Origin of the sequence: Actinoplanes sp. NPDC051475 (assembly GCF_040689425.1) — a bacterium.
GTDB lineage: Bacteria > Actinomycetota > Actinomycetes > Mycobacteriales > Micromonosporaceae > Actinoplanes.
In genome coordinates, this window is record NZ_JBFAZZ010000006.1 from 1 (window position 1) to 55,523 (window position 55,523).

A 55,523-nucleotide genomic window follows, 5' to 3' on the forward strand; every position below is an offset into this window, starting at 1 on the left:
TCCCACCAGACACAAAAGCATCTGGCCGGGTAAATCATAATTGGCACTGGCTTATCAAGCACCCTGTTGAGTTCTCAAAGAACAACCACACACCGTTGAAAGAACCGCATTTCCGCGGCCCGTTCTCCGGGGCACTCGCTCAACTTTACTCGCGCTGTTTCCCACCGTCAAATCCGGGGTATTTCACGCAAGTCCCCGATCAATCCCACCGAATCGGAGCCGCGCACGACTCTATCCGATGCTCAATCCTGGGGGTTTGGCAGGACGTCCGCTTGCCGCGTCCGTTTCCCTGCCGACTCGAAGAACCTTACCCGGTCGGCTTCGCGGCTCCAAATCGGCCCCCCGAAGGGGAATCCGCGGCCCCCGAAGGGGCCCGGTCCGCACCACCCGGTCCAGCGCCCGACGGCAGACCATGCCGGTGCTGGGTTCTTCCTGCCCGAGGAGCAATCCCCACGGGCAGGTAGAAAGGTACGTCGGGCGCCGAACGAGCGTCAAATCCGCAGAAGTAGACCTGGGTCACACCCGTTCGATACCGGCGAACGTCCGCTTGCCCTTGCGCAGCACGAGGAAGCGCCCCTGCAGCAGCGCGGACTCCGGGACCACGGCCTCCGGGTCGGTGACCCGCTCATTGTTGACGTACGCGCCGCCCTCGGCGATCGTCCGCCGCGCCTCTCCCCCGCTCTTCACGAGGCCCGCGTGCTGCAGGAGCGCGGTGGCGGTCGGGAGCTCACCCCGTACCTGTGTCAGGCCTGCCTCGGAAAGGGCGGCCCGCAGCGTTTCCGCCGAGAGCTCGGCCAGCGATCCTCGGCCGAACAGCGCCTGACTGGCGGCCACGGCCTGGCGCGCCTCCTCCTCGCCGTGCACCAACGCGGTGATCTCGAAGGCGAGTTCCCGTTGCGCGAGCCGGGCCTGGGGCCGGTCGGCGGTCGCCTTCTCCAGCTCCTCGATCTCCTCCCGGGACTTGAAGCTGAAGTAGCGCAGGTACTGGGAGACGTCGCGGTCGTCGGCGTTCACCCAGAACTGGTAGAACGCGTACGGCGAGGTCATGGCCGGGTCGAGCCAGACCGCTCCGCCCTCGCTCTTGCCGAACTTCGTGCCGTCGGCCTTGAGCACCAGCGGGGTGGTGAAGGCGTTGACCGGGCCGGCGCCGCGCCGGCGGACGAAATCGACGCCGGCGGTGATGTTGCCCCATTGGTCCGACCCGCCGAACTGCAGTTGGCACCCGTGGCGGACGTGCAGCTCGTAGAAGTCGTTCGCTTGCAGCAACTGGTAGCTGAATTCGGTGAAGCTGATGCCGCTCTCGAGGCGGTTGCGCACCACGTCCCGGGCCAGCATCTTGTTGACCGGGAAATGCTTGCCGACGTCGCGCAGGAAGTCGACCGCCGACAGCTCGCCGGTCCATTCGAGGTTGTTCACCGCGACCGCGGCGTTGGCACCCGAGAAGCTGACGAACGGGGCGAGCTGCTCGCGGATGCGCATCACCCAGCCCGCGGTGACCTCGCTGGAGTTGAGGACCCGCTCGGCCGACTTGCCGCTCGGATCGCCGATCTGTCCGGTGGCCCCGCCGACCAGCAGCAGCGGGCGGTGGCCGGCGAGCTGGAGGCGGCGGGCCGTGACGACCTGCATCAGGTGGCCGACGTGCAGGGAGGCCGCGGTGGGGTCGAAGCCCACATAGAACGTCATCGAGCCGCCGTCGAGGTGCTTGCGCAGCTCGTCGGGGTCGGTCGAGTCCTGGATGAGTCCGCGCCACTGCATGTCGTCAACGAGAGTCACACCGCGATTGTCCTGCATCCCCCGGCGGCCGTGACATCGGGTTTCGCTGCCTGGGGTGGCAGGCTGTGCTGATGAGTCGTCTCGGATCCGCCGTATCCCCCGTCGAGATGTCCAAGAAGAAGGCCGCCGACAGGCTGGAGGCGGCCCAGCAGCGGCTGCTGCGGCTCCGCCTGCTCCTCGGCGGCCAGCTGGGCGGGCACAAGATCGGCCCGCCGCTCTGCGTCCTGTTCGAGGGCTGGGACGCCTCCGGCAAGGGCGGCGCCATCAAGCGCCTCGTCTCCCCGCTCGACCCCCGGCATGTCCGCGTCTCGCAGTTCGCGGCGCCGACGTACGACGAGAAGCGGCACCACTTCCTGCAACGGTTCTGGGCGGTGCTGCCGGGCTGGGGCGGGATGACGGTTCTCGACCGCTCCTGGTACGGCCGGGTGCTGGTCGAACGGGTCGAGGGCTTCGCGACCCCCGAGCAGTGGTCCCGGGCGTACGACGAGATCGTGGAGTTCGAACGTACCCTCACCGCCGAGGGCATGATCCTCATCAAGTTCTGGATGCACGTGTCAGAGGACGAGCAGCTGCGCCGGTTCGAGAGCCGGGCGGCCGACCCGTTGCGCGCATGGAAGCTCACCGACGAGGACTGGCGCAACCGGGAGCGCCGCGGCGACTACGAGGCCGCCGTCGAAGAGATGATCGAGAAGACGGATCGGGCGCGGGGGAGGTGGCTGGTCGTGCCGGGCGACAGCAAGCACTATGCGCGGGTCGCCGTGGCCGAGCACGTCTGCCACGTCGTCGAACAGGAGCTCACCCAGCGCGGCTACGACGTCCACGAGGCCGACTGACCGACCTGCTCAAAGGGCTAGCGGCCTCAGGCCTCGTAGGGCGGAAGGTCGAGCACCCGGCGGATCTCCTCCTGCACCTTCTCCGCCGCGGGCCGGGCGTCCACGTCGTGCACGACCTCCTTGCGCCGGAACAGTTCGAGGACGGGGCGCGTCTTCTCGTGGTAGTCGCGCAGCCGGGCGGCGAGTGCCTCCGGGGTGTCGTCCTCGCGGACGATGAGTTGGGTGCCGCAGATGTCGCAGCGGCCCTCGACCTTCGGGCGGTCGGCGATCAGGTTGTAGTCCATTCCGCAGCCCGGGCAGAGCCGGCGGCTCAGGACGCGGCGGCGCACCTCGTCGTCCGGCAGCTCGAGGTGGATGACGCCGTCGATGTCGTAGCTCTCCATGAAGAACTCGGCCTGGCGCCCGTTGCGGGGGAAGCCGTCGATGATGAAGCCGAAGTTCCAGTCGTGCTGGTCGAGGCGGTCGCGGACCACCGACTCGACGAGGTCGTCGCCGACGAGGTCGCCGGCGCTCATCGTGCGCCGGACCTGGGCGCCGAGCTTGGTGTGGTGCTGCACGTGCCAGCGGAAGATGTCGCCGACGCTGATGTGGACGAGGTCGAGGCCGGTCTCGAGCAGCTCGCTCTGGGTGCCCTTGCCGCTGCCCTGCACGCCCATGATCACGTACTTGCGCATGGTGTCGTCCTTCCCTCAGGCGGCGGAGCCGACACGCAGCGGACCCGGCGCCTGGCGGCCGTCGAGGCCGGTGGGATCAATGCTCCAGCCCGCGGCGACACGCAGCACGTCGTGCTCGGAGACCAGCACCGTCGTCGAGGCGGGGAGGTCGCCGTCCTCCAGGAGGCGGATCAGCTCGTCGTCGAGGGACCCGGGCTCGGGTTCGTCGCCCGGCAACCTCGCGGGCAGGCCGGCGGCGAGTTCCACCGGGTCCGGGTCGCCGTACCAGGAGGTGACGTCGCCGGTCTGTCCTACGTAGCCGAAGGCTCGGATCAGCGAACCGTCGTCGGCGCGCTGCCAGCGGTGGGTCTCGGTGACGCGATGGGTGGCGAAGAACTGGACCTCGGTGTGCAGCTGCTTCGACAGCGCGGCGAGGTCCAGGGGGACGTCGGGGCGCATCAGGTGGCGGCCCGCGACGAGCACCCAAGGGCTGCCCCCGGCGCCGGGCAGCGGCGGGGTCACCGCGACGCGATCGTCGGTGAGGTGCGCCAGGTCGATGCCGTCGCGCCAGCGCACCTCGCCGAGGTCACCCAGGCCCAGGGCAGCCAGCACCTCGGCCGGGTCGCCGTCGCGGACGGCCAGCCACGCCTGCTTGCCGCCGAAACCGACCATTACGTCCGTATCCATGGCACCCACGGTAGTGGTCAACTGCCGCCGGGCGCGGGTTATGCCCAGCCGTGGTCGTCCCGCAGCGCCGCCGCCACCCGGTCGAAGCGCGCGCGGTCGAGGATCGCGCCCTCGCGGCGGATGCCGTCCTCGTCGACCTCCAGCACCCGGTCCAGCCGGACCCAGCTGGGCCGCGAGTCGCGGTCCCAGTCCCCGGGGCCCAGGCCGAGCCAGTTGCGCCGGCCGTCCCGCTCGCTCTGGCTGGAGAGCATCAGGCCGAGCAGGGTACGGCCGTCGCGGCCCACCACCAGCACCGGGCGGTCCTTGCCCCGGCTGGCGTCCTCCTCGTACTCCACCCAGGTCCAGACGATCTCGCCCGGATCGGCGTCGCCGTCGAGGTTCGGCGCGTACTCCAGCCGGCGGCCCCGGCTGGCGGTCGGGACCTGGCGCGGTGCCGGCCGGGGCGCAGGCCGGGGCGCCGGGGCGCGGCTGCCCGCGATGCGGCGCAACGTTCCGGCGATGCCCTTGAGGAGTCTGCTCACGCCCGGCACTGTAGCCGCCTACGCCGGGCGGTAGGCGACCTCGGGGTTCAGCAGTGTCGTCCAGGACGGATGCCACGCCGCCGCGCGCGCCCCGACCTCGCGGCGGAGGTTGCCGCGCCACGGTCCGGAGATGCCGTCGTCCGCCCACCAGGAGGGCCAGGCGTCGTAGCGGCGGTCCACGGAGACCGTGCCCGCGGTCGTCTCGACACGCAGGAAGAGCCAGCTCCCGCAGGTGTCGTCCGCCTCGGCCGCGCGCAGCCGACGGACGAGCTCGCTGAGCTCGCGGAAGGCGTCGAAGCGGCCCTCGCCGGGCAGGTCCGCGGGCGGGTGTTCGCCCGGCTGGGCGGTGAGGCCGGCGTCGTCGGCGTACACCAGCAGCGAACAGCGGCCGTCGCCCGCCGGGGCACGGCCGCGCAACCAGGTCACCAGCGCGCCCAGTTCGCCGGTCGGGACGGGCACCGGGCGGGTGCGTTCGGTCTCCTCCCGCATCGCCGTCCAGATCAGCCGGTCGTGCTCGGCCTCGCTGAGCTTGCGGATCAGGCGGCCGGCGGGTCGGCGGCCGGGCGGAAGCACGGGTACGGCGGTGCCCGGCAGCAGACCGGCGCGGGCGGCCACGGCCAGGGCGGCGGGCAGGTCGGCGGACACCCCGGTCAGCCGGCCCACGAGGTCGTGCAGGGCCTCCGGGCCGAAGCCGGCGAGCAACCGGTCCGCCGCCTCGGCGACGGCGGCGCGCTCCGCGGGGGTGTCGACGCCGTGCCCGCCCCGTACGAACACGAACTCCTCGAGCTCGCGGTGGGCGGCCCGCTCGCCGAGGACCGGGCCGGCCGTCGAATCCAGGCCGTCCTCCACGTCGTCCGGATAAGAGACCCGCTGCCACGCGGCCGTGCCGTCGTACCAGAGCACGTAACCGAGCTGGTCCTGTGCCGCGAGCCGGGCCAGCTCCTCCCAGGGAAGCCAGGCCGGGGCGCCCGCGAGCAGGTCCAGCGGCGGATCGAGGTCGGTGGTCGCGCTGTAGTCGCGGTCGTAGCCCCACAGGACCGCCCGGTCGCCCTCGACGAGCGCGAGGTGACTCCAGCTGCCGCCGCCGTCGTCGTGGTGGGCGCCGGCGGGTCCCACGGTCCAGCTGTCCTCGCGGCCGAGGGCGGTGAGCGCCGCGGCCAGAGTGGCCCACCGGCGCCAGAGCGGGCCGGGCGCGGGCAGGTCGACGGTGGTGATCACCGCCTCAGGCTATTGGTCCTTGAGCGAACGGATGAACGCCCGCCACGTGTCGCGGGGAAAGATCAGCGCCGGTCCGTGCGGGTTCTTGCTGTCCCGGACGGCGACGATGTCCGGCAGGTTGTCGGCGACCTCGACGCAGTCACCCCCGTTGCTGCCGCTGCGGGTGCTCTTGTGCCATCGGGCGCCGGTCAGGTCAGCCATCGCTCTCCTTGATGATCGTGCCGAGGAAATCGTCGGAGGCACGCTGGCCGAGGGCCGCGCGTTCCAGCTCACGCCAGATGCCGCTATAAGTCTCCACTTCACGGGCCTTGTCGAGGTAGAGGGCGCCGGTCAGATTCTCGCTGTAGATCGTCGTCGGTTCGGGAGCGGCCGCCCCGAGGGTGGGGAAGTCGAGAATGGTGAACGAACCGGCGCTGGACGCGCTGTGCGGGCCCACCGAGAAAGGCAGTACGCGCACGCTCACCCCGGGCCGCTGCGAGATGTTGACCAGGTGCGCCAGCTGCTTCTGCATGCCGAGCGTGTCGGCGATCGTCCGGCGCAGTACGCCCTCGTCGATGATCACCTCGAGCTGCGGCGGGCGGGGGCTGTGCCGGCGCAGCAGCTCCTGGCGCTCCAGGCGTACGGCCACCGCGTTCTGCACCCCGGCCTCGTCGAGGTCGGCGCGCTTGCGGAAGACCCACTCGGCGTACTCGCGGTTCTGCAGGAGGCCCGGGATGACGCTCGGCGCGTAGTGTCGCAGCCGCTCGGCGGCCGTCTCCATGCCGACGTAGAGCTCGAACCACCCCGGGACCACGTCGCCGTACGCGTGCCACCAGCCCTTCGCCTTGGACTCCCGCGCCAGCCCGACCAGGACCTCGGTGATCTGGTCGTTGGCACCGTAGAACGAGCACATGGCCAGCACGTCGTGCTTGCGCAGCGACACCTCGCCGTTCTCGATGCGGTACATCCGGGCGCGGGAGAACTCCAGTTCCTCCGCCGCCGCCATGAGGGAGATGCCCGCCTGCTCACGCAGCTGTTTCATGAGCCGACCGGCCTGGCGCCGGGGGACGGTGGAGCCTGTGTCGGTGGTCACGGCCGCCTCCAGTGTCGGGAAATATGCAGATGTGCCGAACGAGACGACCGAATCGGTCTGAGCGAGACACTGAGAATTCGATCTCGGAAATCTCGCCCCGATCCATTGATGCCCGAGAGTAGGTCACGCAGGCTCCTGTGTGTAGTCCCTGCATCGCTACCGGTGATGACGGGATTCGACGGGAGGGGTGCGTGATGGCGGTCGACGCCGGAGGGGATCCACGGCCAGCGATGGCCTCGCCGCCCGGACGGGCCGGGCCCTGATGCTCGTGCCGCGGACCGACCACCTGCCGGCCCGCCCGTCCTGGGAGTGCCTGGTGTGCGCACGGCCATGGCCGTGCGGCGACGCCAAGGCCGAATTGGCGGTGCAGTACGCCCGCTTCCCGTCCGGCCTGGCGATCTACATGGCCTCGACGATGTACGACGCCGTCGAGGACCTCACGGCCCGGGGCGAGCCGACCCCTGCCGACCTCTACGAACGCTTCCTGTCCTGGGCCTCGTAGCCGTCGTCACGGCAGCCGCAACGCCATGCCGATCGAGTCCGGCGCCGTCTCGGCGAAGCCGTGCCGGGCGTACAGGCGGCGGCCGGGCGGGTCGGCGAGCAGGTTCACGTACGCCCCGGGCGGCGCCTTGGCGCGGATCCGGTCGAGCAGGACGGTCAGCACCGCGTCGCCGAGGCCGCGGCGCTGGTGCTGCGGCGACACCGCCATGTCGACCACGTGGAAGTACCAGCCGCCGTCGCCGATGACCCGGCCCATGCCCGCCGCCAGGCCGCTCTCCAGGTGCACGACGTGGCACGCGTACCAGCTCCCGGGCAGGGCGGCGACCGCCTGCGCACGGGATCTGGGGGACAGCCCCGCAGCACGGCGCAGCGCCAGGTACTCGTCGACCGGCGGCGGCCCGTCGAGCAGGCGGTATCCCTCTCCCAGGTCCACCACGTGATCTTAGGTCTTCGTGTGTCGATCCTTAAGCGCTCCTGAGGTACGGCCCACCGCCCGGCTCCGGCGGCCATAGTCGTCAGGCGCCGCGCCCGCGGCCGCCGAGCCGTGCACGCCGCGGCCGTCCGACGAGAGCTTGAGGTGACCGAGTCCGTGGCCATGTCCGCTGCCCATCAGTTCCGGTACACGCTGGCGGCGGGTGCCACCGCCGTCGTGATCGGCGTCGGGTTCACGGTCGTCGGGCTCCACCGGCACGACTCCGAACCGGCCGCCGAGCGGGCGTCCGCGGACGCGCCGCTGGTCACCGAACCGCCGGCCGACCTGGACGGCGCGGGCACCGGGACGGACCTGCTGCTCGACGAGGCGGCGACCGCCTCTCTGCCGCCCTCGGGGGCGCCGTCGCGCCCCGCGACCAAGCCCGCACCGGCCGTCACCACGACGCCTCCCAAGGCGAAGCCGAAGCCGAAGCCCGCGGCGACGAAGCGGCCCACCACCCGGGCGCCCCGGCCCACCAGCGGCAACCCGCCGGCGACGAGCGGCTCGATCCTCGACCGGGTGCTCGCCCACATCAACGCCGCCCGCGGCGACGAGGGCCTGCCGGCGTACACGCTGGACGACTCGCTGTCGAAGGCCTCGGCCATCCACAACCAGCTGATGATCGACGGCTGCGGGCTGTCCCACCAGTGCGCGGGCGAGACCGGCATCGGCGACCGGTTCAGCGCGCAGGGCGTGAGCTGGCGCTCCGCGGGCGAGAACATCGGCTTCGGCTCCGCGGGCGGCAGCGACGCCCAGATCGTCGAGGCCGCCGACGGGCTCACCGACAGCATGCTCGCCGAGGTCCCGCCGGACGACGGCCACCGCAAGAACCTGCTCAGCAAGAGCTTCAAGCACATCGGCCTGAGCGTGGTCCGCGACAGCAAGGGAGTCGTGTGGATGACCCAGGACTTCGTGGGATGACCGGCGCGAGCGGACCCGCGCGGCGCCGGCGACGCCGCCGCCTCGAGTTCGGGCCGACCCGGCCCATCGGCCCGTACCGCCCGGGCGGCTGCTGCGGGCCGGTGAAGCGCCGCCGCCCGAAAGGGCCGACGCGGCCGACCAGCTGACCCTGTGCTTCGCTGGTGGCGTGACGTACCCCTGGCTCGAGCTCCCCGCGGACAAGGTCGACGAGGCGGCACGGCAGCTGCTCGGATGGCGCCTGACGGCGAACGGCGTGACCGTACGGCTGACCGAGGTCGAGGCGTACAGCGGGCTCGGCAGGGATCCGGCCAGCCACGCGCACCGCGGGGTGACGAACCGCAACGAGGTCATGTTCGGCCCCGCCGGCGTGCTGTACGTCTACCAGATCTACGGCGTGCACTTCTGCGCCAACGTCGTGTGCGGCGAGCCGGGCGTGGCGTCCGCGGTGCTGCTGCGCGCCGGGGAGGTCGTCGACGGGCTGGAGCACGCGCGGGAGCGCCGGCGTACCGCCCGGGACCGTGACCTCGCCGCCGGCCCGGCGAAGCTCATGCAGGTCCTGGGGATCGACCGCCGGGCCAACGGCACCTCGGTCGTGGACGGCACCGGCCCGGCGACGCTGCGCGAGCCGGACGGGCCGGTCGGGCCGGTCGAGGCCGGGCCGCGGGTCGGGGTGACCGCCGCGCACGACGTGCCGTGGCGGTTCTGGATCGCGGGCGATCCGACCGTGAGTGCGTACCGGCGGCACGTTCCGCGCAAAAAGCCGGAACGGCCCGTGCGGGAGGGTTCCGGGCGCTAACGTCCGGGTCGGTGATCTCTCGTCGGTTGTTGCTGCTGCTGGACGTCCTGTGCCTGGCCGGCGTCCTCTGGTGCGCTGCGCTGATCGCCGGACTGCTGCTCGGCAAGGGCGTCGTCTCCACCGGCCTCGCGGTCACGATCGCCGCCGCGCTGGTGCTGCCGGGCTTCACCGCCGGGATCATCACGAACCGGCGGGCGTTGCGGGGTCGGCGGCCGCAGAGCTGGTTCATCCGGGAGGTGTGGGCGCCCCCGGTCGACCTGCCGCGGTGGGCGCTGATCGCGGCCGGGATCGTGCTGCTGGCCTTCTGGATCGCCGGGATCAGTGCCCTGGCCGGGCCCCGCGCGGCCGACGAGCAGCGGTTCGCGCTGGGGGTCCTCGGCGGGGTCGGCACGGGTGGCACGGCGATGGCTGCCGCCACGCTGATCCGCCGGCGCCGCGGATATTGACAACTAGTTATATAGCCGTGTTTCTATTGGTGCCATCCAGTGACAACGTTGTCACGCCTGTTCCGCAGGAAGGGACGGCACCCCCATGCTCCGTACCCTCGCCGCGGCGGTTGTCCTCACCGCCGCAGCCCTCTCCGTTCCGCAGGCGGCGACCGCCGCGGACCTGAACCTCACCCAGTACGTCAACCCGTTCGTCGGCACCGACGACAGCAACTCCCCCAACCCGGTCGCCGGCGGCGCCGGCGGCAGCACCTTCCCCGGCGCCACCGTGCCGTTCGGGATGGTGCAGTTCAGCCCGGACACGCCCACCGGGTCCCCCTCGGGCTACCGCGACCGGGACCGCACCGTCGAGTCGTTCAGCCTGACCCACTTCAACGGCGCCGGCTGCCCCAACAACGAGGACATCCCGATCCTGCCGGTCACCGGAAACCTCGGCTCCTCCCCCGGCTCGGCCTGGACCAGCTACGCATCGGCGTACACGAAGTCCAACGAGACCGCCTCGCCCGGCTATTACAAGAACCGGCTCGACAAGTACGGCGTGGACGCGGAGCTGAGCGCCACCACGCGGACCGGCGCGCTGCGGCTGGCGTACCCGGCGAGCACCACCGCGCGGGTCCTGATCAACGCGAGCCGGTCCGCCACCGGTGACCGCGACGGCAACGTCACCATCAGCGGCAACCGCGTCTGGGGTGAACACACCGCGGGCGGCTTCTGCGGCGGCAAGACGTTCAAGATGTACTACTCGATCCTGTTCGACCGCACGCCCACCGGCTTCGGGACGTTCAAGGGCGGCACGGTCACGGCCGGATCCACGACCACGAGCGGCACCCAGACCGGCGCGTACGTCACCTTCGACACCACCTCGAACGCGGTCGTCAACGCCACCGTCGGCATCTCGTTCGTCAGCGTGGCCAACGCGCAGAACAACGCCACCGCCGAGGCCGCGAGCTTCGCGACCGTACGCGCCAACGCGAACAGCGCCTGGAACACCGCGCTGAACCGCATCCAGGCCACCGGCGGCTCCGGCACCGACCTGCAGAAGTTCTACACGGCGCTCTACCACGTGCTGCAGAACCCGAACGTCTCGAGCGACACCAACGGCCAGTACCGCGGGTTCGACGGCGCCGTGCACACCGCATCGCACCCGGTCTACCAGAACTACTCCGGCTGGGACATCTACCGGTCGTGGGCCTCGCTGGTGGCGCTCATCGCCCCGGACGTCATGAGCGACATCGTCAAGTCGATGGTCCTCGACGGACAGCAGGGCGGCCTGCTGCCGAAGTGGTCGCACCAGACCGTGGAGGACTTCGTCATGCCCGGCGACCCCGGGCCGATCATCGTGGGCAGCGCGTACGCGTTCGGCGTCCGCGGCTTCGACACCGCGGCCGCGCTGGCGCTGATGAAGAAGAGCGCCACCGGCGGCAGCACGCAGGGCGTCGTCCTGCGGGGCAACGAGGGCGCGTACGAGGCGAGCCAGTTCATCCCCGGCAACCCGTCGGAGACCCTCGAGTACGCGTCCTCCGACTTCGCCATCGCGCAGTTCGCCAAGGCGGTGGGCGACACCGCGGGCTACAACACGTACAGCGCGCACTCGCAGTACTGGCGCAGCCTGTTCAACGGCGAGTCGTCGTACATCCACACGCGCGACAGCGGCGGGGGCTGGCGGCAACCGCTGAACCCGGCGCAGGAGAGCCCGTACGTCGAGGGCAACGCCGCCCAGTACACCTGGATGGTCCCGCACAACCTCGGCGCGCTCGTGACCCTCATGGGCGGCCCGGCCACCGCGGCGCAGCGCCTCGACCATCACTTCACCGAGCTCAACGGCGGGCTCGTGCGGCCGTACTTCTACATCGGCAACGAGCCCGAGCACAACGTGCCGTGGACGTACAACGCGGCCCGCAAGCCCGCGGGGGCCAGCGACGCGGTCCGCCGCGTGATGGCCGAGTCCTTCACCACCGGCGCCGGCGGCCTGCCCGGCAACGACGACCTCGGCGCCACCTCGGCCTGGTACGTCTGGTCGGCGCTGGGCTTCTACCCGGTCACCCCGGGCGCGGACACGCTCGCGGTGCACGGCGCACTGTTCCCGAACGTGCTGATCCAGCGCGCGCCGGGCAACATCACGATCACCGGCGGCAGCGCCGCCAACCGCTACGTGCAGAGCCTCTCGGTGGACGGCACCGCGACCAGTCACAGCTATTTCCGGTACGGCGACATCGCCGGCGGCGGCACCATCGCCTTCACGCAGGGCGGCAGCCCGTCGGCGTGGGGGACGGGCGCGGGCGACGTACCCCCGAGTTTCGGTGACGGCCGCGCCCAGCCGGCGGCCGAACCCGACCTGGGGGCGAACCTGGCCCTGGGCCGGCCGGTGACCGGCTCGGCGTCCTGCAACAGCGCGGAGTCCCCGGTCAAGGCCGTCGACGGCGCGATCGCGGGCAACAGCAAGTTCTGCTCGGGTACGGCGCCGCAGCAGCTCCAGGTCGACCTCGGCTCGGCGCGCACGGTGAGTTCCTTCGTCGTCAAGCACGCGGGGCTCGGCGGCGAGCAGACCGGCTGGAACACCGGCGCGTACACGATCTCGACCAGCACTGACGGCACCACCTGGAGCACCGCGGTCACCGTGACCGGCTCGAAGGCCAGCCGGACCTACACGCCGATCCCGGCCCGCAGCGCCCGCTACGTACGGTTCGAGACGAGCCAACCGGCCAACGACGGCAGCGGCACGGCACGGATCTACGAACTTGAGGTGTACGGCAGCAGCAGCGCACCCACCGACCTCGCGCTGCGCCGCCCGGCCACCGCCGACTCGTCCTGCGGGGCGAACGAGGGCGCGGACAAGGCGTTCAACGGCAGCTGGCTCGGCGGCTGGGCCGACAAGTGGTGCTCGCAGGGCGCCACCAAGTGGGTGCAGGCCGACCTCGGCAGCCGCCAGCACATCGCCACGGTGGTCATCCGACACGCCGGCGCCGGCGGCGAGTACCCGGCATGGAACACGCGCGACTTCGACGTCCAGACCTCGGACGACGGGTCGTCGTGGACCACCCGGACCCAGGTGCGCGGCAATACGGCGGACAACACATCCACAACGGTGAACTTCGATGCCCGGTACCTTCGTATATCCGTGGTGACACCCGCCTCCGACGGGAGCACCGCGGCGCGGATCTACGAGGTGCTCGTGAACTAGGGGGCGACAGTCCCCGGGGTGGGGGTCGGGTCCCGCGATCCCCACCCCGGGCCCGGTCAGGACGGCGCGGACTCCTTGCGGATCTTCGAGGAGCCCGTGCCGACCGACCAGCCGGTCACCCACTGCGCCGCCGTGTCCTTCTTCGTCCGGTCGGCGAGGTGGTACCAGTCCATCCGGCAGCGATCGGTGGTGACCTCCAGGACGCCGAAGCCGTGCCCGTCCGTCTCCACCCACTTGACGTGCGCGTTCGTCGCCCGGATCAGGTCGGCGGCCAACCGGCTCAGCGGCCCGCCGGGCGGGGTGCCGAGGTAGTCGTCGATGTTGTCGCTGGTAACCGACGGCACCACGAACTCGGCGGCGGCGGGGTTGCGCGTACCGGTGTCCTTCGTGGTCAGCTCGTTGGCCCAGGAGGTGTGGATGTCGCCCGTGATGAACACGACGTCGCGGGTGTGCGCCGCGCGCAGGGCGTCGACGAGCCGCTCGCGGTCGGCGTTGTAGCCGTCCCACTGGTCCGGGTTGACGATCACGCCGTTGTCCGGGATCCCGAGCAGGTCACCCAGCGGCCCGAGCAGCCAGGCCGGCAGGGTGGCCAGGTCCAGCCTCGAGATCATCACCGGGTTGCCGACCAGCTTCCACTTCGCGGTGCTGCCGACCAGCCCGTCGGTGAGCCACCGCAGCTGGTCGCCGCCGGCGATGGTGCGATCCGGGTCGTCGATGTCGTCGCCGTCGACGCCGCCGACCTGCTTCGACCGGTACGTCCGCAGGTCCAGCATGGACAGCTCGACGAGGTTGCCGTAGCGCAGCCTCCGGTAGATGTGACCGTCGGAGCCCAGCCGTACGGGCATCCACTCCGCATAGGCCTGCCGCGACGCCGCCTTGCGGGCCCCGAAGTCGCCCTCGGTGGCCGGGGTGTGGTTCTCGGCGCCGTCGCTCCACATGTCGTTGGCGACCTCGTGGTCGTCCCAGGTGATGATCCAGGGCACCGAGGCGTGCAGCGCCTGCAAATCCGGGTCCGTCTTGTGCAGGGCGTGCCGGATGCGGTAGTCCGCGAGGCTGACGGTCTCGTGCTCCGGCTTGGTGGGGCGCACCACCACGCCGCGGGCGCCGAACTCGCCGGTGCCGTACTCGTAGATGTAGTCACCCAGGTGCACCACCAGGTTGAGATCCCCGCGCTCGGCCAGGTGCCGGTACGCGGCGAAGTAGCCGGCCTCCCAGCTGGCGCACGAGACGACGCCCATCCGCAGCCGGCTGATCGCGGCGTCGGCGGTGGGCGCGGTCATCGTGCGTCCCGCCGGCGACCAGGCACCCTCGTAGCCGAAGCGGAACCAGTACGTGGTGGCCGGCGTCAGCCCGGCCACGTCGACCTTGACGGTGTGGTCGCGGGCGGGACCGGTACGCACCTCGCCGGCCTGCACGACGCTCGCGAAATCGGCGTCGGCGGCGATCTGCCAGGTGACCGTGACGTCCGGCCCCGCACCGGAGCCCGGCACCGAGTCGGCGGTCGGGGTGACCCGGGTCCAGAGGAGGATGCCTCCGGGCAGCGGATCGCCGGAGGCGACACCGTGCTGGAAGACACCGGGGGCGGCTTGGGCCTCGCCGGGCAGGGTGGCGGCGGCGACGAGACCGGCGCCGGCGGAGAGGCCGGCGAGGCGCAGGAGGGTGCGGCGGTCGACCGCACCCTCGGCGCTGGGAATGACAGTCATGCAGCTCTATCTATCAGAGCGCGCGGCTGTCGTGACCCCGATCGGACAGATATTCGACCCTGGTTCACATAGGGATCATTCGGAGATCGCGTCGATGAGGTCGCCGACCGGGCGGTCCGGCAGGGCGCGGGCGACGTCGGCGACCGCGACGATGCCGACCAACTGGTGACCGTCGATGACCGGGAGGCGCCGCACCTTGTGCTGCGCCATCGTGCGCAGGACCTCGGCGGCGTCGTCGTCCGCGCCGACCGTCACCGGCTTGCCCTCGCCGAGCTCGCCGGCGGTGATGTCGGCCGGGTTGCGGTCCCGGGCCAGCGCCTTCACCACGATGTCGCGGTCGGTCACCATGCCCTTGAGCCGGTTGTCCTCGCCGCAGATCGGCAGGGAACCGACGCCCAGGTCGGCCATCTTGTGGGCGGCCTCGGCCAGGGACTCCTTCTCGCCGATGCAGGTGACGTCGGGGGTCATGATCTCGCGTGCGGTGGGCATGAGAACTCTCCCTTCCTTGACGTGTGTCGAACTCGTACCCGCTTCAGACCGTGGCAATCGTGTATGCGACCTCGTCCACGAGTTCCCGGGCAAGGAATCCGGTCCGCCCGTAGCGAGGGGCGAGCCGTTGGCCGCTGACCGCGTGCGCGAACGCACCCCAGCAGGCTGACTGCGCGGGATCGGCACCCCGGCCGAGCAGCCCGGCCACGATCCCGGCGCGCACGTCACCGCTGCCGGAGGTGCCCAGGCCGGCGTCGCCACTCTCCTCGCGCCAGGCTCGGCCGTCGGGGGCGGCGATGTGGCCGTACAGCGAGACGGTGCACTCGTAGCGGTGCGCCAGCTCTGCCGCCTCCGCGGCCAGGTCGTCGCGGGGGTCGCGGCCCAGCAGGTGCCCGGCCTCCACCACGTTCGGGGTGAGGACCACCCGCTGCGAACGCCCGGACAGCAGGTCGCGCTCCTGGCTCAGGGCGCCCAGGGCGTACGCGTCGAGCACCACCGCCGCCTCCTTGCCGGCCGCGTCGAGGAGCCGGTGCAGCAGCCGCCCGGTCTCCTCGACGTCGTCCAGGCCGGGCCCGATCGCCAGCACATCCGCCTCCGCGGCAAGCTCGAGCAGGTGCCCGGGCACGTCGCCGGAGACCGACCCGCGGTCCGTCTCGGGCAGGCCCACGACCTTCGCCTCGGGCACGGCGATGCTCAGCGCGGTCGCCGTCGACCCGGTCACGGCCAGCTGCAGCCGCCCGGCGCCGGCCCGCAGCGCGGCCACCCCGGCGAGCAGGACGCCGCCGGGCGTGAACCGGGAACCGCCGACGACGAGTACGGTGCCGCGGGACTCCTTGTCGCCCTGGGGATCCGGCAGCGGCCACTCCCGTAACAGCCGCGGGGTGATCACCTGCTCGTCAGACCGGTTCGGCATCGACGGCCTCCTGCTTCGTCGCCGGCGCGCCCTCGCGGTGCAGGTGCACCACCTCGTTGAACATCTCCGGCCGCATCGCGTCGCCCTGGCGCCGCCAGGCACTGATCGCGCAGTTCGCCACCGTGGTCGCGTGCGCGATCTCCATGACCTCGGCCTCGCTGAGCCGTTCGGCCAGATAGCGTACGAGCAGATGGGTGGCCTCGTGGGCGAACAGCAGCACCCGCCCGCCGGGGTGATCCTCGCGGAGCTCCCGCAGCAGCGACCGCAGCCGCAGCAGCACGTCGGCCCACGACTCGCCGCCGGGCGGCCGGTAGTAGAACTTGCCGAGCCGCGCCCGGCGGGCGAACTCCTGCGGCAGGCGGGCCTGCACGCCGCGCCCGGTCAGCAGGTCCAGGACCCCGAGCTCCCGGTCCCGCAGCCGCTCGTCCACCACCACCGGGATCCCGCTGCCCTCGAGCGCCAGCTCCGCCGTCTGCCGGGTGCGCAGGTACGGCGACACCACGGCGATCCCGGGCTGCTCGTCGCCGGGCAGCCCGGCAAGCCATTTGCCGACCGCTTCCGCCTGCTCCCGTCCGGTATCCGACAGCGGGACGTCCGCGTCACGCTCGGGGATCTCGATCGCCTCGAGGCCGCCGGTCTCCGCCGCCTCGGCGATCACGTTGCCCGTGCTCTGACCGTGCCGGACGACCGCCAGCCACTGCAGTTGCTCCATGGCGGGCTCTTTACCCCTTCCGGCGTACGCTACGCGGCCCTCGCCCGTTCCAACCTTTGGGAGAGCCGGGGGAAAACTCCCTAAAGTCGACCCAGTTAGTAGACAAGGCAGGGATTCTCGCCGAGACTCGAGCGATGGATCTCACCCTGGCGCTCGCCGGACTCGGCGTCGGCATCGTGGTCGGACTCACCGGCATGGGCGGCGGAGCCCTCATGACGCCCATCCTCGTGCTGGTCTTCGGCATCCCCCCGGTGGCCGCCGTCTCCAGCGACCTCGCCGCGAGCGCCGTGATGAAGCCCTTCGGCGGCTGGGTGCACGCCCGGCGCGGCACCGTCAACTGGAAGCTCGTCGGCTGGCTGTGCGCCGGCAGCGTGCCCAGTGCCTTCTGCGGGGTCCTGCTGCTGCGCCTGCTCGGCGACGACGAGACCGTGCAGCACACGATCAAGATCTCGCTCGGGGTGGCGCTCCTGCTCGCCGCCGCCGGCCTGCTGCTCAAGGCCTGGGTGGGCCGCCGCCAGCAGGGCGACGGGCCGGCCGTCCCGATCACGGTACGCCCGCTGCCGACGCTCCTGATCGGCGTCGGAGGCGGCCTCATCGTGGGGCTGACCAGCGTCGGATCCGGCTCGCTGATCATCGTGGCGCTGCTCGCGCTCTACCCGAAGCTGCGCGCGAACGACCTCGTCGGCACCGACCTGGTGCAGGCGATTCCCCTGGTGCTGTCGGCGGCCCTGGGGCACGCGTTCTTCGGCGACCTCAAGCTGGACCTGGCCGCCGCCGTCCTGCTCGGCTCGATCCCCGGCGTGCTGATCGGCGCCCGCATCTCGTCCCGCGCGCCGGGCGGGATCGTGCGGACCGCGCTCGTCGTGGTGCTGCTCGCCAGCTCGCTCAAACTCCTGGACGTGCCGACCGCCACGGTCGGCATCGTCACCGGGGCGGCCGTGGTCGCCGCACTCGCTGTGGCGGCAGTGCGGCGAACCCGATCGTCGCGCACCGCGCCCGAGATCCCGGGCCAGGCCCGCCGGGCAGACGAGAACGACAAGGTCCCCGCCTGACCCGGAGGGCGCGACGTCAGCGGGGCACGACCCGCTCGATCGCCCACTCGCGCCAGCCGTCCAGCTTGTCCGAGGCCGTCTGCAGCTGGTCGGCGACCGGTCCGGGCCCGGTCGAGCCCGGCGTCGTCCGCGCGGCCAGCGCGCTGCGCACCGACAGGACTTCGCGGACGGCCGGGTCGAGGTGGTCGCTGACCGTCTTGAGGTCGTCGTCGGTCACGTCCTCGAGCTCGCACTCGCGCGCCGCGCACAGGGCCACCAGCCGGCCGGTGATCTCGTGCGCGTCGCGGAACGCGACACCCTTGCGGACCAGCCAGTCCGCCACCTCCGTGGCGAGGGAGAAGCCGACCGGCGCAGCCGCCGCGAGCCGGTCCACCCGTACCGTCATCGTGGAGATCATCCCCGCGAGCGCCGGCAGCAGCAGCTGAAGGGTGTCGACCGCGTCGAAGACGGGCTCCTTGTCCTCCTGCATGTCGCGGTCGTAGGTGAGCGGCAGGCCCTTGAGCATGGTCAGCACGGCGACCAGGCCACCGATGAGCCGGCCCGCCTTGCCCCGGGCCAGCTCGGCGATGTCGGCGTTCTTCTTCTGCGGCATGATCGAGGAGCCGGTGGCGAACGCGTCGTCGAGGATCACCCAGCCGAACTCGGTGGAGGTCCAGAGCACGACCTCCTCGCCGAGCCGGGACAGGTGCACGCCGATGAGGCTGGTGATGAAGAGGAACTCGGCCACGAAGTCGCGGTCGGCGACGCCGTCCATGGAGTTCTGCACCGGCGCCTTGAAGCCGAGTTCCTTGGCGACCGCCGCCGGGTCCAGCGGCAGCGAGGAGCCGGCCAGCGCGCCCGAGCCGAGCGGGGAGATCGCCGTACGCTCGTCCCAGTCCCGCATCCGCTCCAGGTCGCGCAGCAGCGGCTGGACGTGGGCGAGCAGCCAGTGCCCGAAGCTCACCGGCTGGGCGTGCTGCACGTGGGTCAGCCCCGGCGCCGGGGTGTCGATGTGCCGGCCGGCCTGCTCCATCAGCGCGTCGGCCAGCTCGACCACGGCGGCGGCCACCCCGCGGGCGTGGTCGCGCAGATAGAGGCGCAGGTCCGTGGCGACCTGGTCGTTGCGGGAACGGCCCGCACGCAGCTTGCCGCCGAGCGCGCCGAGGCGCTCCAGCAGGCCGCGTTCCAGCGCGGTGTGCACGTCCTCGTCCTCGACGGTCGGGCGAAACTCCCCCGCCGCGCACGCCGACTCGAGATCGTCGAGGGCGGCCAGCATCTTCCCCAGCTCGTCGGCGTCGAGCAGCCCGGCGCCGGCCAGCACCCGCGCGTGGGCCCGGGAGGCCGCGATGTCGTACGGCGCCAGCCGCCAGTCGAAGTGCACGCTGACACTCAGGCGGGCCAGCGCGTCGGCCGGCCCACCGGCGAACCGGCCACCCCACAGCCTGGTCGGACCCTCGGTCTCCGGCACGGGCTCACTCCTTCGAAAATCGATGGGGGGTCCGACGATAGGGTCGACCCCATGACGCTCGACCTGCACGATGATGTTGTCTCATTGACCCGCGCGCTGTGCGACATACCCTCGGTCAGCGGCGCGGAGGCTGCGATCGCCGACGCGGTCGAGGGCGCCCTGCGCAAGCTCGGGCACCTCGAGGTGCTGCGCGACGGCGACGCGGTGGTGGCGCGTACGCAGCTCGGGCGGGACCGGCGCATCGTGCTCGCCGGGCACCTGGACACGGTGCCCATCAAGGACAACCTGCCCACCTGGACCACCGGGGAGGGCGACGCGGAGCTGCTGTACGGCCGCGGCACCTGCGACATGAAGGCCGGGCTGGCCACCCAGCTGCGCATCGCCGCGACCGTCACCGAGCCGCGGCACGACCTCACGTTCGTCTGTTACGACAACGAGGAGGTCGCCTCGGTCAAGAACGGGCTGGGCCGCCTGGTGCGCAACCACCCCGACTGGCTGGCCGGCGACTTCGCCATCCTCGGCGAGCCGTCGAACGCCGGCGTCGAGGGCGGCTGCCAGGGCACGATGCGGGTGCGGATCACGCTGAAGGGCAGGGCGTCGCATTCGGCGCGGGCGTGGGCGGGCGTCAACGCGATCCACGCCGCCGCCCCCGTGCTGGCGATCCTCACCGCGTACGAGCCGCGGCGGGTGGTGGTCGACGGCCTCGAGTACCGCGAGGGCCTCAACGCGGTCAACGTCCAGGGCGGGATCGCCGGCAACGTGATCCCGGACGAGTGCGTCATCGACATCAACCATCGCTTCGCCCCGGACCGCAGCATGGACGACGCCTACGCCCACCTCCAAGAGGTCTTCGCCGGTTACGAGCTGGAGCTGCGCGACAAGGCGCCGGGTGCGCGCCCCGGCCTGGACCAGCCGGCCGCCGCGGAGTTCGTGGCCGTGGTCGGCCGCGAGCCGGCCGCGAAGTTCGGCTGGACGGACGTGGCGCGCTTCGCCGAGCTGGGCATCCCGGCCGTCAACTACGCGCCGGGCGACCCGCTGCTGGCCCACACCGACAACGAGCACGTGCCCGTCGCGCAGATCCGCGAGTGCGAGCGCGTGCTCACCGCCTGGCTCAGCTGACACGTCAGGGCTTGTCGTTCTGCAAGCCCGCATTTTGGGCGATGGCGCCGGGAATCGCGTACATGTGGGCGAACGCGCGGGCCTGCTCGCCGGTCCACAACGAGGACCCGTAGCCGTAGACGACGCCCTGCCGGGTGGCCGCGTCGAGCAGGCTGTGCGGGCTGCGGCTGCCCAGCGGGATCACGTTGCCCTTGATGAGCTTGACGCGGACGGCGCCGGTGACCCGCTGCTGGCTGCTGTCCAGGAACGCGCGGAAGTCGCCCAGGATCGGGTCGTAGTAGACCGCCTCGTGCAGCAGGTCGCCGTACGTGGTGCCCAACGTGGCCTTGGTGGCCTGCTGGCGGTTGCTGAGGACGAGCCGCTCCAGCTCGCGGTGCGCGGCGATCAGCGTCAGCATGCCGGGCGCCTCGAAGCCGACGCGGGCCAGGTTCCCCACCATCGTCGAGCCCATGTGGATGCCGCGGCCCACGCCGTGCTCGGCGGCCAAAACGTTCAGCGCACGCAGGATCGCGTAGTTCGGTGCGCCGGGGCCCGTACCCTCGATCGGGGTGCCGTCGGGCGTGGTCGCGGAGACCACCTCGCCCTTCTCGAAGGCCAGGATCAGCTCGACGCCGTCGGCCGGCGCGTCCGCGATCGACTTCGTGTACGTCCACGCGTCCTCGGGCAGGTAGTCCCAGGAGCCGTACGTCTCCTTGCCGCCGATCGAGGTGCCGATCAGCCCCTCGTTGATCGAGTACGTGGTCACCTTCTCCGGCGTGTGGAAGCCCCGCTCGAGCAGGTAGTCGCGCTCGTACTCCCGGGTCAGCCGCTCGTCGCGGATCGGGGTGATGATCTCCATCTGCGGCGCCAGGGCGCGGATCACCGAGTCGTAGCGCACGTGGTCGGCGCCGGCGCCGGTGGAGCCGTGGGCGACGGCCTCCGCGCCGTTGTCGATCGCGGCCTGCACGACCTTCTCGGCCTGCACCAGCCGTTCGGCGCCCACGCACGACGGGTAGCCGCCGTTGCGCAGGTAGTTGGCTTTGATCGCGTACGTGATGACGCGGGAGTAGAGCTCCTCGCGCGCGTCGATGACGAAGTGCTCCGCCGCGCCGAGCTCCTCCGCGCGCTTGCGGACCACGTCGGCCTCGCCGCTGTGCAGGCCGCCGGTGTCGATGTTGGCGGTCAGCACCTCCCAGCCCTGCTCCCGCAGGGAGACCAGGGCGTACGACGTGTCGAGGCCGCCGGAGAACGCGAGGACGATCTTGCGCTTGGACATCAGTTTCCTTCGGACGGGTACGGGAGTTCGAGGATCGGCACGTACGACGTCCCGTCCTGCACGAGGTGGCCGGGCTTGAGCACGTAGTACGTGCTTTCCCGGGCCTCGATGGCCTTCTGCATGGCTCGCTGGCGCTCGTAGTCGAACGGGTCGAGCAGGAACGTCGGCTCCGGCTCGGCCTCGGCCGGCGGGACGGTGAAGTCGTTCTCGTAGACGAACGAGCCGGGCGACGTGTGGAAAGGCACCGTCGCCACCAGGATCTGGAGGCGGCCGAACCGGGTGTGCACCCGCAGGGCGGTGTTGTCGTACTGCGTCACGCCGTCGAGCTTCTTGGCCTGGTAGACCGACAGGGCGAGGGCCTTGAGCGCCCGGCCCAGACCGACATTGGTCATCACCGACCACAGTGACCAGCCGACCCAGGTGCCCGGCGCCGCGCTCGGCGCCGCGCAGTAGCCGCCGATCGGGATCGGGCCGTTGTAGTCGCTCTGCTTCACCTTCTCGAAGACCGCCCGCAGGTGCCGCTTGGCGTCGTCGTCGAAGGCGCTGGTCTCCAGCGTCTCGGTGAACTGGGCCTGGGGAAGGGCGGCGATCACCGCGGCCGACGGCATGAGGATCAGGTCGACCATCACCCACTGCGGCATCGGGATGCCCCGGTCGCCGAACGCGATGCCGTTGATCACGTTGAACAGGTTGAGGAACTCGCCGGTGTCCCAGCCCTTGTCCGCGCTGGTGTCGGTGAAGTCGAGCCAGGTGAGCTTGTGGCCGTACGGCGCCTCGTTGAGGAACGGACGCAGCGTGTCGTTCGAGGCCAGGTAGAACTCGAGCCCGTGGGTCTGGAGCTTCTGCATGTTGTCGGCGAAGCCCGGGAAGTGGGCCTCGACGGCGGGCTGCTGCGCGATCACGGCAGGTTCCCTTCGTTGTCCGTACGGCTCCAGGCCGTGAGCTTCTCGGCCAGGCGGGCGCCGGACCCGGTGTCGGGGGCCGGTTCGCGGGCCACCACGAGGATGGTGTCGTCGCCGGCGATCGTGCCGACCACGTCCGGCAGCCCGGACCGGTCCAGGGCGCTGGCCAGGAACTGTGCGGCGCCGGGCGGCACCCGCAGCACGACGAGGTTGCCGCTGACGTCGACCGAGTTCAGCAGCTCGCGCAGGAGCCGGATGAGCCGGGCCGGCGCCTGCTCGACCGGGCGCAGCGCGGGCAGCCCGTCCTCGGGGATGACGTAGACGCCGCCCGCCTTGACGGCACGCAGCTCCTCGAGGTCGCGCGAGAGCGTCGCCTGGGTGACCTGGACGCCGTCGAGGGCCAGCAGCTCGGCGAGCTCCGTCTGCGACCGTACGGCCTTGTCCCGGATCAGGTCGACGATGCGCGCGTGCCGTGCGGCGCGGGTGCCGGGGCCGGTCACAAGGACGCCTCCAGCAGCCAGGCGAGCAGCGCCTTCTGGGCGTGCAGGCGGTTCTCGGCCTGGTCGAAGACCGCGCTCTGCGGGCCGTCCAGCACCTCGTCGGTGATCTCCTCGCCGCGGTGCGCCGGGAGGCAGTGCAGGACGATCGCGCCGGGTGCGGCCGCTGCGAGCAGGTCCTGGTTGATCTGGTACGGCCAGAACGGCGTGAGCCGGTCGATCCCGTCGTCCTCCTGGCCCATGGAGGTCCACGCGTCGGTGGCGAGCACGTCGGCGCCCTTCGCGGCCTCGGACGGGTCCCGCAGCACGCTGACCGACCCGCCGGTGCCGACGGCGATCTCGCCCGCCTCCGCCACGACCGCGGGATCGGGGTCGAATCCGGCCGGGCCGGCGACCCGCACGTGCATGCCCGCGGTGGCGCCGGCCAGCAGGTACGAGTGCGCCATGTTGTTCGCCGCATCCCCCACGTACGCGAGCGTCCGCCCGGCCGTGGCACCCAGCCGCTCCCGGATGGTCTGAAGGTCGGCGAGCAGCTGGCAGGGGTGGAAGCCGTCGGTCAGCGCGTTGACCACGGGAACCTGCACATCGGACGCGAGCTCGGCGAGCCGCTCGTCGCCGGAGGTGCGGAAGACGATCGCCGACACGTAGCGCGAGACGACCCGGCCCGCGTCGGCGAGGGTCTCGCCCCGGCCGAAGTGGGTGGCCTGGGTGTCCACGATCATCGCGTTGCCGCCCAGCTCCGAGATGCCGGTCTCGAACGACAGCCGGGTCCGCAGGCTCACCTTGTCGAAGAAGACCGCGACCGACTTCGGGCCCGCCAGCGGCCGGAAGCGGAACCGCTCGGCCTTCATCGCCGCGGCGAGGTCGAGCACGGCGCTCTGCTCGGCCGGGCTCAGGTCGTCGTCCCGCAGGAAGTGGCGGATCATGAGAGAACCTCCTGGAAGGCGGCGACGAAGGCCTCAGCCTGCTCGCTGGTGAGCACCAGTGGCGGGGCGAGCCGGATCGCGTCCGGCTGGACGGCGTTGACCAGGAAACCCTTGTCCCTCAGCCGGCCGGCCAGGTCGGCGGAGACCGGCTCGGTGAGGACGATGCCGAGCAGCAGGCCCGCGCCGCGGACGCCGGAGACCAGCGGGTGGTCCAGGCCCTCGATGCCGCGGCGGATCAGCTCACCGACCCGCTTGACGTGGTCGAGCAGCCCCTCCCCCGCGATCGTCCGGATGACCGCGAGGCCGGCGGCGCAGCTCACCGGGTTGCCGCCGAACGTGGTGCCGTGCGAGCCGGGGGTGAACAGCTGGGCAGCCCTGCCGAAGGCGAGGCAGGCGCCGATGGGCAGCCCGCCGCCGAGGCCCTTGGCGAGCGTGACGACGTCCGGCTCGACGCCCTCGCTCTGGTGGTGGAACCAGTGCCCGGTGCGGCCGATCCCCGTCTGCACCTCGTCCAGGACCAGCAGCGCGCCCGTACGCGTGCAGATCTCCCGGGCGGCGGCGAGGTAGCCGGGCGGCGGCACGATCACACCCATCTCGCCCTGGATCGGCTCGAGGATGAGCATGGCGGTCTCGTCGGTCACCGCGGCCGCGAGCGCGTCGCTGTCGCCGTACGGGACATGCGTGACGTCTCCCGGCAGCGGCCGGAACGGGTCCGCCTTGGCCGGCTGCCCGGTGAGGGCGAGCGCACCCATCGTGCGGCCGTGGAAGGCGCCCTCGGTGGCGACCACGTGGGTGCGCCCGGTGAGGCGGGACAGCTTGAACGCGGCCTCGTTGGCCTCGGCGCCGGAGTTGCCGAAGACGACCCGGCCGGGGCGCCCGGCGAGCGCGAGCAACAGCTCGGCGAGGGCCACGGGCGGCTCGGCGACATAGAAGTTGGAGACGTGGCCCAGCGTGGAGATCTGCTGGGTGACGGCCTGGACGACCGCCGGGTGGGCGTGGCCGAGCGCGTTGACCGCGATGCCGCCGAGCATGTCGACGTACTGCTTGCCGTCCTCGTCCGTCAGCACCGCGCCCGAGCCGCTCACCAGGCCCAGCGAAGGGGTGCCATAGTTGTTCATCAGGCTCTGCTGCCAGCGTTCGATCAGCGCACTCATGAGGGCACCACCATCGTCCCGAATCCTTCCGAGGTGAAAACTTCGAGCAGCGTCGAGTGCGGGACCCGGCCGTCGACGACGTGCGCCGCGGGCACGCCGCCCTGCACGGCGCGCAGGCAGGCCTCCATCTTGGGGACCATGCCCGACTCCAGGCTCGGCAGCAGCTTCGCCAGCGCGTCCGCGTCGATCTGCGAGGTGAGCGACGACGTGTCCGGCCAGTTCGTGTAGAGGCCCGGCACGTCGGTGAGCACGACCAGCTTGCGGGCGCCGAGCGCGACGGCGAGCGCGGACGCGGCGGTGTCGGCGTTGACGTTGTGCACCACCCCGTCGGCGTCGGGGGCGACGCCGGCGACCACCGGGATGCGCCCGGCGGCGATGAGGTCGTCGACGGCCGAGGTGTCCACCGCGGCGACGTCGCCGACCTGACCGATGTCGAGCGGCTCGCCGTCGATCACGGCGTGCCGGCGGACGGCGGTGAACAGCCGCGCGTCCTCGCCGGAGAGCCCGACCGCGAACGGGCCGTGCTCGTTGATCAGGCCGACGAGCTCCCGCCCGACCTGGCCGACCAGCACCATCCGCACCACGTCCATCGCCTCGGGCGTGGTGACGCGCAGGCCGCCCCGGAACTCGCTCTCGATGCCGAGCTTGGTCAGCATCGCCGAGATCTGCGGGCCGCCGCCGTGCACCACGACCGGCTTGATGCCGGCGTACCGGAGGAAGACCATGTCGGCCGCGAAGGCACGCTGCAGCTCGGGTTCGATCATCGCGTTGCCGCCGTACTTGACGACGACCGTCGAGCCGTGGAAGCGCTCGAGCCACGGCAGCGTCTCGATGAGGACGGCCGCCTTCTCCTGCGGGGTCATGTGCTGTACGCCGAGTTCTCGTGGACGTACGCGTGCGACAGGTCCGTGGTCCAGATCGTCGCGTCCATCTCCCCCTCGTGCAGGTGCACCTGGATGGTGACGTCGCGCCCGCTCAGGTCCACCTTGGAGCGGTCCTCCGCGGCGGCGCCGCCCTTGCACACCCACACGCCGTTGACGCCGACGTCGACGCGGTCGGGCGCGAACGCCGCTTTCGTCGTGCCGACCGCGGCGAGGATCCGGCCCCAGTTCGGGTCGTTGCCGAACATCGCGGTCTTGACCAGGTTGTTGCCGGCCACCGTACGCCCGACCTCGACCGCGTCCGCCTCGCTCGCCGCACCGAGCACCTCGATGGCGATGTGCTTGGTGGCGCCCTCCGCATCGGCGATGAGCTGCTGCGCCAGCGCGTGGCAGGCCTCGGTGACGGCGGCCGTCAGCTCGTCCTGCTCGGGCTGCACGTCGGAGGCGCCGCTGGCCAGCAGGAGCACGGTGTCGTTGGTGGACATGCACCCGTCGGCGTCGATCCGGTCGAAGGTCAGCCGGGTCGCCTCGCGCAGCGCCGTGTCCAGCGCCTCCGAGCCGGCGACCGCGTCGGTGGTGAGCACGACCAGCATCGTGGCCAGCGCAGGCGCCAGCATCCCCGCGCCCTTGGCGATGCCCCCGACGGACCAGCCGTCCCGTTCGACGTGCACGTTCTTCGCGACCGTGTCGGTCGTCATGATCGCCTCGGCGGCCTTCCCGCCGCCGCCGGTGTCCAGCGCCTTGACCGCCGCGGTCACCCCGGGCAGCAGCTTGTCCATCGGCAGCAGCTCACCGATGAGCCCGGTTGAGCACACCGCGACGTCGCCGGCGCCGATGAGCAGCGGCTTCTTCGACCCGCTGCGCAGCGCCGCGGCGGTGTGTTCGGCGGTGGCGTGGGTGTCACGGAAGCCCTGCGTGCCGGTGCACGCGTTGGCGCCGCCGGAGTTGAGCACGACCGCGCGCACCACGCCGCCCTTGAGCACTTGCTGGCTCCAGAGCACGGGCGCGGCCTTGACCCGGTTGGCGGTGAAGACGCCGGCGACCGTGGCGTCGGGACCGTCGTTGACCACGACGGCGACGTCGGCGCCGCCGCTGGCCTTCAGCCCGGCGGCGATACCGGAGGCGCGGAAACCCTTGGGTGAGGTGACGGTCACGGCGTCACCCCGTACGCCGAGAGGCCGGCCGTCTCGGGCAGTCCGAGCATGAGGTTGGCGCACTGCACGGCCTGGGAGGCGGCGCCCTTGCCGAGATTGTCGAGCGCGCTCAGCACGACGATGCGACCCGAGTCGGCGTCCAGCGTCGCCTGCAGGTGGCAGGAATTGGAGCCGAGGGTGGCGGCGGTGTGCGGCCAGGCGCCCTCGGGCAGCACGTGCACGAACGGCTCGTCCGCGTACGCGGCCTGCAACACCTCGCGGGGGTGCGTCCGTCCGATCGGCCTGGCCGTGACGGTGGCGAGAATGCCCCGTGGCATCGGCGCGAGCACGGGCGTCATCGACAGCGAGTCCGCCCCGGACGCCTGCTTGATCTCGGGCACGTGCTGGTGCGCGCCCACCTTGTACGGACTCAGGTCCCCCATCACCTCGCTGCCCAGCAGGTTGACCTTCGCGGCCCGCCCGGCCCCCGAGGTGCCGGAGGCGGCGACGACCACGACGTCGGCGGGATCGGCGACCCCGGCGGCGATGAGCGGCGCGAGCGCCAGGGTGATGGTGGCCGCGTAGCAGCCGGTGTTGGCGACCCGGTGGCTCGCGGCGATGGCGGCCCGCTGCCCCGGCAGTTCGGGCAGCCCGTACGTCCACGTCCCGGCGTGCGCACCGCCGTAGTACCGCTCCCAGGCCGCGGCGTCGGCCAGCCGGAAGTCGGCACCCAGGTCGACGATCTTGACGCCGTCCGGCACCTGCGCGGCGAGCGCCGCCGACTGCCCGTGCGGCAGCGCGAGGAAGACCAGATCGGCGTCGCTCAGCACGTCCGCCTCGGTGGCGACGAGCGGCAGATCCCAACCCACGAGCTGCGGGTGTACGGCCGAGACGGGCATGCCCGCCTGCGTGTGCGCCGTGGCGGCGACGAGGTCGAGCTCGGGGTGCCCGGCGATCAGGCGCAGCAGCTCACCCCCGGCGTACCCACTCGCACCGGCGACAGCGACCCGGATTCCCATACTTACCTCCGCATGACTATGCAGAGAACCGTATAACGGAGGACATCCGGGCGGCAAGCGCATATGCCGCCGGTCACCTTCGCGGGCATCAGGGTCGACGCATGCTGGAGGCAATCGACGAGGACAGCCGGCAGCCGTCGCTGCTGCCCGGCTGGACCCGCGGCCACGTGCTCACCCCACGTCGCCCGCGGCGGCGAGGCGCCGCGCCGGGCCCTGCACTGCGAGCCGCCGTACCCGAGCCAGGAGACCCGCGACGCGGAGATCGAGGCCGGCTCCCGCGGTCGGCCGCGAAGATCCTCGCGGACATCAACGCCTCCGCGGAGGCGGCGCACTGCGCCGGATTGGAGCTCCCCGAGCCGCTGCGGACCCAGCGTGCCGGCCGGCTGGTAGGTGAGGGCCGGGCGGGGTAAGAGGCCGGTATGGCTGACCAGGATCTGCTCCGCATCCGCTCGACCGCGCAGGCCTACGCCGAGGCGGTCCGGGCGACCCAGCGTTTCTTCGACCGGGTGGAGGACCTCGTGGACCCGTCCGTGCAGGCCGAGTACGCGACCCTGGCCGAGCAGGAGAAGCGGGCGGGCCGCGACCGGCTGGATGCGCTGACCTCTGCCGGCGTCGAGGTGCCCAGCGTGGACGACAGCGAGGCCGGCGTCTGAGCGGGCGGGTCGCCGCCGCTTTCATCGAATGGCTTTTGTCCACCGCCGGCGATGACTGACGCTCAGGGCAGGTACGACTTCCGGTCATCCCTGCCGAGTCGGGCGGATGACGATGTCGCCGATTTCGACATCGTCGGCACGTCGATCCGGCCGAACTCGTCGACTGTGCGCGTCACCAACTGGTCGAGGTCTGCGCGGTCGCTCAGCGCGCGGGAGTCGGCCAGGGCACTCTCTACCGGCATTTCCCGACCCGGGCCGACCTGCTCGCGGAGGTCTATCGCGCCGACGTCGACGATCTGGTCGCTACCGCCGGCACACTGCTGGAGCGGCACGATCCGATCACCGCCCTGCAGGCTTGGTTTGATCGGGTCGCGGAGTACGCACAGATCAAGCGCGGCGTGTTCGCCGCGCTAGAGGTGGCGACCTGGGAAGACCTCTCGGTGCGCAGCCTGGGCCCGATCGGCGACGCCATCACTATGTTGCTCGATGCCGGCAGGGCGGCCGGCGAGATCCGGCCTGACGTCGATGCCCGTGACGTCGTCATCCTCATCGGGTACCTGTCCCGTCTGGACGCGGCGGAGTTCGACGCCCGGGCCCGGCACCTGCTGGGAATCGTTCTCGACGGCCTGCGCGACCGCTCCGGCCGCCGTGACGGTGTCGAGTTGCGGCTCGACGGCAAGTTTCACAGACGAAATGGTGGCGCCGAACACTGAATTGCGCCCGAAACGGCGTCGGCCCGCACACGACGCGCACGGCCGTAACGCCGGGCCTTCGACATCGACTGCGATCCTGACGTTGATCGGGACGTGAGCGGTCGCCTCCGGGCACGCTTCCGCGACCCGGGTAGCGCATGCGGGCTCTGCGAGCGTCGGTCGCTGTCACTGGTCTTAGGTTTGACGCGTGAGCCCGTCCGCTGGTGTGCGAGCGGGCCGCCCCCCGGGGAGTGGCCCGCTCGTCGGACGGGTTCAGCGGCGGTGCGTGAACGGCGCCATGATGTGGGTGAATTGGTACGGCTTCTGGGCGACACCGGAGCACTCGTCGGACCCCGCGGTGCCGGGGCACCCGCCGTTGTCGCGGCCCAGGGCCCAGAAGGAGAGTTGGCCGATGTTGTGGCCGATCGCCCACCGGGTGACGGCGCGCGCGTCGGCGAGGGTGAACACCTCGAGGGGTCCGGTTTCGCCGCCGGTGCCGTAGTCGTCAATGCCGATCATCTCGGTGATCCCGACCATGTTCCACAGGTGCGCGGTGGATCGGTGGGGATGCAGTGCGCGAAGCGTGGTGAGCAGGCCATTCGCCGCCGTCTTGGTGTCGGCGGCCATGTCGTGCGGCTGGTCGTCGTAGTAGTCGAAGGTCATGATGTTAACGATGTCGACCCGGGCGCCGTATCTGATCGCGCTGGTCAGCACGTTGACGGCGTTGGGTTCGAGGCCGGCCGGCGTTGTCGGCAGGGTGTAGACGATCTGCAATGGCCGGTGGTGCCGCTGAGCCCACCGCTGTACAAGGTGGATGGCCTGGTTGCGCCGGTCGATGGCCGCGGTGTTGTCCAGCGAGGCGTCTTCGATGTCCATGTCGAGCCGGGTGACGTCGTAGGTCGTGATGACCTTCTGGTACGCGGCGGCGATCCGGGCGACGTCGGTGCAACTGTCGGCGATCTCGGTAGCGGTGCTGTCCGCGCTGTATCCGCCGAACGACGGCACGACGTCACCACCGGTGGCCCGGATCCGGGCAATCTCCGGCCCGAACACGGACCCGGCAATCGGCTTGGCCGGGTCGCCGTTCCACAGGATGTCGCAGGAACCGGTCACCTGCGTCTGCAGGAACGCCATGGTGAGGTAACGCGCCCCCGACGCCTTGCTCACCTCGGCAGGGTTGGCGTCGGTGTACGCCTGGAAGTACGGCGCGAACACGTGCGCGGGGAAAGACCGGTGAGAATCTCCGGCGTACGCGGCACTGGCCGCGGGACCCGCACCGGCGACGATCGCCGTGACAGCGGTGGCGGCGGCGATAAGTCCGCGAGCGAGGGGGCGGGTGAGCGGCATGGTCGGCCTTCCCTACCGTCTATCTGCAATAGTTAAACTGTTTGACGATCAGACCGTAGGATCGACCGCCACCCATGTCAACGGTTGCGGTGGCAGAAGGCGCAGGGCTACGCATCAAGCCCGGTCACGGTTCCGGGGCCTGACCGCATCGCCGCCCGCCGACCTCGACGCGTCGGCGCCGCGTGCACGTAGATCCACGCCGAAGAGAAGAGTTCGGCGGTCGTGGGCGTCGGCGGTCGAACCGCGATCGACCTGTCAATGTCGAGAAGTGCGCCGTACTCACGGCTGGCTTCGCTTCGGCGCGGGGCGGGATCCTGATTCCACCCGTTCGCCGCGTTCCCACGCGTGCACCAGTACCGAGCACCACATCCGGTACGGCGCCCAGGCCGCAGTGATCCGTTCGACCTCGGCGTCGTCCGGCTCGGTGGCCAGTCCGTAGAGGCGGCCGATTCCGGCCCTGGTGATGGCCTCTACCGGTACGGCGTCGGTGCGCCCGGCGCCGCGGAGCACGATGCCGGTGGCGAAGAACGGGCCGACGCCGGGCAGCGTACGCATCTCTGCGATCGCCTCGTCGGCCGGCTGCGCCCGTAGCCGGGCCCGGTCCAGCCGCCCCTGCATCGCGGCGTCCGCGATCGCGTGCAGCTTGGCCACCTTGTCCAGGGCGACGCCGGGAATCGCGGTCAGCTTTCGCAGCCGTTGCGGCGTGGGGAACGCGTGCACGACGGCGCCCGCGATCTCAAACGCCTCGCCGTGCTCGCGGGCGATGCGCTGCCGGATCGCCCGCTGCTGGGTGATCCGGATCCGGTGGCCGATGACGAACGCGCATGCCGCCTCGTACGGCGAGTGGAACAGCACCGGCCGCAGATAGTCCCATTCCCGTTGCAGCGCGCCGAGCACCGGGTCACGGTCGCCGACGGCCGGATAGCCGCTGCCGTCCTCGTCCAGCGACAGGACCGCGAGAGCCTGCTCCCATGCCGCTCGTCCCCCGCCCTGCACCTGACCCTCGACGGTGTTACCTCGTTGGCGCAGCACCACCGCCGCCGAGTGCGTCCAGTCCTCGGCCGGAAAGGCCATCACGATGCCGCCGTCGGTGCTGCGCACCCATCCGCCGAAGTGCCTGCCCTGACGAGCCATGTCGTAAGGCCCTTGAATCATCGTTTCCATGCCCATAGCCTGCGCCGCCATACCGGACACCCGATGTCATGTTTTCCAGTTAATCTTCAGGGATGCGCGCGGATCGTTTGCTGTCCCTGGTCCTGCTCCTGCAGGCCCGGTCCGGCGCATCCGCGCCTGAGCTGGCCGAGCGGCTCGAGGTGTCGGTGCGTACGGTGCTGCGTGACGTGGCGGCGCTGAGCGCGGCCGGCATTCCGGTCTACACCGAGCGTGGCCGCGGCGGCGGCATCCGGCTGCTCGATACCTACCGCGGCGGAGTCGCCCACTTGAGCCAGGCCGAGGGCGCCGGACTCGCGGTCGGCCAGCACCGGCTCGCAGCCGATCTCGGCTTGGGCGACGCCCTCGACATGGCGATCGAGAAGATCGCCGCGGCTGGCGGCCGTGCCCTACGCAGCGGCGTCGAACAGGGCCGGGCCCGCGTGATGGTGGACGTGGACCCGTGGCACCGCTCGGGCGAGGCAGTGCCACTGCTGCCGGCCCTGCACGACGCGGTGATCCAAGGCCGGCGCGTCGAGCTGGACTATCGCGACAGCGAGTCCCGCCACCGCCGGGTGACCGCAGATCCGCTCGGCCTGGTCGCCAAGGCCGGCGTCTGGTATCTGGTGACCACGGAGCCGGCCCTGTTGCGGGTTTCGCGGATCCAGGACTTGACCGTCCGTCCCGACCCGGCGATCCGGCCGGACGGCGTTGACCTGGCCACGACGTGGGCCGAGCTCCGCGAGCGGGTCGAGGTCCGGCCGCGAGACCTTGCGGTGACGATTTCCGTACGCCCGGACGCGCTCGGCCGCGTCCGGCGAGTCCTGGGGATCACCGGCATCGGACCGGTGCTGCACGCCCGGTTCGACGGCGTCGCCCATGCCGTCGGCAGTTTGCTCGGCTTCGGCACCCAGGTTGAGGTACTGGCCCCGCCGCAGGTACGCGCCGGGCTGATCGAGGCCGCCCAGTCGGTGATCCACCTCTACCAGCCCGGCGCAGCCACGCCACGCAGCGAGTAGGTCCGTCACCCAGCTGCGCATGCCGCAGTATGCGCAACGCGGCCACGGCGACGCTGTGCGCGTCGACCGGGTCGGTCTTGCGGCCCTGGCCGGTGGCGAACACGCGGGCTCGGGCGGACAGCTTCGCGGGCACATCGAGGACAGTTTCGCCGTCAGCGACCAGGCGCTGGGCGACGTGCCGGCCGATGCCGCTGCAGCCTTCGACCGCCCAGACGCGGTCGGTGTGTCTGCGGCCGGCGGCGAGCATCGCCTGATAGCCGTCGCGGTCGGTGCCGAAGCGACCTTTGCCGACGGCCTTCTCGCGGTGGTTCATGATCTCGATAGTCGCGGAGCGCTTGTGCGGGTCCACGCCGATGACGACTCGCGCCATGGTTGTTCCTCCCCAGTTCCGACGATGCGTCGGCGGGAGGGCAGCGCTACTTCGAGCTGGGCATACCCCTCTTGAGCCTCTCCGCGCCGCGGTGACCGGCAGGCCGTACGCCAAAAGAGAGTCACACCAAACCGCGGTGGACAGCCGCAGACAGAGCGTTCCGCCGGTCACCTCGACCAAGCCTGGCCGGGCTGCGGTCGTACCACCAGCAAATAAGTAGCCGCTGACCGCGCGGTGGGGGGTGTAGGGCCGCTGCCGCACGACGTGAGCGGATAGCTCCGGTTCCGGTACCCATTGACCGAAAAGCCGATCCCCGCGGACGCCGGTACCGGTTCCGTGCGTGCGACACTTCCGACGCCTGCCGATGTGTTGCAGTTCGCAGACCGTGTCCAGCGGTCGGACCGGAGGAGAATCGTGGCCGCTGCCGACCCGTACCGTGATCCCGCCCTCGGTGTCGAGGAACGGATCGCCGACCTGCTGGGCCGGATGACGCTGCCGGAGAAGGTCGGGCAGATGCTGCAGCTCGACGCGCGGCGCGACCTGAAGGACGCGGTCACCACGCGGCTGGCCGGCTCGATCCTGCACGCCTCCCCGGAGCGGATGCTCGAGGCGATCGACATGGCCGCCGGCACCCGGCTCGGCATCCCGCTGATCACCGCCGAGGACTGCATCCACGGCCACGGCTTCTGGCCCGGCGCCACGGTCTTCCCCACCCAGCTGGCGATGGCGGCGAGCTGGGACGCCGGCCTGGTGGAGCGGGTCGCCCGGATCACCGCGACCGAGGTGTCCGCGACCGGCATCCACTGGACGTTCTCACCGGTGCTGTGCATCGCCCGGGACCTGCGGTGGGGCCGGCTCGACGAGACGTTCGGCGAGGACCCGTTCCTGATCGGCGAGCTCGGCGCGGCGATGGTCCGCGGCTACCAGGGCGACGGGCTGACCGACCCCACCGCCGTCCTCGCGTCCGCGAAGCACTTCGCCGGCTACTCCGAGACCCAGGGTGGCCGCGACGCCAGCGAGGCCGACCTGAGCCCCCGCAAGCTGCGGGCCTGGTTCCTGCCGCCGTTCGAGCGGGTGGCCCGCGAGGGCTGCCGCACCTTCATGCTCGGCTACCAGTCGATCGACGGCGTGCCGATCACCGCGAACAAGTGGCTGCTCAACGACGTCCTGAAGGGCGAGTGGGGCTTCACCGGCACGCTGGTCACCGACTGGGACAACGTCGGGCGCATGGTGTGGGAGCAGAAGGTCTGCGCCGACGACGTGGAGGCCGCGGCCGTCGCGGTCCGCGCCGGCAACGACCTGGTCATGACCACCCCCGCGTTCTTCGAGGGTGCCCAGGGCGCGGTGGAGCGCGGCCTGCTGGCCGAGGAGGAGATCGATGCCGCGGTACGCCGGATCCTGCGGCTGAAGTTCGAACTCGGCCTCTTCGAGAACCCGCGCGCCCCCGACGCCCAGCGGCAGGCGGCGGTCATCGGGCACCCGGACCATGCCGCGCTCAACCTCGAGGTGGCCCGCCGGTCGCTGGTGCTGCTGCGCAACGACGGCACCCTCCCGCTGCCGCCCGGCGCGCCGAAAACCGTCGCGGTCATCGGCCCCAACGCCGACGACCCGCAGTCGCAGCTCGGCGACTGGGCCGGCGCCTCCGGCCAGGTGGACTGGATGCCCGACGGCCAGCCGCGCGAGCTGATCGAGACGGTGCTCGACGGCTTCCGGGCCGTCGCCCCGGCCGGCTGGACCGTCACCACCGCCCGCGGCGCCGACATCGAGCGCCTCGTGCCGGACCCGGCCGGCGAGTTCTACCTGGACGGTCAGCCGCGCCCGCCGATCTCCCAGCCCGCCGAGCCCGACCCCGCGATGATCGCCGAGGCGGTCGCCTGCGCCCGGGCCGCGGACTACGCGGTCGTGGTCGTGGGCGACACCGTGGCGCTGACCGGCGAGAGCAAGTCGACGGCCACCCTCGAACTGCAGGGCGGCCAGGTCGCGCTGCTGGACGCCCTCGCGGCGGCGGACACGCCGACCGTGGTCGTCCTCCTGAACTCCAAGCCCGCCGTGCTGCCGCCGTCCGCGCTGGGCGCCAACGCGATCGTGCAGGCGTTCAACCCCGGCATGCGCGGCGGCCGGGCACTGGCCGAGCTGATCCTCGGCCTGATCGAGCCCAGCGGGCGGATGCCGGTCTCGGCCGCCCGGCACGTCGGCCAGCAGCCGGTCTACTACAACCAGATCCGCGGCCAGCACGGCAACCGGTACGCCGACCTGAGCCAGGACCCGCTGTTCGCCTTCGGCGAGGGCCTGAGCTACACCACGATCGAGTACGCGGACCTGACCATCGCCGAGCCCGACGTGAGCGTGGACGGCACCGTCCGGGCCACCGTACGGCTGACCAACACCGGCACCCGCCCGGCGCTGGAGACCGTGCAGGCGTACATCAGCGACCTCGTCACCAGCGTGACCTGGGCGGCGAAGGAGCTGAAGGCGTACCGGCAGGTGCCCGTGGCACCGGGCGAGAGCGTCACGGTCGAGCTCGAGGTGCCGGCGCGGGACTGCTCGCTGGTGACCGCCGACGGGCGGCGCGTCGTCGAGCCCGGCGACTTCGACCTGCTCGTCGGCCCCGACTCGAGGACGAAGAACCTGCTGCGCGCCCGCTTCCGCCTATCCTGACGCCCCCAACGTCGCCGCCGCGATCCGCCGCATCGTGTAACCGAGCTTCTCGTAGGTACGCACCGCCGCGGCGTTGCCGTGGCCGACCATCAGCGCGACCCGGCCGTACGCGGCGATCAGCTCGTCGGTCACGAAGGCGCACAGTTCGGTGGCCACTCCCCGGCCGCGGGCGTCCGAGCGGGTCGCCACCCCGCCCAGGAAGCCGATCCCCGGCGCCGAGCAGGCGTCGGCCGCCACACCGAGGAGGGCACCCTCGTCGTCGCGGATCCCCGCCCACCGGGTGACACCGGGGGCGCCGGGGCGGGCGTACGAGTGCGGGTGATGGGTGTCGAGGAAGGCCGCGACCTCGGCGTCGTCGACCAGCCATCGGGCTCTTCGACTCCGGATTCCCGTGGGCGAGGTGGCGTCCATCCACCCGAATGCGACGGGCGTGTGCAGAACGGGAAGCTTCGTGATGAGCTCCTCGTCGCCCACCGGCCGGTAGCCGTCAACCTCGGGGCGGATCCGGCGGATCAGCTCGGTCACGTCGGCGACGCTGCCGCGTACGGCGAGGCGGTCGAAGCGGGAGAGGCCGGGGCAGGCCACCGCGGCCGCGTCGCCCAGGGTCCAGGTGCGGACCCCCGTACGCATGCCCTGCGCGGCCCACGCCAGCAGCGGGTCGTCGTCGATCATCACGACCATGATGGCGGGCGCCGGGTTGCTCGCGCCTGGCACCCTCGCCCGGGTGCGGAAACTCCTCCGGAAGACCCTCGTCGCGGGCGCGCTCGCCCTGGCCGCCTCGGTGCTGGCCATGGCCGCGAGCGATCTCTGGGTGCGGGCCGTCGCCCACGGTCACGTGTACGCCGTGAAGGACGTCCCCGCCGCGCCCGTCGCCCTGGTGCTCGGCGCGGAGGTCTACGCGGACGGCAACCCCTCGCCGTTCCTCGCCGCGCGCCTCGAGATCGCCCGGCAGCTGCTGGCCGACGGCAAGGTCCGGGCCATCCTGGTCTCCGGTGACCACCGCGAATGGGCGTACAACGAGCCGGGCGCGATGTTCACCTGGCTGATCGGCCACGGGGTACCGAGTGAGCGGATCGTCCTCGACCACGCGGGCTTCGACACGTACGACTCGTGCGCCCGGGCGAAGCAGGTGTTCGGGGTCGCCGCGGCGATCGTGGTGACGCAGACGTACCACATCGACCGGGCGGTGACACTGTGCCGCAAGCTCGGCATCGACGCCTCGGGGGTCGCCGACGACAGCGTGCGGATCTACACCGAGCCCTGGTACCACAGCGCCGCCCGGGAACGCGGTGCCGTGGTCAAGGCGCTGCTGGATGTGGGATCGGGGCGCGACCCGGTGTTCCTCGGGCCGCACGAGGCCGGCGTCGAGGCCGCAGTGGGATGAGCGCCCGTGGTGTACGGTCCCAGGCGGCCCGCCAGTCCATCGAGGGAGAACGATGCCAGCCCACCTGTCCCGCCGCTCCGCTCTCGGCCTGGGCGCCGCCGCCGCTGCGGCCGCGACCGCCGGCATGAGCTCGCCCGCCGCCGCCGTGGGAGCGGACACGATCAAGTCGGTGTACGAGCAGGAGAAGGCGAAAGCCGGCGGCACGTGGCACTCGCACATCGCCACTGTCGACGACACCGGCGCGATCCAGCCGATCGTCGAGGACGACATCGACCACGTGACGTACGGCTACAGCGTGCAGAAACTCGCCGTCGCCACCGCCGTGATGGACAAGATCGACCGGGGCCAGCTCACCCTCGGCCAAAAGCTGGACCTGCAGGCCGACATCATCCTCGGCGGCAGCGGCATCTACTTCCTGCACACGGTCTGGGGCGACCAGATCACCGTCGCCAACTTCCTCACGGCGATGCTGCTCGTGTCGGACAACACCGCCGTCCGGCTGTGCGGCCTGGTCGTCCCCGCCGCGGAAATCAACGAAATCCTGGCCGCGAAGGGCTTCGTCCACACCCGCGTCGAACCGGTCGCCAACCCCAACCGCTTCTACCTCGGCACCACGACCCCGCGGGAGATGCACGACCTCCTGTGGCGGCTGGCCACCAAGACCCTGCTGTCCCCGTCGTCGTGCTCCTTCCTGCTGAGCATCACCCGCTGGATCAACGGCTACCACGACGGCGTCCGGCGCACGATGTCCTCCGAGGAACGCAGCCGCGTGGCCACCAAGTACGGCGCCGACTTCAACAACCTGGGTGCGTCCCGCCACGAGGCCGGCATCATGTTCGGACCGGACGGCAAGCCGAAGCTGACGTACGCGATGTTCGCGGAGGCCCTCGGCGACCGCGACAACTACGGCTCCACCCACCCGGCGGTCCAGGCGCACGCGGTGATCGGCCGCACCATGCTCGACAATCTTCCGCCGACACCTGCGGCGCTGCGCAAGGCGCCGACGGCCTTCAAACCGGTCAACGGCGGCTGAGCCGCCGCACAACCATCCCGCGGCAGGTCAAGGCAAAAGATCTGACATCGATGAGCGTGGACATCTCGTCCGCGCTGGACAAGCATGCTGAGGTATGACAGATCAGCGCGAACAGCCCCAGCCCTCCAGGCGCGCGTTCCTGTCGGCCTCCGCGGCCGTCGCCGCGACCCCGATGCTCGGCCGTGCCGCGCACGCCGCCGGGCTGCACAGACAGCCACCCGATCGAGACCTCAAGGCGCTCCTGAGGGAGATCGACCCGCACCGCATCGGGGCGATCGTCACCCGCCTGGCGGCCTTCGGCACCCGGCACACACTGTCCAGCCAGGACGATCCCGAGCGGGGCATCGGCGCGGCGCGGGACTGGATCCACGAGCAGCTCCAGCGGTACGCGGCCGCGTCCGGCGGCCGGATGACCGTCGAGCTGCAGTCGTTCATCCAGCCGCCCGGCCCGCGCATCCCCACGCCGACCGTGATCACCAACGTCGTCGCCACCCTGCGGGGCAAGCGCGACCCCGGGCGGGTGTACGTGGTGACCGGCCACTACGACTCCCGTGCCACCGACGTCATGGACGCCACCAGCGACGCACCCGGCGCCGATGATGACGCGTCCGGCGTGGCCGTCGTCATGGAGCTCGCCCGCGTGATGGCGACCCGGCGCACCGAGGCCACTCTCGTCTTCGCCGCCGTGGCGGGAGAGGAACAGGGCCTGTACGGCTCCGACCACCTCGCCCAGCAGTACAAGGACGCGGGGGTGGACGTGCAGGCGATGTTCAGCAACGACATCGTCGGCACCGGCGACGCGCACGACGGGACCGTCGCCGACCCCCGTACCGTGCGGTTGTTCGTCGAGGGAGTGCCCACGTCCGAGACGCCCGCGCAGGCCTCGACCCGGCAGTCGGTCGGGGGCGAGAACGACGGGCCGTCGCGGCAGCTGGGCCGCTTCGTCAAGGACGTGGCGGAGAACCCGCAGACCGGGATGAAGGTCCGCGTGATCTGGCGCCGCGACCGTTACCTCCGTGGCAGTGACCACATCTCCTTCCTGCTCCGCGGCTATCCCGCGGCGCGCCTCACCGAACCGCGGGAGAACTTCGCCCACGAGCACCAGAACGTCCGCGTGGAGAACGGCGTCCAGTACGGCGACCTCGTCGAGTTCTGCGACTTCTTCTACATCGCCCGCGTCGCCCGGGTGAATGCCGCCGCGCTGTGGTCACTCGCCCAGGCCCCGGGCACACCGAAGGGCGTGGTCATCGACACCACGCGGCTCACCAACGAGACGACGCTGCGCTGGCAGCCGTCGACCTCGACCGACCTCGCGTCCTACGAGGTGGTCTGGCGCGAGACGACGGCCCCGGACTGGCAGCACGTCCTGGCGGTGGGCAACGTGGCGACGGTGACGATCGACCTTTCGAAGGACAACGTATTCTTCGGCGTCCGCGCCGTCGACCGGGACGGCCACCGTAGTCCGGTAGCGGCTCCCACACCCGGCTGACTGAGGCTTCCCCTGCTCCGGACGTGCGGAAACCCGGGTGCGCTGGCGCCTGCCTGACCTCAGCGGCCGGGACAGGAACGTCTGCGCCCGCCGAGCGTCCGGCAACCCGGACGACCACACGCCGTCCCCCGCACGGGCCTGGTCAGGCGCCCCACCGCAACCCCATCTCGAGCGGCGTCAGCGGCCGCCGCGACCACCCCTGGGCTCGTTGTCCACAGGCAGGCGCGGATACAACTCCACGGCACACCTGTCCGGCGTAATGTCCCCGGGGCCGGTCCCGCCGTACCCGGGCCGGTGATCGATCCGCACGCCACGACCCTAGGAGGCACGCGTGGCCTACGGCTACGTCGCGACCATGCGCACGAAGACGGGAAACCGCGACGAGGTGGTGCAGCTCCTGCTGAGCGGCACCGACGGCCTCCGCGACGCGGGCTGCCACATGTACGTGGTGAGCGTCTCCGACGACGACACCGAGCTCATCCACGTCACGGAGGTCTGGCAGAGCCGGGAGCATCACGACGCCTCCCTGCAACTGCCCGCGACCAGGGCGGCCATCGCCGAGGCCATGCCCCTGCTCACCGGCGAGTTCACCCGCGAGGAGCTGACCGTCGTCGGTGGGCTGGGCCTGCCGTGACCGCGCCGTTCCCCTCGGGCACGCCCGACGAGCTGGAGCTGTACCTGCGCTGGCTGGCCTTCCTGCGCGGGGCGGTGCTGCGCAAGGCCTCCGGGATCACCGACGAGCAGGCACGCTGGCGCCCCGACGGCAAGCTGCTGCCGCTGGTCGGCATCGTCAACCACCTCACCCACGTGGAGTGGCGCTGGATCGACGGGCAGATGCTCGGCGCCGAGACCGGCAAGGACGAGCAGGAGTACACGCCGGTCGGGCTCGGGATCGGGGATGCGCTCATCGCGTACAGGCGTCGTGCCGAAGCCACGGACGCCGCGGTGCGGTCCATCGCCGATCTGGGCACGCCGTGCCGGTGGGGCGACGGCACCGACCTGCGGTTCGTCCTGCTGCACCTGATCAACGAGACGGCCCGGCACGCGGGCCACGCGGACGCGGTCCGCGAACTGCTCGACGGCACGAAGGGAGAGTGACGCCCGACGGCACGACACGAGAGGGCGACGCCCGACGGTAGGGGCACGGGCCCAGGTGGGAACGTCGCCGCATGCCGAGCGGGAGCTCGCGAAGGTCCGTAGGTTGGAGGCATGCTTCTGACCGTCGTTGCCGACTACGGAACCGGTGATCTCGCTTTCGCGGAGGTGCGGCAGCGGTTCGCCCTGCTGCTTCCCGAAGCCGACGTGTCCGCCATTCCGGTGCCGCCGTTCGACACCGTCAGCGCCGGGTTCTGCGTGGCGCAGTTGGCGTTCGGCGAGGGCCCGGCCGACCGGGTGGTCTATGCCAACGTCGCGCCCCGCCAGGACGAGGACGAGCCGCGCGAGGACAACGCCGGCGAACGGCTGGTGGCGGCCCGGCTCGAGTCCGGCGTACTGGTCGTCGGGGTCGCGGCCGGCGCGAGCCTGTCGTTCCTGGCCGCCGAGGGCGTTCCGCTGCGGGCGGTCAACGTGGCCGACGCCGGCTCGCAGTTCCGGTCGCGCGACGTCTTTCCGGCCGCGGTGGCGGGCCTGGTGCGCGGTGACGACAGCCTGCTCGGCGATCCGGTCACCGTGGCAGCGCCGCCGCAGCGTGCGGTGGTCTACACCGACGGGTACGGCAACCTCAAGACCAGCTGGTACGACGCCCCCGCGGAGGCCGGCACCAAGGTGCGCGTACGGATCGGCAACGCCGAGGCCGAGGCGATGGTCAGCGACGGGGTGTTCACCGTGCCCGCCGGGACGATCTCCTTCGCGCCGGGCAGCTCGGGCTGGCCGAGCGGCACCGGGCAGCGCGCCTGCTACGAACTGTTCGCCCGCGGCGGCAACGCGGCCGAGATCTTCGGCTACCCGCCGTCCGGCGCCCCGGTCGAGGTCCTCCGGTAGAGCTCGACGACTTGCCTAGGCCGGCAGGGTCCGGACGACGGCTGCCAGCTCGGCGGCCAGTGATTGGAAAACGGCGTCGGAGATTTTGTCCTCTTTGCGGAGATCCAACAGTTTCCGAGTGAACTCGCGAAGTTTCTGCCGGGTCTTGCCGGGCTTTCCCTTCGCGAGTCGTTCCGCGGCATCGTCCAGGCGCCGGCCCAGTTCTCGGCCGGCGTCCGGCGACAGCTGCCCGGCGCGGACCGACTCCCGGATGGTCGTTCGCATGCCGGTGATGAGCTCGGCCGGGTTCTGGCTCTGCGGGACGGGTGATCGCGACGGCGAGGGACTGGCCGACGGCGTCGCGGACGGTGCGGCGGCATCGACGGCCGCGGAGGTTGCCACCGCCGGGGCCGGCGCCGCGGCGGGCGGCGGGACCGGCGGCGCGGAGTCGGATGAGGCGCGCAGCACCGTGACGGCGGCGAAGACGGTCATGACGATCGCGCCCGCGACGGCAGCCCACATGAATCGCCGGGAGCGGTCCGCTGCCATGGGTGATCCGCCCGGATGGTGCCGGCGCGTCCCTTCCCGGACGATCGGCATCGGGGCCGTCGGCGCGTAGGGGTCGGCTCCGGGCCGCGGAGGCGTGACTGACATGGCGGCCATCATGCCAGCTCACCCTGCCGGCCGGACCGGCGGAAAGGCTCGGGACAAGAGGCGAGGGCCGACCGGCGGCCGTTCCCGAAAGAACGGCCGCCGGGTGCTGTCAGCAGGGCGCTCAGGCGCCGCGCAGGGTCGCCCCCGTACGCTCGGCCGCCGACGCCACCGCGGTGTCGCGTGCCGCCACGGCTTCCTCGACCGTCAGCGTGCGGTCGGGGGCGCGGAAGGTCAGCTTGTACGCCAGGCTCTTCAGCCCCTCGCCGAGCTGCGCAGACGTGTACACGTCGAAGAGCCGCACCGACTCGAGCAGGTCTCCCGCGCCCGCCACCAGCGCCGCCTCGACCGAGGCCGCCGGGACCGAGGACTTCACCACCAGCGCCACGTCGATGAGGGCCGGCGGGAAGGTGGAGATCTTCGTCGCCTGGGTCACCGGGCGGGCCGGGACGGCGTCCAGGTCGAGCTCCATCGCGCAGGTGCGCTTGGGGAGCTCGAGGGCCGACAGGACGGCCGGGTGCAGCTCGCCCGCGTGGCCGACGACCGTGCCGTCCACCGAGATCGCGGCGCAGCGGCCCGGGTGCCACGGCGCGTGGTCGGCCGCCTCGACCGTGATGCGGTCCGGGGTCATGCCCGCCGCCGAGAGGGCGATGCGGGCCGCCTCGACGGCGTCCGACCAGGTGGCGGGCCGGCCCGCGCCCCACCAGCCGGCCGGGGTCACGTCGCCGGTGAGCGCCGCCGCGAGGTGCCACGGCTGGTCGGGCACGATGGCGTTCGCCGCGGTCCAGTCCTCGTCGGACGGGCCGTGGTCCACGCCCAGGGGCGGCGGGGCCGTGGCGGCCAGGTGCGGCAGGAACACCGTACCCGTCTCGTAGAGCGCCAGGTCGCGCTCGCCGCGGCCGAGGTTGCGCTTCAGCGTGGCGAGCAGGGGCGGCAGCAGCGACGTGCGCAGCAGCGGCTCCTGCTCCGACAGCGGGTTGGTCACCTTGACCGCGCTGCGGCGGGGGTCGTCCGCGGGCAGGCCGAGCAGGTCGGCGGAGGCCGGGGCGACGAACGGGTACGACAGCACCTCGACGTACCCGTTCTCGGCCAGTGCCCGGCCGACCGTGCGGCGGCGTACCTGCTGCTCGGTGAGGCCGCGGCCGCCGCGGGCCGGGGGCAGCACGCTCGGGATCGCGTCGTAGCCGCCGAGCCGGGCCACCTCCTCGACCAGGTCGATGCCGGCCAGCAGGTCCGGGCGCCAGGTCGGCGGCGTCACCTCGAGCGGCTCCGCGCCGGTGACCGTGCAGCCCACCTGGCCCAGCAGCTCGATGATCCGCTCGGTCTCGTACGCCACGCCGATGCGGCGGGTCGCCAGGTCGCTCGGCAGGTGCACGGGCACCGGCGGCACCACGTGGTCGATGTCGAGCACCCGCGGGTCGACCGTGCCGCCCGCGTGGGCGGTGAGCAGTTCCACCGCCCGCTGCAACGCGACCAGCGGCAGCTGCGGGTCGACGCCGCGCTCCCAGCGCTTGGCCGCCTCGCTGAACAGCTTGTGCCGGCGCGCCGTGCGCCCGACCATCACCGGGTCCCAGTGGGCGGCCTCGAGCAGGACGTCCACCGTGTCCGGCTGCACCTCGCTGGTCTCACCGCCCATGACCGCGGCGAGCGAGATCGGGCCGGAGTCGTCGCAGATCACCATGTCCTCGGCGTCGAGCACGCGCGCGACGCCGTCCAGGGTGGTCAGCTTCTCCCCCGGGCGGGCCCGGCGCACGACCAGCCCGCCGCGCAGCAGGTTGAGGTCGAACACGTGCATGGGCTGGCCCGTCTCGAGCATCACGTAGTTGGTGATGTCGACCGCGAGCGAGATCGTCCGGACGCCGGCCGCGATGAGGCGGCGCTGCATCCACTCCGGGGACGGCGCCGACGGGTCGATGCCGCGGACGACCCGCGCGGCGAAGCGGTCGCAGCCGACCGTGTCCTCGATGCGGACGTCGTACGGCGGCTCGGCGGTCACGGCCGCGAACGGCGCCCGGCCCGGGTCGGTGTACGCCGCGGCGTACGCGTAGGCCAGCTCCCGGGCGATGCCCCGCACGCTCATCTGGTAGCCGCGGTCCGGGGTGATCTCGACCTCGACGATGACGTCGGCGAGCCCCACCACCGGGCGCGCGTCCGTGCCGGGCGTCGTCGAGTCCGGCGGCAGCACGATGATGCCGTCGTGATCGCCGCTGAGCCCGAGTTCGGCCGCGGCGCAGATCATGCCGTGGGACTCGCGCCCGTACGTCTTGCGTGCGCCGATCGCGAAGCCGCCGGGCAGCTCACCGCCGGGCAGGATCACCACGACGAGGTCGCCCACGGCGAAGTTGCGGGCGCCGCAGACGATCTCCTGCGGGGCCGGCTTGCCGACGTCGACGCGGCAGAAGCGGATCGGCTTCTTGAAACCGGTCAGCTCCTCGATCTCCAGCACCCGCCCGGCGACCAGGTCGCCCTTGATCGTGGCGGCCTGGTCGACGATGGACTCGACCTCGATGCCGAGGTCGACCAGCTTGCGCTCGAGCTCGGCGGCGTCGGCGGCCGCCGGCAGCTCGACGTACTCGCGCAGCCAGGACAGGGACAGCTTCATGATCAGACCGCCATACCGAAGTTGCGGGTGAACCGGACGTCACCCTCCACCATGTCGTGCATGTCGCTCACGCCGTTGCGGAACATCAGCGTGCGCTCGACGCCCATGCCGAACGCGAAGCCGGAGTAGCGCTCGGGGTCTATGCCGCAGGCGGTCAGCACCCGCGGGTTGACCATGCCGCAGCCGCCCCACTCGACCCAGCGCGGGCCGTCGCGGTGCTGGGCGAACCACACGTCGAACTCGGCGGACGGCTCGGTGAACGGGAAGTAGTGCGGTCGCCACCGGGTACGCGCGTCCGGGCCGAACATCGCCCGGGCGAAGTGGTCGAGCGTCCCCTTGAGGTGGGCCATGGTGATGCCCTCGTCGACGACGAGCCCCTCGAGCTGGTGGAACACCGGGCTGTGGGTGGCGTCGAGATCGTCGGTGCGGTAGACCCGGCCGGGGCAGACGACGGCGATCGGCGGCTCGTGCGCCAGCATCGTGCGCACCTGGCCGGGCGACGTGTGGGTACGCATGACCAGGCCGGGCAGGTCCACGTAGAACGTGTCCATCAGCCCGCGCGCGGGGTGGTCCGGGCCGATGTTGAGCGCGTCGAAGTTGGCCCACTCCAGCTCGAGCTCGGGGCCGTCGACGACGTCGTAGCCCATGCCGACGAACAGGTCGCTCATGTGCTCCATGAGCGTGGTCAGCGGGTGCCGGGCGCCGCGCGGGTGCCGGTCCCAGGGCAGGGTGACGTCGACGCGCTCCTCGACCAGCACCCGGGCGGCCCGTTCGAGCTCCAGCTCGGCGAGGCGGGCGTCGAACGCGCCCTGGATGGACTGCCGGGCCACGTTGACGCGCTTGCCGGCGTCGGATTTCGCGGCCGGCGGCAGCGAACCGATCTCGCGGCGGGCCAGCGACACGGGCGAGCGGTCGCCGAGGTGCGCGGGCTTCAGGGCGCCGAGCGCGTCGAGGTCACCGGCCGCGGCGAACGCCTTCCCGGCCTCGGCGACGGCAGCCTCGAGGGCCTCGGGGGCGAGCAGGGCGGCCTGCTTCGGGTCGTACGGATCGTTGCGGTAGGACATGGTCGGGCGAACTCCCTCACACCGGATGAGCCATCGGGCAGTGTACGGAGGCGCGGCTGGGCCGCAGCCCGCCGGTCAGGGAGTTTGAGCGAAAGAGTCAGCCCACGCGCCCGCGACCAGCGGGCTGGGTAAACATCCGACTCATGACGGTCTCCTAGGGGAGCGCTGCGCTCTCGCCGAAGCATACAAGCAGACCGCCGCGGCGGCAGCCAGGTTAAGGCTCTCCGCCCCGCCGTAGATCGGTACGCGCACCCGCCGGTCGGCGGACTTCAGCAGGTCGTCGGGCAGCCCGTGGGCCTCGGAACCGAACAGCCAGGCGGTGGGCCGCGCGAGCGAGCCGTCGTCGAGCAGCTCGTCCAGATCGGCGTCGCCGTAGCCGGTGGTCGCGAGCACCTGCATCCCGGCGGCGCGCAGCTCGGCGGCGACCGTGAGGGGTGCGCGCACCACGTCCACGTTGAACAGGCTTCCGGCGGAGGACCGCACACATTTCCCGTTGTACGGGTCCACGGCGTCGCCGGCGAACACGACCGCACCGGCTCCGGCGGCGTCGGCCGTGCGCAGCACCGTACCCGCGTTGCCCGGATCGCGGATCTCCACCGCGACCGCGACCAGCCGGGGTTGCTTGGCCAGCGCCCCGGCCAGCGGCACGTCGACCTGCTCGCAGACCGCCACCAGGCCCTGCGGCTGCACCGTCTCGGCGAGGGCGGCCAGCCCCTCCTCGGTCACCGGCGACACCAGCGGCGCCTGCATCGCGAGGTCGCCGTGCCGGGTGAGGGCGGTGTCCGTACCGAAAAGCTCCAGGACGACCCCCGCGGCCAGGGCCGAACGCACAGCCTGCGGACCTTCGGCCAGGAAACGGCCGGTCTGGTCGCGGTCGCGGCGGCGTTGCAGGCGCCGGGCCGCGACGACCCTGGGGGTACGGGGGGTGAAGGTCACGCTTCCTCCGGCCGGGCAGTCACGCTTTTTCCTCCAGGGAACAGCATCAGGGCGCCTCCCGGACGAACCGGAAGACGCCCCGAGACGACTTGCGTCAAAAAGGACTTGCTCAGGCAGCCTGGGCGGCGGCGCCACCCGTGCCCTCGGCCGCGACGGCGGCGCGAGCGATCTCCACGATCGCCGCGAACGAGGCGGCGTCGTTGACGGCCAGGTCGGCCAGGATCTTGCGGTCCACCTCGACGCCGGCCAGCTTCAGGCCCTGGATGAGGCGGTTGTAGGTCAGGCCGTTGGCCCGCGCGCCCGCGTTGATGCGCGTGATCCAGAGCTGACGGAAGTCGCCCTTGCGGTCACGGCGGTCGCGGTACGCGTACTGCATCGAGTGCAGCACCTGCTCCTTGGCCTTGCGGTACAGGCGCGAGCGCTGTCCGCGGTAGCCGCTGGCAGTCTCCAGCAACGTGCGACGCTTCTTCTGGGCGTTCACTGCCCGCTTGACGCGTGCCATTTCGGTACTCCTAACAGGGGAACGGTTGTGGCGCGCGCGTCAGCGGCCCAGCAGCTTCTTCACTCGCTTGGTGTCAGCCTTGGACACGACGACCGTGCCGGTCATCCGGCGCGTGACGTGGGAGGACTTGCCCTCGAGCAGGTGGCGCTTGCCGGCCAGCTCGCGGACGATCTTGCCCTTGCCGGTGACCTTCACCCGCTTGCCCATGCCGGTGTGGCTCTTCATCTTCGGCACTTGAACGCCTCTCTCTGCCCCGGCGGTCCGTGGCCGGCGGGGGAATTTCCGGAACTACTCTGCGGTGGTGTCGGCAGCGGCCGGCGGTGCCTCGGCACCATCGCCCTCACGCGGCTCCCGCGGCGGGCGGGCGTTGGCCGCGATCGTCGCCGCGGCGGCGGCCTTGGTCGCCCGGTGGGGGGCCAGCACCATGATCATGTTGCGGCCGTCCTGCTTGGGACTGGCCTCGACGAAACCCAGTTCCGAGATCTCTTCGCTGAGCCTGCGCAGGAGCCGGAAACCCAGCTCGGGGCGGCTCTGCTCACGACCACGGAACATGATCGTCACCTTGACCTTGTCGCCCGCCTTGAGGAACCGCACCACGTGACCCTTTTTGGTCTCGTAGTCGTGCGGGTCGATCTTCGGCCGCAGCTTCATTTCCTTGATGACGGTCTGTTGCTGGTTGCGCCTTGCCTCGCGCGCCTTGAGTGCACTCTCGTACTTGAACTTTCCGAAGTCCATGAGCTTGCACACCGGCGGACGGGCCATGGGCGCGACCTCGACCAGGTCCAGGTCCACGTCCGCAGCCAGCTGCAGGGCGCGCTCGAGCGGGACGATGCCCACCTGCTCACCCTCGGGGCCGACCAGTCGGACCTCTCGTGCCCGGATCTGTTCGTTAACGCGTGGTTCGACGCTGATGGGGCCTCCTCAGAACGAGTGTCATGTTCTGGGCCCACCGCGGATTCCGCCGCGGAGAGCCCTGCCAATGTCGGTCGGCCCCGTCCTCACCCCCGACGAGCCACGGGGCGAGGAGGAAAGCAGAAGGCCCCGGCACATGCCGGGGCCCGCTCGACCGGTCATCGGCGTCCATGAGGACGCACACCCACCCCGGGATATTCCCGGAATCGGTTGACCGGACCCGGCCGCCACGAGGGCGACTTCGGGTGGGAACCGGCGGGCTCCTCTTTCGCGCCTGTTGTCCCCGTCAAAAGAATGCTCTGACGAACGCAGGCGTGGTCGACTGCCGCAGAGTCTACCAGCTCAGGCAGACGCCACCGAATGGAGGGCCCGCAGGCTCCGGACCGCCTCGACGGCGTACTCCTTGTCGGCCGCCTGCAGCGCGTGCACCGGCACCGTCTCGTCGTCGTGCAGCTCGAGCATCGCCCACGCGGAGTTGCGGTCGAAACGCACCGAGCGCACCGCCGACCAGGGCAGATCGAAATTCCCGACGACGTTGCGGATCTGCACGTGATCGGCGTCCGCCCGCACCCGGGGCCGGGTGAAGGCCAGGATGCCCAGGGCGGCGAGCACTCCGAGCCCGATCATGGCGGTCTGGTCGCCGCGCTCGAACTGCCCGAGGCCGTCGCCGGTGGCGCCGTGCAGGCCGAAGCTGAGCGCGGTGAAGAGGATCACCACGGCCAGCGCCGAGATGCCGGCGACCCAGCGGATGCGCCGCGGCCGGTATTCCACGGCCTCACGCGTCGGAGTACTCACGTCCACCACTCTGCCACTCACAGCCTGCAGTTGGAGATGTCGGTCACGAGAATGGCCCGGGCGCCCAGCTCGTACAGCTCGTCCATGATCCGGTGTGCCTCCGCGCGCCGGACCATCGCCTGGACCGCCACCCAGCCCTCGCGGTGCAGCGGGGAGACCGTCGGGGACTCGATGCCGGGAGTCAGCGCAGTGGCGTTCTCCAGCAGGTCGGCGCGGACGTCGTACGCGAGCATCACGTAGCTGCGCGCGACCAGCACGCCCTGCAACCGCCGGATGAGCTGCGCGGTCTTGGGCTCCGACCCGTCGCTGCGGCCGATCAGGATCGCCGACGAGCGCAGCAGCGGCTCGCCGAAGGTCTCCAGCCCGGCCTGGCGCAGCGTCCGGCCGGTCTCGACCACGTCGGCGATCAGGTCGGCGACGCCCAGGCGGACCGCATTCTCCACCGCGCCGTCGAGGCGGACCACGTCGGCCTTCAGGTCGCGCTCGGCGAGATACCGCTCGACGACCCCCGGGTACGCCGTGGCGATGCGCCGCCCCCCGATCCCCGGCTCCGAGCCGAGCGTGCCGGAGGGGGCGGCCCAGCGGACCGTGGCCGCGCCGAAGCCGAGGTCGAGCAGCTCCTCGGCCGGCACCCCGGAGTCGACCAGCAGGTCGCGTCCGGTGATGCCGAGATCCAGGTCACCGGAGCCGACGTACGTGGCGATGTCGCGGGGGCGCAGGTAGAAGAACTCGACGGTGTTGTCCTCGTCACGGCAGACGAGGTCCTTAGGGTCGGTGCGCTGGCGGTAACCGGCGTCGCGCAGCATCTGGGCGGCCGGGGCGGACAGGGTTCCCTTGTTCGGTACGGCGATGCGCAGCATGACGTGCTCCTTCGATGAGACTCGATCAGGGGCAGAGGGCACGTCAGAGATGTCGGTAGACGTCCTTGAGCTCGAGGCCGGTGGCGATCATGAGGACCTGTGCCTGGTAGAGCAGCTGCGAGATCTCCTCGGCGGCCCGCTGCGGCCCCTCGTGCTCGGCGGCCATCCAGGACTCGGCGGCTTCCTCGACGACCTTCTTCCCGATGAAGTGCACGCCGGCATCCAGCGCCGCGACGGTGCCCGAACCCTCGGGCCGCTCGGCCGCCTTCGTCTGCAGCTCGGCGAACAACTCTTCGAACGTCTTCACGGGAGCCGATTGTGGCAGCTCATCACGGAGTGGCGACGGACGGCCCCATCCCTTGGGACGTGGGTTAGCCTGCCGACATGGTCAGCAGAATCCCCCTCGCGGCGCTGGGCGGCGCCGTTGTGCTCCTCGTCACGCTCGGCGGGTGCGCCCCGGCGGACGAGGAAGGCTCCCCCACGGCCGGCGGCTCCGCGTCCGCCTCGAACGCCGCCTGCGCGCAGGGCGCCCTCGACACCATGACGCCGGGCAAGCTCACCATCGGCACCGACAACCCGGCGTACGAGCCGTGGTTCAGCGACAACAAGCCCGGCAACGGCAAGGGATTCGAGTCCGCTGTGGCCTATCAGGTGGCCGAGCGGCTCGGCTACCCCGCGCAGAACGTCGTCTGGACCCAGGTCACCTTCAACAACGCGATCGCTCCGGGCCCGAAGACGTTCGACGTCGACATCAACCAGTTCTCGATCACGCCGGAGCGCAGGAAGGCGGTCGACTTCTCGTCGCCGTACTACCTCGTGCGGCAGACGGTCATCACCACCAAGGGCTCGAAGATCGACGGCGCGAAGTCGATCGCCGAGCTGCGGGACGCCAAGCTGGGCGCCCAGGTGGGCACCACCAGCTACCAGGCGATCAACGAGCTGATCAAGCCGGCGCCGAAGCCCCAGGTCTTCAACAACAACGACGACGCCAAGAAGGCCCTCGAGAACAAGCAGGTCGACGGCATCGTGGTGGACCTGCCGACCGCGTTCTACATGACCGCGGCCGAGCTCGAGGACGGCGTGATCGTCGGGCAACTGCCGCAGGTGGGCGTACCGGAGCAATTCGGTCTTGTTCTTGATCTGGGTTCGAAGCTGACCCCGTGTGTGAGCGAGGCGGTGAACCAGCTGCGCCAGGACGGCACCCTCGCGGTGCTGGAGAAGACCTGGCTGGCGAGCACGGGCGGGGCCCCCGAGCTTTCGTGACCACCGAGCTCTACCGGCCCAGCGAGATCCGGCGCGGGCGGATCGCCTACCGCAGGCGGCAGACGATCCGCTCGGTGCTGCTCGCCGCGCTGTCCACCGCGGTCGTGGGCGTCGCGCTGGCCGTCGCGGTGACCGGCGCGCCCGGCTGGGAGCGCGTCAAGGCGTCGTTCTTCGACTGGGAGATCGCGAAGAAGTACCTGCCGGACATCCTCGAGGGGCTGTGGCTCAACGTCCGGCTGCTGGTCGTCTGCGCCGTGGCCGCGTTGACGCTCGGCCTGCTGGTCGCGGTGCTGCGCACGCTGCGGGGTCCGGTCTTCTTCCCGGTACGCGCGCTGGCCACCGGATACACGTACGCGTTCCGCGGCCTCCCGCTGATCATCGTCCTGTACGTGTGCACCCTCGGCGTCCCCGGGCTGCGCCTGCAGGGCATGCCGAGCGTGCTGGTCCTCGGCGGGGCGGCGCTCGTGATCACGTACGGGGCGTACCTGGCCGAGGTGTTCCGGGCCGGCATCGAGTCGGTGCACCCCAGCCAGCTGGCCGCCGCACGGTCGCTGGGCCTCACCTACCGGCAGACGATGCGCCACGTGGTGCTGCCGCAGGCGGTACGCCGGGTCGCCCCGCCGCTGCTCAACGACACCGTCGCGCTGCAGAAGGACGTGGGGCTCGTGTCGCTCGCCGGCCCGATCGACGCCGTACGCGCGGCTCAGATCGCCACGGCTCAGGATGCCAACTTCACGCCGTACATTCTGGCCGGGGTGTTGTTCGTGCTCCTCGCCCTGCCGCTCATCGGCATCACCGACTGGGTGACGCTGCGCGCGGCCCGCCGCCAGTCCGCGGGAGCCTGACGTGCTGATGTCGTGCGAGCACGTCCGTAAGACCTTCGGGTCCACCGTGGTCCTCGACGACCTCTCGCTCGAGGTCGACGAGCACCAGGTGGTGGCGCTGATCGGCGCCTCCGGGTCGGGCAAGTCCACGCTGCTGCGCTGCATCAACCTGCTCACCGAGATCGACGACGGCACGATCCGGCTCGACGGCGAGGACATCACCGATCCGCGGGTGAACCCGGACGTGGTCCGCCGCCGCATCGGCATGGTCTTCCAGTCCTACAACCTCTTCCCGCACATGACGGTGCTGCGCAACATCACACTGGCACCCGACAAGGTCCACGGGCGCGCGGCGGCCGAGACCCGGTCCCAGGCGATGGAGTGGCTGGGCCGGGTCGGCCTGGCCGACAAGGCGGACAGCTATCCCGACCGGCTGTCGGGCGGCCAGCAGCAGCGGGTGGCGATCGTCCGGGCGCTGGTCAACAGCCCGCGCCTGCTGTTGCTGGACGAGGTCACGTCGGCGCTGGACCCGGAGCTGGTGGGTGAGGTCCTCACCATGATCCGGGGTCTCAAGGAGGACGGGATGACCATGGTGCTGGCGACGCACGAGATGGGGTTCGCGCGGCAGGTGGCCGACCGGGTGGTGTTCCTCGACGGCGGTCGTGTGCTCGAGGCCGGGCCGCCGGAGCAGGTGCTGGGCGACCCGGTCGAGGCCCGGACGCGGCAGTTCCTCGCCCGCATCATCGAGGCGGGGCGGCTCTGACCCATTGATACCGGCTACCCGTACGTGCATAGTTCAGCTCCATGGACTTCCGGGTGATCGCAGTGCCGGGCCACGGCGCCGAGGATGTCGTTGTGGCTGCCGACGGTTCCGTCTTCACGGGCACCGAGGACGGCGTCATCCATAAGATCGACCCCGACGGGCGGGTGCAGGCCGTGGCCGATACGGGCGGCCGGCCCCTGGGCATCGAGCTCCTGCCCGACGGCCGGCTGCTGGTCTGCGACGCCCGCCGCGGTCTGCTGGCCGTCGATCCGTCCAGCGGTGCGATCGAAGAGCTGGCCGGCGGCATGCGCTTCTGCAACAACGCCGCGGTGGCCACCGACGGCACCGTCTACTTCTCCGATTCCTCCGCCGTCCACCCGATCGACGAATGGCGGGCGGAAATGGTCGAGGTCACCCGCACGGGCCGCCTGCTTCGCCGCACTCCCGACGGCGACGTCACCGTCCTGCGCACCGCCCTGGCCTTCGCCAACGGCGTGGCTCTGGCAAGCGACGAGTCGTTCGTGGCGGTGGCCGAGACGGCGGCACGGACCATCGCCCGCCATTGGCTGACCGGCCGCGACGACTTCCTGGTCGAGGACCTGCCCGGCTACCCCGACAACATCGCCCGCGGCAGCGACGGGTTGATCTGGGTCTCCCTCGCCAGCCCGAGGGACTCGATGGTGGAACGCCTCCAGCGCGGCCCCGTATGGATCCGCCGTCAGGTCACCAGGATCCCCCGGCAGCTACAGCCGGCCCCGAAGCGCACGGTCCGGGTCCAGGCGTACGACAACGATGGCCGCCTGGTCCACGACCTCACCGGCGACAGCGCCCGCTTCCACATGGTCACCGGCGTCCGCGAGCACAACGGCCGCGTCTGGATGGGCAGCCTGCACGAGCCGGCTGTCGCGGTGCTGACCCTCTAAGTCATTGCCGCAGGTGACCGGGCGACTACCTCGCAGGTGCGCACTGGAGATGCGAGTTCCCGGTGACCAGAGTGCTGAGGATGCTGACCAGACATGCCGACCCGCCCACGGTCGGCGAGACCCCCCACCTGCCTGCGATGGAGCTCGTGCTGCGCAGCCTCCCGGCTCAGCACCTGGAGATCCTCGTGGCGACATACTTCCGGGGCCGGACGACGCGGGAGGCGGCGCGCGAGCTCGGTCTTGCCCCGGCCGACGCGACGGCCCGGCTCTATCAGGCGATGCGCGCCCTGTCCCGCATGGTCGCGGACGCATACATAGGCATCCACAGGCGTGATCAGTGCAGGCAGCGCCGGGCGGTGATCGCCATCGATGGGTTTAGGCCGGCGAAGGATCGGGGAAAGCGACGCCGACCTCAAGGGGGCGTCCATGATGGAACAGTTGTCTGCACTGGTCACGGCCGCACTGCTCGGCCTCTCCCCGATTCACGCGGCAGCGGCACCGACGACGACGTACACGCCGAGCGACGCGGTCATCACCAACCCTGAGCGCGGCTTCTACCGCCATCAGGGTGACTGCGACAAGAACGATTTCACCGTGACCACGCTGGCCGGCTACCGTACGGCGGACCACATCAGCCTGGTCATGTGCATCTTCTACCTGGCCGAGTTCCGCGACTCGCCCATCAGTCCCGAACAGCTGGCCCGGCTCAACCGGCAGGCCGACACGGTGCGCGCCGCGGGGCTGAAGATGATCGTGCGGTTCGCGTACACGGAGTCCACGAGCGGTGACGACGCACCGGTCGACCGGGTCCTCGCCCACATCGAGCAACTTCGCGACTTCTTCTCCCGCAACTCCGACGTCATCGCGGTCGTCCAGGCCGGCTTCGTCGGGGCATGGGGCGAGGGCTGGTACACCCAGCACTTCGGCGACCAGGGCGCGGTCAGCGCCACCGACTGGGCCAACCGCAAGGCCGTCGTCGACAAGCTGCTCGAGGTCGTCCCCTACGACCGCGCCGTGCAACAGCGCACCATCAAGATGAAGCGCCAGATGTACGGACCAGACCCCGCCGCGTCCTTGGACGACCTGCCGTCCGCGCGCCTGGGCCACCACAACGACTGCTTCCTCGGCAGCACCCACGACTCCGGCACGTTCGAGGACAACGCGGTGGACTACCCCTACCTGGCCGCCGACTCGGTGTGGACGCCCGTCGGCGGCGAGACCTGCCGCATCAACCGTCCACGCTCCGAATGCGCGACCGCTGTGCAGGAATTGGGCATGTTCCACTACACCTATCTCAACCGCGACCACGCCACCGACGTGATCGACGACTGGACCGCGCACGGGTGCAAGACCGAGATCGACCGCCGGCTCGGCTACCGCTTCACCCTGCTGTCAGCCG

General features: G+C 71.4%; 58 protein-coding genes and 1 pseudogene (1 of these 59 running past the window's edge). 24 read left to right on the forward strand and 35 right to left on the reverse strand.

The window, feature by feature from the left end; genetic code table 11:
* Positions 1-516: 516 nt before the first annotated feature.
* On the reverse strand, positions 517-1,755 hold the full coding sequence (gene tyrS / locus AB0368_RS13790) for a tyrosine--tRNA ligase (protein WP_366154577.1): 1,239 nt from the start codon (positions 1,753-1,755) through the stop codon (positions 517-519).
* A gap of 89 nt (positions 1,756-1,844) precedes the next feature.
* On the opposite strand from tyrS, the gene AB0368_RS13795 reads away from it, so the two are divergent.
* Positions 1,845-2,606: a UDP-galactose-lipid carrier transferase gene (locus AB0368_RS13795; protein ID WP_366154197.1), complete on the forward strand. Its 762-nt coding sequence runs from the start codon at positions 1,845-1,847 to the stop codon at positions 2,604-2,606.
* A gap of 26 nt (positions 2,607-2,632) precedes the next feature.
* Here the strand turns inward: AB0368_RS13795 and AB0368_RS13800 are convergent, their stop codons facing one another.
* Genes AB0368_RS13800 through AB0368_RS13825 form a run of 6 tightly spaced genes read right to left on the reverse strand, consistent with a single transcriptional unit; the run spans position 2,633 to position 6,757 of the window.
* The gene (locus AB0368_RS13800) at positions 2,633-3,280 is read right to left on the reverse strand and encodes a nucleoside monophosphate kinase (RefSeq protein ID WP_366154198.1); all 648 of its coding nucleotides are present in this window, start codon (positions 3,278-3,280) and stop codon (positions 2,633-2,635) included.
* A gap of 15 nt (positions 3,281-3,295) precedes the next feature.
* Entirely contained in the window at positions 3,296-3,946 is a 651-nt protein-coding gene (locus tag AB0368_RS13805; RefSeq protein WP_366154199.1) for a hypothetical protein, read from the reverse strand.
* A 38-nt stretch (positions 3,947-3,984) separates the two neighbouring features.
* Positions 3,985-4,467, reverse strand: a complete 483-nt coding sequence (locus tag AB0368_RS13810; protein ID WP_366154200.1) for a type II toxin-antitoxin system PemK/MazF family toxin — start codon at positions 4,465-4,467, stop codon at positions 3,985-3,987.
* 18 nt (positions 4,468-4,485) lie between these two features.
* Complete coding sequence (locus AB0368_RS13815) at positions 4,486-5,685, reverse strand: hypothetical protein (RefSeq protein WP_366154201.1); 1,200 nt, start codon at positions 5,683-5,685, stop codon at positions 4,486-4,488.
* A 9-nt stretch (positions 5,686-5,694) separates the two neighbouring features.
* Complete coding sequence (locus tag AB0368_RS13820; RefSeq protein ID WP_366154202.1) at positions 5,695-5,886, reverse strand: DUF397 domain-containing protein; 192 nt, start codon at positions 5,884-5,886, stop codon at positions 5,695-5,697.
* The gene (locus AB0368_RS13825; RefSeq protein WP_366154203.1) at positions 5,879-6,757 is read right to left on the reverse strand and encodes a helix-turn-helix transcriptional regulator; all 879 of its coding nucleotides are present in this window, start codon (positions 6,755-6,757) and stop codon (positions 5,879-5,881) included. Before AB0368_RS13825 ends, AB0368_RS13820 begins: the two co-directional genes overlap by 8 nt.
* Positions 6,758-7,019: 262 nt before the next feature.
* Here AB0368_RS13825 and AB0368_RS13830 point away from each other — a divergent pair, with 262 nt between their 5' ends.
* Positions 7,020-7,259 carry a hypothetical protein gene (locus AB0368_RS13830; RefSeq protein WP_366154204.1) on the forward strand — a complete coding sequence of 80 codons (240 nt, stop codon included), beginning with the start codon at positions 7,020-7,022 and terminating at the stop codon, positions 7,257-7,259.
* A 6-nt stretch (positions 7,260-7,265) separates the two neighbouring features.
* Here AB0368_RS13830 and AB0368_RS13835 read toward each other — a convergent pair whose 3' ends face one another.
* Positions 7,266-7,691: a GNAT family N-acetyltransferase gene (locus tag AB0368_RS13835; protein WP_366154205.1), complete on the reverse strand. Its 426-nt coding sequence runs from the start codon at positions 7,689-7,691 to the stop codon at positions 7,266-7,268.
* Positions 7,692-7,835: 144 nt separating this feature from the next.
* On the opposite strand from AB0368_RS13835, the gene AB0368_RS13840 reads away from it, so the two are divergent.
* The 4 genes from AB0368_RS13840 (at position 7,836) to AB0368_RS13855 (ending at position 13,074) form a co-directional block, all read left to right on the forward strand.
* A complete protein-coding gene (locus tag AB0368_RS13840) occupies positions 7,836-8,651 on the forward strand; it encodes a CAP domain-containing protein (RefSeq protein ID WP_366154206.1) in 816 nt (271 codons plus the stop codon).
* A gap of 166 nt (positions 8,652-8,817) precedes the next feature.
* Complete coding sequence (locus tag AB0368_RS13845) at positions 8,818-9,447, forward strand: DNA-3-methyladenine glycosylase (protein WP_366154207.1); 630 nt, start codon at positions 8,818-8,820, stop codon at positions 9,445-9,447.
* Between the two features lie 11 nt (positions 9,448-9,458).
* Positions 9,459-9,893, forward strand: a complete 435-nt coding sequence (locus tag AB0368_RS13850; RefSeq protein ID WP_366154208.1) for a hypothetical protein — start codon at positions 9,459-9,461, stop codon at positions 9,891-9,893.
* An 85-nt stretch (positions 9,894-9,978) separates the two neighbouring features.
* Positions 9,979-13,074 (forward strand): GH92 family glycosyl hydrolase, encoded by a 3,096-nt coding sequence (locus AB0368_RS13855; protein ID WP_366154209.1) that lies wholly within the window; start codon positions 9,979-9,981, stop codon positions 13,072-13,074.
* A gap of 56 nt (positions 13,075-13,130) precedes the next feature.
* On the opposite strand, the gene AB0368_RS13860 is transcribed toward AB0368_RS13855, so the two are convergent.
* The 4 genes from AB0368_RS13860 to AB0368_RS13875 all read right to left on the reverse strand — a co-directional run bounded on the left by AB0368_RS13860 (position 13,131) and on the right by AB0368_RS13875 (position 16,891).
* Entirely contained in the window at positions 13,131-14,777 is a 1,647-nt protein-coding gene (locus AB0368_RS13860) for an alkaline phosphatase D family protein (RefSeq protein ID WP_366154210.1), read from the reverse strand.
* Between the two features lie 75 nt (positions 14,778-14,852).
* Positions 14,853-15,266 carry a CBS domain-containing protein gene (locus AB0368_RS13865; protein ID WP_366154211.1) on the reverse strand — a complete coding sequence of 138 codons (414 nt, stop codon included), beginning with the start codon at positions 15,264-15,266 and terminating at the stop codon, positions 14,853-14,855.
* Between the two features lie 43 nt (positions 15,267-15,309).
* A complete protein-coding gene (locus tag AB0368_RS13870; RefSeq protein WP_366154212.1) occupies positions 15,310-16,179 on the reverse strand; it encodes an NAD(P)H-hydrate dehydratase in 870 nt (289 codons plus the stop codon).
* Positions 16,163-16,891 (reverse strand): histidine phosphatase family protein, encoded by a 729-nt coding sequence (locus AB0368_RS13875; RefSeq protein WP_366154213.1) that lies wholly within the window; start codon positions 16,889-16,891, stop codon positions 16,163-16,165. Before AB0368_RS13875 ends, AB0368_RS13870 begins: the two co-directional genes overlap by 17 nt.
* Before the next feature lie 134 nt (positions 16,892-17,025).
* On the opposite strand from AB0368_RS13875, the gene AB0368_RS13880 reads away from it, so the two are divergent.
* On the forward strand, positions 17,026-17,943 hold the full coding sequence (locus tag AB0368_RS13880; protein WP_366154214.1) for a sulfite exporter TauE/SafE family protein: 918 nt from the start codon (positions 17,026-17,028) through the stop codon (positions 17,941-17,943).
* 16 nt (positions 17,944-17,959) lie between these two features.
* Here AB0368_RS13880 and argH read toward each other — a convergent pair whose 3' ends face one another.
* On the reverse strand, positions 17,960-19,390 hold the full coding sequence (argH, locus tag AB0368_RS13885; RefSeq protein WP_366154215.1) for an argininosuccinate lyase: 1,431 nt from the start codon (positions 19,388-19,390) through the stop codon (positions 17,960-17,962).
* Positions 19,391-19,441: 51 nt separating this feature from the next.
* Between argH and dapE the strand changes: the two genes are divergently transcribed.
* Positions 19,442-20,509 carry a succinyl-diaminopimelate desuccinylase gene (dapE, locus tag AB0368_RS13890; RefSeq protein WP_366154216.1) on the forward strand — a complete coding sequence of 356 codons (1,068 nt, stop codon included), beginning with the start codon at positions 19,442-19,444 and terminating at the stop codon, positions 20,507-20,509.
* Positions 20,510-20,513: 4 nt separating this feature from the next.
* On the opposite strand, the gene argG is transcribed toward dapE, so the two are convergent.
* From argG to argC, 8 genes are read right to left on the reverse strand one after another with little or no spacing between them, the layout of a single operon-like run.
* Positions 20,514-21,764 (reverse strand): argininosuccinate synthase, encoded by a 1,251-nt coding sequence (argG, locus tag AB0368_RS13895; RefSeq protein WP_366154217.1) that lies wholly within the window; start codon positions 21,762-21,764, stop codon positions 20,514-20,516.
* Entirely contained in the window at positions 21,764-22,666 is a 903-nt protein-coding gene (locus AB0368_RS13900; protein ID WP_366154218.1) for a hypothetical protein, read from the reverse strand. Before AB0368_RS13900 ends, argG begins: the two co-directional genes overlap by 1 nt.
* On the reverse strand, positions 22,663-23,166 hold the full coding sequence (locus AB0368_RS13905; protein ID WP_366154219.1) for an arginine repressor: 504 nt from the start codon (positions 23,164-23,166) through the stop codon (positions 22,663-22,665). Before AB0368_RS13905 ends, AB0368_RS13900 begins: the two co-directional genes overlap by 4 nt.
* Positions 23,163-24,089 carry an ornithine carbamoyltransferase gene (gene argF / locus AB0368_RS13910; protein WP_366154220.1) on the reverse strand — a complete coding sequence of 309 codons (927 nt, stop codon included), beginning with the start codon at positions 24,087-24,089 and terminating at the stop codon, positions 23,163-23,165. Before argF ends, AB0368_RS13905 begins: the two co-directional genes overlap by 4 nt.
* Entirely contained in the window at positions 24,086-25,243 is a 1,158-nt protein-coding gene (locus tag AB0368_RS13915; RefSeq protein WP_366154221.1) for an acetylornithine transaminase, read from the reverse strand. The genes argF and AB0368_RS13915 overlap by 4 nt, the downstream gene beginning before the upstream one ends.
* A complete protein-coding gene (gene argB / locus AB0368_RS13920) occupies positions 25,240-26,106 on the reverse strand; it encodes an acetylglutamate kinase (protein ID WP_366154222.1) in 867 nt (288 codons plus the stop codon). Before argB ends, AB0368_RS13915 begins: the two co-directional genes overlap by 4 nt.
* Complete coding sequence (argJ, locus tag AB0368_RS13925) at positions 26,103-27,278, reverse strand: bifunctional glutamate N-acetyltransferase/amino-acid acetyltransferase ArgJ (RefSeq protein WP_366154223.1); 1,176 nt, start codon at positions 27,276-27,278, stop codon at positions 26,103-26,105. The genes argB and argJ overlap by 4 nt, the downstream gene beginning before the upstream one ends.
* Positions 27,275-28,276 carry an N-acetyl-gamma-glutamyl-phosphate reductase gene (gene argC / locus AB0368_RS13930; RefSeq protein ID WP_366154224.1) on the reverse strand — a complete coding sequence of 334 codons (1,002 nt, stop codon included), beginning with the start codon at positions 28,274-28,276 and terminating at the stop codon, positions 27,275-27,277. The genes argJ and argC overlap by 4 nt, the downstream gene beginning before the upstream one ends.
* Before the next feature lie 101 nt (positions 28,277-28,377).
* On the opposite strand from argC, the gene AB0368_RS13935 reads away from it, so the two are divergent.
* The 3 genes from AB0368_RS13935 (at position 28,378) to AB0368_RS13945 (ending at position 29,642) form a co-directional block, all read left to right on the forward strand.
* Entirely contained in the window at positions 28,378-28,686 is a 309-nt protein-coding gene (locus tag AB0368_RS13935) for a hypothetical protein (RefSeq protein WP_366154225.1), read from the forward strand.
* A gap of 9 nt (positions 28,687-28,695) precedes the next feature.
* A complete protein-coding gene (locus tag AB0368_RS13940) occupies positions 28,696-28,929 on the forward strand; it encodes a hypothetical protein (protein WP_366154226.1) in 234 nt (77 codons plus the stop codon).
* A gap of 179 nt (positions 28,930-29,108) precedes the next feature.
* Positions 29,109-29,642, forward strand: a complete 534-nt coding sequence (locus AB0368_RS13945; protein ID WP_366154578.1) for a TetR family transcriptional regulator — start codon at positions 29,109-29,111, stop codon at positions 29,640-29,642.
* Positions 29,643-29,894: 252 nt separating this feature from the next.
* Here the strand turns inward: AB0368_RS13945 and AB0368_RS13950 are convergent, their stop codons facing one another.
* Together AB0368_RS13950 and AB0368_RS13955 are read right to left on the reverse strand one after the other, a co-directional pair.
* Positions 29,895-30,968, reverse strand: coding sequence for a chitinase (locus tag AB0368_RS13950; protein ID WP_366154227.1), 1,074 nt, complete (start codon positions 30,966-30,968; stop codon positions 29,895-29,897).
* Between the two features lie 279 nt (positions 30,969-31,247).
* Positions 31,248-32,132 (reverse strand): hypothetical protein, encoded by an 885-nt coding sequence (locus AB0368_RS13955; protein ID WP_366154228.1) that lies wholly within the window; start codon positions 32,130-32,132, stop codon positions 31,248-31,250.
* Between the two features lie 62 nt (positions 32,133-32,194).
* Here AB0368_RS13955 and AB0368_RS13960 point away from each other — a divergent pair, with 62 nt between their 5' ends.
* On the forward strand, positions 32,195-33,136 hold the full coding sequence (locus tag AB0368_RS13960; RefSeq protein WP_366154229.1) for a WYL domain-containing protein: 942 nt from the start codon (positions 32,195-32,197) through the stop codon (positions 33,134-33,136).
* Between the two features lie 82 nt (positions 33,137-33,218).
* Here AB0368_RS13960 and AB0368_RS13965 read toward each other — a convergent pair.
* A pseudogene (locus AB0368_RS13965) lies at positions 33,219-33,506 on the reverse strand (transposase); the annotation flags it as partial.
* Positions 33,507-33,920: 414 nt separating this feature from the next.
* On the opposite strand from AB0368_RS13965, the gene AB0368_RS13970 reads away from it, so the two are divergent.
* Positions 33,921-36,164, forward strand: coding sequence for a glycoside hydrolase family 3 N-terminal domain-containing protein (locus AB0368_RS13970; RefSeq protein ID WP_366154230.1), 2,244 nt, complete (start codon positions 33,921-33,923; stop codon positions 36,162-36,164).
* Here AB0368_RS13970 and AB0368_RS13975 read toward each other — a convergent pair.
* Positions 36,156-36,836, reverse strand: a complete 681-nt coding sequence (locus AB0368_RS13975) for a GNAT family N-acetyltransferase (RefSeq protein WP_366154231.1) — start codon at positions 36,834-36,836, stop codon at positions 36,156-36,158. The genes AB0368_RS13970 and AB0368_RS13975 overlap by 9 nt on opposite strands.
* A 7-nt stretch (positions 36,837-36,843) precedes the next feature.
* Here AB0368_RS13975 and AB0368_RS13980 point away from each other — a divergent pair, with 7 nt between their 5' ends.
* From AB0368_RS13980 to AB0368_RS14005, 6 genes are all read left to right on the forward strand, one after another.
* Positions 36,844-37,548, forward strand: a complete 705-nt coding sequence (locus tag AB0368_RS13980) for an ElyC/SanA/YdcF family protein (protein ID WP_366154232.1) — start codon at positions 36,844-36,846, stop codon at positions 37,546-37,548.
* A 52-nt stretch (positions 37,549-37,600) separates the two neighbouring features.
* Entirely contained in the window at positions 37,601-38,581 is a 981-nt protein-coding gene (locus tag AB0368_RS13985; RefSeq protein ID WP_366154233.1) for a serine hydrolase, read from the forward strand.
* A gap of 94 nt (positions 38,582-38,675) precedes the next feature.
* A complete protein-coding gene (locus tag AB0368_RS13990; RefSeq protein ID WP_366154234.1) occupies positions 38,676-40,070 on the forward strand; it encodes a M20/M25/M40 family metallo-hydrolase in 1,395 nt (464 codons plus the stop codon).
* A gap of 331 nt (positions 40,071-40,401) precedes the next feature.
* On the forward strand, positions 40,402-40,704 hold the full coding sequence (locus AB0368_RS13995) for a putative quinol monooxygenase (protein ID WP_366154235.1): 303 nt from the start codon (positions 40,402-40,404) through the stop codon (positions 40,702-40,704).
* Entirely contained in the window at positions 40,701-41,168 is a 468-nt protein-coding gene (locus AB0368_RS14000; RefSeq protein ID WP_366154236.1) for a DUF664 domain-containing protein, read from the forward strand. Before AB0368_RS13995 ends, AB0368_RS14000 begins: the two co-directional genes overlap by 4 nt.
* Positions 41,169-41,279: 111 nt before the next feature.
* Positions 41,280-42,050, forward strand: a complete 771-nt coding sequence (locus tag AB0368_RS14005; protein WP_366154237.1) for a hypothetical protein — start codon at positions 41,280-41,282, stop codon at positions 42,048-42,050.
* Between the two features lie 15 nt (positions 42,051-42,065).
* Here the strand turns inward: AB0368_RS14005 and AB0368_RS14010 are convergent, their stop codons facing one another.
* From AB0368_RS14010 to AB0368_RS14055, 10 genes are all read right to left on the reverse strand, one after another.
* Complete coding sequence (locus AB0368_RS14010; RefSeq protein WP_366154238.1) at positions 42,066-42,578, reverse strand: hypothetical protein; 513 nt, start codon at positions 42,576-42,578, stop codon at positions 42,066-42,068.
* 226 nt (positions 42,579-42,804) lie between these two features.
* Positions 42,805-45,282: a phenylalanine--tRNA ligase subunit beta gene (gene pheT / locus AB0368_RS14015; RefSeq protein ID WP_366154239.1), complete on the reverse strand. Its 2,478-nt coding sequence runs from the start codon at positions 45,280-45,282 to the stop codon at positions 42,805-42,807.
* Between the two features lie 2 nt (positions 45,283-45,284).
* Entirely contained in the window at positions 45,285-46,346 is a 1,062-nt protein-coding gene (pheS, locus tag AB0368_RS14020) for a phenylalanine--tRNA ligase subunit alpha (RefSeq protein WP_366154240.1), read from the reverse strand.
* 141 nt (positions 46,347-46,487) lie between these two features.
* Entirely contained in the window at positions 46,488-47,282 is a 795-nt protein-coding gene (locus AB0368_RS14025; RefSeq protein ID WP_366154241.1) for an RNA methyltransferase, read from the reverse strand.
* A 109-nt stretch (positions 47,283-47,391) separates the two neighbouring features.
* A complete protein-coding gene (gene rplT / locus AB0368_RS14030; RefSeq protein WP_366154243.1) occupies positions 47,392-47,784 on the reverse strand; it encodes a 50S ribosomal protein L20 in 393 nt (130 codons plus the stop codon).
* Positions 47,785-47,823: 39 nt separating this feature from the next.
* Positions 47,824-48,018: a 50S ribosomal protein L35 gene (gene rpmI, locus AB0368_RS14035; protein ID WP_366154244.1), complete on the reverse strand. Its 195-nt coding sequence runs from the start codon at positions 48,016-48,018 to the stop codon at positions 47,824-47,826.
* A gap of 54 nt (positions 48,019-48,072) precedes the next feature.
* On the reverse strand, positions 48,073-48,696 hold the full coding sequence (infC, locus tag AB0368_RS14040; protein WP_364705666.1) for a translation initiation factor IF-3: 624 nt from the start codon (positions 48,694-48,696) through the stop codon (positions 48,073-48,075).
* 342 nt (positions 48,697-49,038) lie between these two features.
* The gene (locus AB0368_RS14045; protein ID WP_366154579.1) at positions 49,039-49,500 is read right to left on the reverse strand and encodes a PH domain-containing protein; all 462 of its coding nucleotides are present in this window, start codon (positions 49,498-49,500) and stop codon (positions 49,039-49,041) included.
* Between the two features lie 8 nt (positions 49,501-49,508).
* Positions 49,509-50,351 (reverse strand): ATP phosphoribosyltransferase, encoded by an 843-nt coding sequence (gene hisG, locus AB0368_RS14050; protein ID WP_366154245.1) that lies wholly within the window; start codon positions 50,349-50,351, stop codon positions 49,509-49,511.
* Between the two features lie 43 nt (positions 50,352-50,394).
* Positions 50,395-50,658 (reverse strand): phosphoribosyl-ATP diphosphatase, encoded by a 264-nt coding sequence (locus AB0368_RS14055; protein ID WP_366154246.1) that lies wholly within the window; start codon positions 50,656-50,658, stop codon positions 50,395-50,397.
* A gap of 77 nt (positions 50,659-50,735) precedes the next feature.
* On the opposite strand from AB0368_RS14055, the gene AB0368_RS14060 reads away from it, so the two are divergent.
* The 5 genes from AB0368_RS14060 to AB0368_RS14080 form a co-directional block, all read left to right on the forward strand.
* Entirely contained in the window at positions 50,736-51,614 is an 879-nt protein-coding gene (locus AB0368_RS14060; RefSeq protein WP_366154247.1) for an ABC transporter substrate-binding protein, read from the forward strand.
* Positions 51,611-52,459, forward strand: a complete 849-nt coding sequence (locus AB0368_RS14065; RefSeq protein WP_366154248.1) for an amino acid ABC transporter permease — start codon at positions 51,611-51,613, stop codon at positions 52,457-52,459. The genes AB0368_RS14060 and AB0368_RS14065 overlap by 4 nt, the downstream gene beginning before the upstream one ends.
* Position 52,460: 1 nt before the next feature.
* Positions 52,461-53,201 (forward strand): amino acid ABC transporter ATP-binding protein, encoded by a 741-nt coding sequence (locus tag AB0368_RS14070; protein WP_366154249.1) that lies wholly within the window; start codon positions 52,461-52,463, stop codon positions 53,199-53,201.
* Positions 53,202-53,242: 41 nt separating this feature from the next.
* On the forward strand, positions 53,243-54,124 hold the full coding sequence (locus tag AB0368_RS14075; RefSeq protein WP_366154250.1) for an SMP-30/gluconolactonase/LRE family protein: 882 nt from the start codon (positions 53,243-53,245) through the stop codon (positions 54,122-54,124).
* Positions 54,125-54,553: 429 nt separating this feature from the next.
* Positions 54,554-55,523, forward strand: partial view of a DUF4832 domain-containing protein gene (locus AB0368_RS14080; protein ID WP_366154580.1) — the 5' portion only. The gene runs 371 nt beyond the window's last position; the window shows 970 of its 1,341 coding nt (coding positions 1-970); it begins with the start codon at positions 54,554-54,556; its stop codon lies off the right edge, out of view.

Bases quoted from the DNA above. Each gene is read 5' to 3' on its own strand.
- tyrS (WP_366154577.1), bottom strand. From the start codon at position 1,755: ATGCAGTGGCGCGGACTCATCCAGGACTCGACCGACCCCGACGAGCTG.
- AB0368_RS13795 (WP_366154197.1), top strand. From the start codon at position 1,845: ATGAGTCGTCTCGGATCCGCCGTATCCCCCGTCGAGATGTCCAAGAAG.
- AB0368_RS13800 (WP_366154198.1), bottom strand. From the start codon at position 3,280: ATGCGCAAGTACGTGATCATGGGCGTGCAGGGCAGCGGCAAGGGCACC.
- AB0368_RS13805 (WP_366154199.1), bottom strand. From the start codon at position 3,946: ATGGATACGGACGTAATGGTCGGTTTCGGCGGCAAGCAGGCGTGGCTG.
- AB0368_RS13820 (WP_366154202.1), bottom strand. From the start codon at position 5,886: ATGGCTGACCTGACCGGCGCCCGATGGCACAAGAGCACCCGCAGCGGC.
- AB0368_RS13830 (WP_366154204.1), top strand. From the start codon at position 7,020: ATGCTCGTGCCGCGGACCGACCACCTGCCGGCCCGCCCGTCCTGGGAG.
- AB0368_RS13855 (WP_366154209.1), top strand. From the start codon at position 9,979: ATGCTCCGTACCCTCGCCGCGGCGGTTGTCCTCACCGCCGCAGCCCTC.
- AB0368_RS13860 (WP_366154210.1), bottom strand. From the start codon at position 14,777: ATGACTGTCATTCCCAGCGCCGAGGGTGCGGTCGACCGCCGCACCCTC.
- AB0368_RS13865 (WP_366154211.1), bottom strand. From the start codon at position 15,266: ATGCCCACCGCACGCGAGATCATGACCCCCGACGTCACCTGCATCGGC.
- AB0368_RS13870 (WP_366154212.1), bottom strand. From the start codon at position 16,179: ATGCCGAACCGGTCTGACGAGCAGGTGATCACCCCGCGGCTGTTACGG.
- AB0368_RS13875 (WP_366154213.1), bottom strand. From the start codon at position 16,891: ATGGAGCAACTGCAGTGGCTGGCGGTCGTCCGGCACGGTCAGAGCACG.
- AB0368_RS13880 (WP_366154214.1), top strand. From the start codon at position 17,026: ATGGATCTCACCCTGGCGCTCGCCGGACTCGGCGTCGGCATCGTGGTC.
- dapE (WP_366154216.1), top strand. From the start codon at position 19,442: ATGACGCTCGACCTGCACGATGATGTTGTCTCATTGACCCGCGCGCTG.
- argG (WP_366154217.1), bottom strand. From the start codon at position 21,764: ATGTCCAAGCGCAAGATCGTCCTCGCGTTCTCCGGCGGCCTCGACACG.
- argF (WP_366154220.1), bottom strand. From the start codon at position 24,089: ATGATCCGCCACTTCCTGCGGGACGACGACCTGAGCCCGGCCGAGCAG.
- AB0368_RS13915 (WP_366154221.1), bottom strand. From the start codon at position 25,243: ATGAGTGCGCTGATCGAACGCTGGCAGCAGAGCCTGATGAACAACTAT.
- argB (WP_366154222.1), bottom strand. From the start codon at position 26,106: ATGACCCCGCAGGAGAAGGCGGCCGTCCTCATCGAGACGCTGCCGTGG.
- argC (WP_366154224.1), bottom strand. From the start codon at position 28,276: ATGGGAATCCGGGTCGCTGTCGCCGGTGCGAGTGGGTACGCCGGGGGT.
- AB0368_RS13935 (WP_366154225.1), top strand. From the start codon at position 28,378: ATGCTGGAGGCAATCGACGAGGACAGCCGGCAGCCGTCGCTGCTGCCC.
- AB0368_RS13940 (WP_366154226.1), top strand. From the start codon at position 28,696: ATGGCTGACCAGGATCTGCTCCGCATCCGCTCGACCGCGCAGGCCTAC.
- AB0368_RS13950 (WP_366154227.1), bottom strand. From the start codon at position 30,968: ATGCCGCTCACCCGCCCCCTCGCTCGCGGACTTATCGCCGCCGCCACC.
- AB0368_RS13955 (WP_366154228.1), bottom strand. From the start codon at position 32,132: ATGGAAACGATGATTCAAGGGCCTTACGACATGGCTCGTCAGGGCAGG.
- AB0368_RS13960 (WP_366154229.1), top strand. From the start codon at position 32,195: ATGCGCGCGGATCGTTTGCTGTCCCTGGTCCTGCTCCTGCAGGCCCGG.
- AB0368_RS13975 (WP_366154231.1), bottom strand. From the start codon at position 36,836: ATGATCGACGACGACCCGCTGCTGGCGTGGGCCGCGCAGGGCATGCGT.
- AB0368_RS13980 (WP_366154232.1), top strand. From the start codon at position 36,844: ATGATGGCGGGCGCCGGGTTGCTCGCGCCTGGCACCCTCGCCCGGGTG.
- AB0368_RS13985 (WP_366154233.1), top strand. From the start codon at position 37,601: ATGCCAGCCCACCTGTCCCGCCGCTCCGCTCTCGGCCTGGGCGCCGCC.
- AB0368_RS13990 (WP_366154234.1), top strand. From the start codon at position 38,676: ATGACAGATCAGCGCGAACAGCCCCAGCCCTCCAGGCGCGCGTTCCTG.
- AB0368_RS14005 (WP_366154237.1), top strand. From the start codon at position 41,280: ATGCTTCTGACCGTCGTTGCCGACTACGGAACCGGTGATCTCGCTTTC.
- AB0368_RS14010 (WP_366154238.1), bottom strand. From the start codon at position 42,578: ATGGCAGCGGACCGCTCCCGGCGATTCATGTGGGCTGCCGTCGCGGGC.
- pheT (WP_366154239.1), bottom strand. From the start codon at position 45,282: ATGAAGCTGTCCCTGTCCTGGCTGCGCGAGTACGTCGAGCTGCCGGCG.
- pheS (WP_366154240.1), bottom strand. From the start codon at position 46,346: ATGTCCTACCGCAACGATCCGTACGACCCGAAGCAGGCCGCCCTGCTC.
- rplT (WP_366154243.1), bottom strand. From the start codon at position 47,784: ATGGCACGCGTCAAGCGGGCAGTGAACGCCCAGAAGAAGCGTCGCACG.
- hisG (WP_366154245.1), bottom strand. From the start codon at position 50,351: ATGCTGCGCATCGCCGTACCGAACAAGGGAACCCTGTCCGCCCCGGCC.
- AB0368_RS14060 (WP_366154247.1), top strand. From the start codon at position 50,736: ATGGTCAGCAGAATCCCCCTCGCGGCGCTGGGCGGCGCCGTTGTGCTC.
- AB0368_RS14075 (WP_366154250.1), top strand. From the start codon at position 53,243: ATGGACTTCCGGGTGATCGCAGTGCCGGGCCACGGCGCCGAGGATGTC.